Origin of the sequence: Psychrobacter sp. CAL346-MNA-CIBAN-0220, from assembly GCF_040309805.1 — a bacterium.
Lineage (GTDB): Bacteria > Pseudomonadota > Gammaproteobacteria > Pseudomonadales > Moraxellaceae > Psychrobacter.
The window spans coordinates 576,716-634,386 of record NZ_JBEOPF010000001.1; the positions used below are offsets into that span (position 1 = coordinate 576,716).

At 42.7% G+C, this 57,671-nt stretch carries 46 protein-coding genes (2 of these 46 running past the window's edge); 18 read left to right on the forward strand and 28 right to left on the reverse strand.

The genetic code is table 11. From position 1 onward, the window contains the following. From AAEY88_RS02235 to AAEY88_RS02245, 3 genes are all read right to left on the reverse strand, one after another. On the reverse strand, positions 1–2,391 hold the 5' portion of the coding sequence (locus AAEY88_RS02235; RefSeq protein ID WP_350558434.1) for a LysM peptidoglycan-binding domain-containing protein. Its footprint begins 654 nt before the window's first position; 2,391 of the gene's 3,045 nt are visible here — the first part of the coding sequence; the start codon lies at positions 2,389–2,391; its stop codon lies off the left edge, out of view. 194 nt (positions 2,392–2,585) lie between these two features. After that, entirely contained in the window at positions 2,586–3,086 is a 501-nt protein-coding gene (locus AAEY88_RS02240) for a hypothetical protein (RefSeq protein WP_350558436.1), read from the reverse strand. A 275-nt stretch (positions 3,087–3,361) separates the two neighbouring features. After that, positions 3,362–4,663 carry a hemolysin family protein gene (locus AAEY88_RS02245; RefSeq protein WP_350558439.1) on the reverse strand — a complete coding sequence of 434 codons (1,302 nt, stop codon included), beginning with the start codon at positions 4,661–4,663 and terminating at the stop codon, positions 3,362–3,364. Between the two features lie 529 nt (positions 4,664–5,192). On the opposite strand from AAEY88_RS02245, the gene yajC reads away from it, so the two are divergent. From yajC to AAEY88_RS02275, 6 genes are all read left to right on the forward strand, one after another. Then, the gene (gene yajC, locus AAEY88_RS02250; protein WP_350558442.1) at positions 5,193–5,471 is read left to right on the forward strand and encodes a preprotein translocase subunit YajC; all 279 of its coding nucleotides are present in this window, start codon (positions 5,193–5,195) and stop codon (positions 5,469–5,471) included. A gap of 368 nt (positions 5,472–5,839) precedes the next feature. Then, positions 5,840–7,717 (forward strand): protein translocase subunit SecD, encoded by a 1,878-nt coding sequence (gene secD / locus AAEY88_RS02255; protein ID WP_350558445.1) that lies wholly within the window; start codon positions 5,840–5,842, stop codon positions 7,715–7,717. 9 nt (positions 7,718–7,726) lie between these two features. Continuing rightward, positions 7,727–9,022 carry a protein translocase subunit SecF gene (gene secF, locus AAEY88_RS02260; RefSeq protein WP_350558448.1) on the forward strand — a complete coding sequence of 432 codons (1,296 nt, stop codon included), beginning with the start codon at positions 7,727–7,729 and terminating at the stop codon, positions 9,020–9,022. Between the two features lie 217 nt (positions 9,023–9,239). Further along, positions 9,240–10,655: an MATE family efflux transporter gene (locus tag AAEY88_RS02265; RefSeq protein ID WP_350558451.1), complete on the forward strand. Its 1,416-nt coding sequence runs from the start codon at positions 9,240–9,242 to the stop codon at positions 10,653–10,655. Positions 10,656–10,842: 187 nt separating this feature from the next. After that, positions 10,843–11,502: an AzlC family ABC transporter permease gene (locus tag AAEY88_RS02270; protein ID WP_350560415.1), complete on the forward strand. Its 660-nt coding sequence runs from the start codon at positions 10,843–10,845 to the stop codon at positions 11,500–11,502. Beyond that, positions 11,492–11,848, forward strand: coding sequence for an AzlD domain-containing protein (locus AAEY88_RS02275; RefSeq protein WP_350558454.1), 357 nt, complete (start codon positions 11,492–11,494; stop codon positions 11,846–11,848). Before AAEY88_RS02270 ends, AAEY88_RS02275 begins: the two co-directional genes overlap by 11 nt. A gap of 282 nt (positions 11,849–12,130) precedes the next feature. Here AAEY88_RS02275 and purF read toward each other — a convergent pair whose 3' ends face one another. From purF to AAEY88_RS02330, 11 genes are all read right to left on the reverse strand, one after another. Then, positions 12,131–13,666 carry an amidophosphoribosyltransferase gene (purF, locus tag AAEY88_RS02280; protein ID WP_350558457.1) on the reverse strand — a complete coding sequence of 512 codons (1,536 nt, stop codon included), beginning with the start codon at positions 13,664–13,666 and terminating at the stop codon, positions 12,131–12,133. A gap of 284 nt (positions 13,667–13,950) precedes the next feature. Beyond that, on the reverse strand, positions 13,951–14,448 hold the full coding sequence (locus tag AAEY88_RS02285) for a CvpA family protein (RefSeq protein WP_350558460.1): 498 nt from the start codon (positions 14,446–14,448) through the stop codon (positions 13,951–13,953). Between the two features lie 118 nt (positions 14,449–14,566). Beyond that, positions 14,567–15,601: a quinone-dependent dihydroorotate dehydrogenase gene (locus AAEY88_RS02290; protein ID WP_350558463.1), complete on the reverse strand. Its 1,035-nt coding sequence runs from the start codon at positions 15,599–15,601 to the stop codon at positions 14,567–14,569. 189 nt (positions 15,602–15,790) lie between these two features. Continuing rightward, the gene (locus tag AAEY88_RS02295; RefSeq protein ID WP_350558466.1) at positions 15,791–16,195 is read right to left on the reverse strand and encodes a hypothetical protein; all 405 of its coding nucleotides are present in this window, start codon (positions 16,193–16,195) and stop codon (positions 15,791–15,793) included. A 301-nt stretch (positions 16,196–16,496) separates the two neighbouring features. After that, entirely contained in the window at positions 16,497–17,072 is a 576-nt protein-coding gene (gene gspM / locus AAEY88_RS02300) for a type II secretion system protein GspM (RefSeq protein WP_350558469.1), read from the reverse strand. 134 nt (positions 17,073–17,206) lie between these two features. Further along, complete coding sequence (gene gspL / locus AAEY88_RS02305) at positions 17,207–18,517, reverse strand: type II secretion system protein GspL (RefSeq protein WP_350558472.1); 1,311 nt, start codon at positions 18,515–18,517, stop codon at positions 17,207–17,209. A 127-nt stretch (positions 18,518–18,644) separates the two neighbouring features. Beyond that, entirely contained in the window at positions 18,645–19,103 is a 459-nt protein-coding gene (gene sixA / locus AAEY88_RS02310) for a phosphohistidine phosphatase SixA (RefSeq protein ID WP_350558475.1), read from the reverse strand. Between the two features lie 42 nt (positions 19,104–19,145). Next, positions 19,146–20,573, reverse strand: coding sequence for an NAD(P)H-dependent glycerol-3-phosphate dehydrogenase (locus AAEY88_RS02315; protein WP_350558478.1), 1,428 nt, complete (start codon positions 20,571–20,573; stop codon positions 19,146–19,148). Between the two features lie 101 nt (positions 20,574–20,674). Beyond that, positions 20,675–21,331, reverse strand: coding sequence for a nitroreductase family protein (locus AAEY88_RS02320; RefSeq protein WP_350558481.1), 657 nt, complete (start codon positions 21,329–21,331; stop codon positions 20,675–20,677). A 36-nt stretch (positions 21,332–21,367) separates the two neighbouring features. Then, on the reverse strand, positions 21,368–22,468 hold the full coding sequence (gene zapE, locus AAEY88_RS02325; RefSeq protein ID WP_350558484.1) for a cell division protein ZapE: 1,101 nt from the start codon (positions 22,466–22,468) through the stop codon (positions 21,368–21,370). A gap of 252 nt (positions 22,469–22,720) precedes the next feature. Then, positions 22,721–23,380 carry an alpha/beta fold hydrolase gene (locus tag AAEY88_RS02330; RefSeq protein ID WP_350558487.1) on the reverse strand — a complete coding sequence of 220 codons (660 nt, stop codon included), beginning with the start codon at positions 23,378–23,380 and terminating at the stop codon, positions 22,721–22,723. A gap of 298 nt (positions 23,381–23,678) precedes the next feature. On the opposite strand from AAEY88_RS02330, the gene AAEY88_RS02335 reads away from it, so the two are divergent. The 3 genes from AAEY88_RS02335 (at position 23,679) to xseB (ending at position 26,378) form a co-directional block, all read left to right on the forward strand. Further along, on the forward strand, positions 23,679–24,059 hold the full coding sequence (locus AAEY88_RS02335) for a hypothetical protein (protein ID WP_350558490.1): 381 nt from the start codon (positions 23,679–23,681) through the stop codon (positions 24,057–24,059). A 269-nt stretch (positions 24,060–24,328) separates the two neighbouring features. Continuing rightward, entirely contained in the window at positions 24,329–25,897 is a 1,569-nt protein-coding gene (xseA, locus tag AAEY88_RS02340) for an exodeoxyribonuclease VII large subunit (RefSeq protein ID WP_350558493.1), read from the forward strand. Positions 25,898–26,135: 238 nt separating this feature from the next. Then, positions 26,136–26,378 carry an exodeoxyribonuclease VII small subunit gene (gene xseB, locus AAEY88_RS02345; RefSeq protein WP_350558496.1) on the forward strand — a complete coding sequence of 81 codons (243 nt, stop codon included), beginning with the start codon at positions 26,136–26,138 and terminating at the stop codon, positions 26,376–26,378. Between the two features lie 19 nt (positions 26,379–26,397). Here the strand turns inward: xseB and pncB are convergent, their stop codons facing one another. The 5 genes from pncB to AAEY88_RS02370 all read right to left on the reverse strand — a co-directional run bounded on the left by pncB (position 26,398) and on the right by AAEY88_RS02370 (position 35,022). Then, positions 26,398–27,645: a nicotinate phosphoribosyltransferase gene (gene pncB / locus AAEY88_RS02350; RefSeq protein WP_350558499.1), complete on the reverse strand. Its 1,248-nt coding sequence runs from the start codon at positions 27,643–27,645 to the stop codon at positions 26,398–26,400. A gap of 313 nt (positions 27,646–27,958) precedes the next feature. Next, positions 27,959–29,776, reverse strand: coding sequence for a bifunctional peptide-methionine (S)-S-oxide reductase MsrA/peptide-methionine (R)-S-oxide reductase MsrB (gene msrAB / locus AAEY88_RS02355; RefSeq protein ID WP_350558502.1), 1,818 nt, complete (start codon positions 29,774–29,776; stop codon positions 27,959–27,961). A gap of 532 nt (positions 29,777–30,308) precedes the next feature. Then, on the reverse strand, positions 30,309–31,190 hold the full coding sequence (locus AAEY88_RS02360) for an ATP-binding cassette domain-containing protein (protein WP_350560417.1): 882 nt from the start codon (positions 31,188–31,190) through the stop codon (positions 30,309–30,311). A gap of 92 nt (positions 31,191–31,282) precedes the next feature. Continuing rightward, complete coding sequence (locus AAEY88_RS02365; RefSeq protein ID WP_350558504.1) at positions 31,283–33,235, reverse strand: glycine betaine ABC transporter substrate-binding protein; 1,953 nt, start codon at positions 33,233–33,235, stop codon at positions 31,283–31,285. A 338-nt stretch (positions 33,236–33,573) separates the two neighbouring features. After that, positions 33,574–35,022 carry a coniferyl aldehyde dehydrogenase gene (locus AAEY88_RS02370; RefSeq protein ID WP_350558507.1) on the reverse strand — a complete coding sequence of 483 codons (1,449 nt, stop codon included), beginning with the start codon at positions 35,020–35,022 and terminating at the stop codon, positions 33,574–33,576. 368 nt (positions 35,023–35,390) lie between these two features. Between AAEY88_RS02370 and AAEY88_RS02375 the strand changes: the two genes are divergently transcribed. The 4 genes from AAEY88_RS02375 to AAEY88_RS02390 all read left to right on the forward strand — a co-directional run bounded on the left by AAEY88_RS02375 (position 35,391) and on the right by AAEY88_RS02390 (position 38,431). Continuing rightward, positions 35,391–36,287, forward strand: a complete 897-nt coding sequence (locus AAEY88_RS02375) for a lipoyl protein ligase domain-containing protein (protein WP_350558510.1) — start codon at positions 35,391–35,393, stop codon at positions 36,285–36,287. A 305-nt stretch (positions 36,288–36,592) separates the two neighbouring features. Then, positions 36,593–37,123, forward strand: a complete 531-nt coding sequence (locus AAEY88_RS02380) for an inorganic diphosphatase (protein WP_350558513.1) — start codon at positions 36,593–36,595, stop codon at positions 37,121–37,123. 382 nt (positions 37,124–37,505) lie between these two features. Further along, positions 37,506–37,970 carry a hypothetical protein gene (locus AAEY88_RS02385; RefSeq protein WP_350558516.1) on the forward strand — a complete coding sequence of 155 codons (465 nt, stop codon included), beginning with the start codon at positions 37,506–37,508 and terminating at the stop codon, positions 37,968–37,970. A gap of 71 nt (positions 37,971–38,041) precedes the next feature. Next, on the forward strand, positions 38,042–38,431 hold the full coding sequence (locus tag AAEY88_RS02390; RefSeq protein WP_350558519.1) for a DUF1622 domain-containing protein: 390 nt from the start codon (positions 38,042–38,044) through the stop codon (positions 38,429–38,431). Positions 38,432–38,650: 219 nt separating this feature from the next. On the opposite strand, the gene dusB is transcribed toward AAEY88_RS02390, so the two are convergent. The 3 genes from dusB to AAEY88_RS02405 all read right to left on the reverse strand — a co-directional run bounded on the left by dusB (position 38,651) and on the right by AAEY88_RS02405 (position 42,797). Next, the gene (gene dusB, locus AAEY88_RS02395; RefSeq protein WP_350558522.1) at positions 38,651–39,691 is read right to left on the reverse strand and encodes a tRNA dihydrouridine synthase DusB; all 1,041 of its coding nucleotides are present in this window, start codon (positions 39,689–39,691) and stop codon (positions 38,651–38,653) included. Between the two features lie 226 nt (positions 39,692–39,917). Then, complete coding sequence (locus tag AAEY88_RS02400; RefSeq protein WP_350558525.1) at positions 39,918–41,966, reverse strand: BCCT family transporter; 2,049 nt, start codon at positions 41,964–41,966, stop codon at positions 39,918–39,920. A gap of 390 nt (positions 41,967–42,356) precedes the next feature. Beyond that, positions 42,357–42,797 carry an HIT family protein gene (locus tag AAEY88_RS02405; protein WP_350558528.1) on the reverse strand — a complete coding sequence of 147 codons (441 nt, stop codon included), beginning with the start codon at positions 42,795–42,797 and terminating at the stop codon, positions 42,357–42,359. A gap of 298 nt (positions 42,798–43,095) precedes the next feature. Here AAEY88_RS02405 and AAEY88_RS02410 point away from each other — a divergent pair, with 298 nt between their 5' ends. From AAEY88_RS02410 to AAEY88_RS02420, 3 genes are all read left to right on the forward strand, one after another. Next, a complete protein-coding gene (locus AAEY88_RS02410; protein WP_350558531.1) occupies positions 43,096–43,842 on the forward strand; it encodes a hypothetical protein in 747 nt (248 codons plus the stop codon). A gap of 196 nt (positions 43,843–44,038) precedes the next feature. Then, the gene (gene ilvD, locus AAEY88_RS02415) at positions 44,039–45,925 is read left to right on the forward strand and encodes a dihydroxy-acid dehydratase (RefSeq protein WP_350558534.1); all 1,887 of its coding nucleotides are present in this window, start codon (positions 44,039–44,041) and stop codon (positions 45,923–45,925) included. A 247-nt stretch (positions 45,926–46,172) separates the two neighbouring features. After that, the gene (locus tag AAEY88_RS02420) at positions 46,173–47,414 is read left to right on the forward strand and encodes a cation:proton antiporter (protein ID WP_350558537.1); all 1,242 of its coding nucleotides are present in this window, start codon (positions 46,173–46,175) and stop codon (positions 47,412–47,414) included. Positions 47,415–47,448: 34 nt separating this feature from the next. Here AAEY88_RS02420 and AAEY88_RS02425 read toward each other — a convergent pair whose 3' ends face one another. The 4 genes from AAEY88_RS02425 to AAEY88_RS02440 all read right to left on the reverse strand — a co-directional run bounded on the left by AAEY88_RS02425 (position 47,449) and on the right by AAEY88_RS02440 (position 52,460). Continuing rightward, positions 47,449–48,861 carry a serine hydrolase gene (locus tag AAEY88_RS02425; RefSeq protein ID WP_350558540.1) on the reverse strand — a complete coding sequence of 471 codons (1,413 nt, stop codon included), beginning with the start codon at positions 48,859–48,861 and terminating at the stop codon, positions 47,449–47,451. A 206-nt stretch (positions 48,862–49,067) separates the two neighbouring features. Beyond that, positions 49,068–49,622 (reverse strand): beta-lactamase hydrolase domain-containing protein, encoded by a 555-nt coding sequence (locus AAEY88_RS02430; RefSeq protein ID WP_350558543.1) that lies wholly within the window; start codon positions 49,620–49,622, stop codon positions 49,068–49,070. Between the two features lie 52 nt (positions 49,623–49,674). Then, positions 49,675–50,592, reverse strand: a complete 918-nt coding sequence (locus AAEY88_RS02435) for a MaoC/PaaZ C-terminal domain-containing protein (protein ID WP_350558546.1) — start codon at positions 50,590–50,592, stop codon at positions 49,675–49,677. Between the two features lie 467 nt (positions 50,593–51,059). Further along, positions 51,060–52,460 (reverse strand): 3-oxoacyl-ACP reductase, encoded by a 1,401-nt coding sequence (locus tag AAEY88_RS02440; protein ID WP_350558549.1) that lies wholly within the window; start codon positions 52,458–52,460, stop codon positions 51,060–51,062. Between the two features lie 769 nt (positions 52,461–53,229). Between AAEY88_RS02440 and AAEY88_RS02445 the strand changes: the two genes are divergently transcribed. Together AAEY88_RS02445 and ppk2 are read left to right on the forward strand one after the other, a co-directional pair. Beyond that, the gene (locus tag AAEY88_RS02445; RefSeq protein ID WP_350558551.1) at positions 53,230–55,083 is read left to right on the forward strand and encodes an acetyl-CoA C-acetyltransferase; all 1,854 of its coding nucleotides are present in this window, start codon (positions 53,230–53,232) and stop codon (positions 55,081–55,083) included. A 216-nt stretch (positions 55,084–55,299) separates the two neighbouring features. After that, complete coding sequence (gene ppk2 / locus AAEY88_RS02450; RefSeq protein WP_350558554.1) at positions 55,300–56,313, forward strand: polyphosphate kinase 2; 1,014 nt, start codon at positions 55,300–55,302, stop codon at positions 56,311–56,313. A gap of 74 nt (positions 56,314–56,387) precedes the next feature. On the opposite strand, the gene AAEY88_RS02455 is transcribed toward ppk2, so the two are convergent. Then, the gene (locus AAEY88_RS02455; RefSeq protein WP_350560419.1) at positions 56,388–56,729 is read right to left on the reverse strand and encodes a PilZ domain-containing protein; all 342 of its coding nucleotides are present in this window, start codon (positions 56,727–56,729) and stop codon (positions 56,388–56,390) included. Between the two features lie 76 nt (positions 56,730–56,805). Further along, a protein-coding gene (locus tag AAEY88_RS02460) for a DNA polymerase III subunit delta' (protein WP_350558557.1) crosses the window boundary here: on the reverse strand, positions 56,806–57,671 show its 3' portion. It continues 265 nt past the right edge of the window; only the last 866 of its 1,131 coding nucleotides appear in the window; its start codon lies off the right edge, out of view — the gene reads right to left on this strand; it ends in the stop codon at positions 56,806–56,808.

Genomic DNA, 57,671 nt, shown 5'->3' on the forward strand with positions numbered 1-57,671 from the left:
GAGCGTTTCACCAGATTTTACCGTATATTTACTGGTTGACGTTGCGCTGGCGGTACTACTATTAGCGCTACTGCCACTACTGTTATTAGCGGTAGTAAGGTCCACACTAGCAAGTACTTTCAGTCTCTGACCCACATATAGAGAGTCTGTGGTACCGATACCATTAAGACTGGCTAAAGTCTCAGTGGCAACGTTAAATTGACGGGCTAAGGCAATCAGTCCATCACCAGGCTTGACTCTATAATTTTTGGTCGCGCCTGTTGACTTATTACTAGGTCTTGATGAGGGCGCAGCGGGTGTACTGACCGGTGCCTTTACCTTACCTGGTATGAGCCATAGCTTTTGGCCTCTGAGTAAATCAGCGCGGCTACTTAAATTATTATAGTTTGCCAGTTGGGTGACCGATAAGCCAAAGCGATTGGCAGTACCAATAAGAGTATCTCCTCCTCGTACCACATAACTCTCTGGCTGGCTTGCCGTTGTGGTACTGGCGTTACTTATTGGCTCAATCGTCTTAGCATCATAGAGATATAAAGTGCTACCAGAGAACAGATTGGCTTTGGGATCTATTTGGTTCCATTCAGCAATATCACGCCAGCTCAGCCCTGCACGGTTAGCAATATTAGCCAAGGTATCGCCACGTTTTACCGTATAAGCCGTACGTGCACCTTGCGGCTTTGGCTTACTCGTTGGAGTCTTAGGAAAGCTAAGCTTTTTCTCTTTACCGCTAGCCTCTAAGATAGACTGTTGCGTCTGTACTGCAGATAGCTTAATGTTGCCATCAACAGGGCTAATGGCCTCACTAACTTCATCCGTTTGCATCTGAATTTGATTGGCAATGAAATTACGCTCTTCTTTACTCAGCGGGGGTTCTTGGACAATAGTATTATTCTCAGTAATCTGAGCTGAGGTCGTCGGTAAGCTATTACTTTCCTTGAGCTCAGCATTAATTTTACTGGTTTCTTTGCTAGTAATGGGTGGCTCAGCATTAACTGATACGTTACTACTATATACGGAGCTACTCGTTGGCGTAATAGACGGCGAAATATAACTGGTCGTTTGCTGCGGTACGCTAGCGCTGGACGCATATTCAGCAAGACCCCCACCAGTAGACGGCAGTGACGAGCTACTGTACGGTTTACTATTGTAGTTTGGCAACGCATTAGTAGGACTTGGAGTATAGCTAGGACTTGGGGTATAACTGGGACTTGCATTATAACTCGGGCTGCTAGTACTACTAGGCACACTGGCAGCAATCACGTTACTGGTACCATTACCTCTTAACGAGCTTAATTTAGCATCAAGGTTAAGGTCGACATCGTTGGGAATAATGATCCGCTGTGGACCTGAAGCATCAATACGCGATGACGTTAGAGCCGTATTCAGCTTTTCTAGCTCATCATAACTAACCCCTGTCAATTGTGACACTTCAGCTAAGCTCACACCATAATTGGCCGGTACACTACGAAAATGCTGACGGTTAGCAATCGCTGGTAGATAAACTCCGTATTGCTCAGGCTTAGACACGATATCAGCCACTGCGAGGAAACGTGGTACATAGTTCATGGTTTCAGTTGGTAGTCTGAGTGACCAATAATCGGTTGGCAGCCCTTGCGCAGCATTGGCATCGATGGCTTTTTGAACACGACCAGGACCAGCATTGTAAGAGGCTAAAGCCAACTCCCAGCTCCCAAACTGATTGTATAATGCGGTCAAGAAGTCATAAGCGGCGCGCGTTGACTCGATAACATCACGGCGACCATCATAACTATTACTTTGATTCAGGCCATAGATACGGCCAGTACTTGGAATAAACTGCCATAAACCTGCCGCCGCCGCACTACTTGTTCCACTAGGATCATAGGAGCTTTCAATGACAGGTAACAAGGCCAACTCAGTGGGAATATTACGACGCTCAGCTTCACGTACCGTATGGTATAAGTAACGGCTTGCGCGCGCAGTCAGACGGTTTAGATAATCCTGACGGCTGGTAAACCAACTTTTTTGTCCTTCAATACGCTGGTTATAAACAGCTTGACCACCGTTCATTCGGTAACCGGCACGAAGACGACTCCATAAATCCCCATATTGTTGAATGGCCAGTTTATTACCCTCAACCATGGTCATGTCAGTGGCTTCTAGCAAGTCTGCCAACTCATCTAAACTCTCAGCGTCTAAATAGGCCGTTGAATAATCCCCAGCACTTGTTGCCGGCGAGCGATTGGTTGTAGGCTTACCGCTCGGACGCTTAGTCACTACGGGCGTACTATTTTTCGCACCGGTATTTTTTACCACCGAGGTATTACTACACGCACTAATGAGTAGAGTCGACACCGCTAGCGTCAGTGGTAAAGCAAGAAATAAGCGAGAATTTGATGACACAGTAGACATGATAGTGAGAGTTTCCTAACGATAAGAATAGATGAATATAAAGTTAATCGACAGTATAGTATGCAATGCAAACTAAAGACCAGTCCGATGTAAGAGATACTGGATAAAAATTAAGCTATTTTTTATACCCTATACGAATAAGTACCCGGCAATTACTAGATACCTATTAATAATCTATTAGCCAGTTGATCAGTTTATTGATCAATAGTTACTTGCGATACCGCACGTAGAAGTACCGCATTACCAGTCGATAAAGTCAACGTGACACGCGAGGTAGTCACAAATTCAACTTTCTTACCGTCTCTTACCCAGCTTTCGATCGTATTGACATTGGCTTTAGCTTGCGACCCGGTGGTGACAACGTTATCGATGCTGATATCATAGCGATAGTTTGAGGTTTGATTCCAGCTGCTCTGTAACAATTTTAAGTACGCATCTTTATCTAAGCTGGTAGATTTACCTTTTCTAGACAATGAGATCAAAGCATCATCAGATACGAGGCGCGCCACTTGGTTAATATTTTGGCTATTGGCCGCTGACTTCATCGCTGAAGCATAGCTTTGTACCAAACCTTCGGTCATGGTTGCCGCTTGTGCACTGGTGCTAACTGTACTGGCGATAGCAACTACTGTCATGACGCTAGCACTTTTAAATAATAGAGCCAATAGCCCTTTTTTCCATAGTTGTTTCATCATAATCCTTAGTAATATTATTATCGCTGCTTTTTTTAATTGACGATTTGATCTAACGGTCTAATATATACTTTATATGCCATTTTTTAGTGGTTTGCTAAAAGCAGTATTAACTCTTCAATTCAATGATAGAACATGCCAATGAAGCGTTGAAATATTCACACTACGGTATTAATTATTAACCTTTTGTAAGATAATTTTAGCCTATCATTAAATACTCACAGCCATGTAACGCCATGTGTAATTATTGCATATGAGGTTGCTCAAACAAGGTTAGTTTAGTTTTTTGAGTCAATAGGACTATTATCATACTGCTCATCATCACTGAGTTTCATACCTAAGCGCTCTACTCGCCTATCCATCATTTGCCGTGCAAGCGCTTGCATGTCTTCAACGCGATCAATCTCATCGACAATTTCAAGCCCTAATAAAGTCTCAAATACATCTTCTAAAGTAACCAATCCTTTGACTTCGCCATACTCGCCTACGGTAATGGCGATATGAATGCGATTTTTTAGCATCAAATCTAATAGATCAAATAGCTTCATTTTGGAGAATACAAAGCTTATTTCACGCTGAAACTGGGTCAACGGCTTATGCATGGCATGATTGACCTTCGCCAATAGCATGTCAGTTTTTAATACAAAACCGGTGATATTATCGAGATCGCCATCATAAATAGGTAACCGCGAAAAGGTTAATTTTGGACGATCAACCAGCAGTTCAGCCACCGTTTTATTCTGCTCAAACGCTAGCATCACCGAACGCGGGGTCATAATATCTTCAACTTTAATCGCCCCAAATGCCAATAAGTTACGAATAATTCGCGACTCTAATGGGTCTATTTGTCCGGCCTCTTCACCAATACTGGCAAGGGCTGCAAACTCACGTCGACTAAAGACATCTGTCTCTTTTCCGCGTACCAGTAGTTTGGTTAGACGCTCAGATAGCCAGATAAGAGGATATAAAACAATGATAATAACGCGTACAAATTGAGCCACCAGTCCACTGAGCTGTCGCCAGTATACGGTACCTAAGGTTTTAGGAATAATTTCTGAAAATGTCAGGATAGCTAACGTCATTAACGCTGAAAAAAGTCCAAACCATGTACTACCAAAGACGATAGTCGCTTGCGCGCCAGCACCGATAGAGCCCAAAGTATTAGCAATGGTATTTAACGTCAATATGGCCGCTAATGACTGATCAACATTATCTTGTTTTAAGCGTTTAAGCATTTGTGCTTTTTTGGGGTTACTGTCTTGAACATCAGCAATATATGAAGGTGTCATGCTCAGCAACACTGATTCTGCCATCGAGCAGACAAAGGATAACCCAATTGCCATACTGATAAAACCAATCAGTAATACCACATTCGTAGTAGTAGGCGCTGCAAGTGCATCCGCTGCCAATGCCGGATAAGGCAAGATCGCCAACAGCAATACCAACGATGAAACCGTAAATGCGCCTACAGCGCTAACACGAGGGTGTTTTTGGGTCGTCGGGGGAGGTTTAGAAGACGCTTCTTGACGATAAGCGCGCGGACAACATAAACGAGGTATAAACAAAAAAGTGTTGAACAAGTTAAGTAACCTACACAAAAAAAAAGAGGATAAAACGAATATAGAACGAATTAAAGTTTATTACTGTGACTAAAGTAAAAGATTACTGCTATAGCAGCTATAGACTGTGTTACCTATTGCTAAAATCAAGCTGTTTTTTTATACTTGATAAAGACAAACATAACCATTTTATATTAGCATTGATGCCAATATTTAACAATAATTTGTCATACTATCTAGCTATTGTTTCGATTGGTGCCCTCTACAGTGGATAAACAAATGCAGAGAGAAGCTAAGCTTAGAGATAACCTTTACCATAGTATTAGTTCACGGTGCTCGCTGTACCTAAATACTCTATCTAACAGCAAATATATGCTTATGCTTTATTGGTTTTAATACACCATAAGGATTGTCGTGATAGATAGCGACTGCTAGTATGCTGCTGTGTTGAGAAAAATACACTCATCCCATGATTAACAGTTACCAAGTCTGGGATTTTTTGTTACTATGCGTCTAATTTTATTATTGTCTATTATATATTGAGAGAGATATGGAACTATTAAGTCAAATCTTATTACCAGTAGCATTTTTTGCCATTTTTTACTTTTTGGTGATCCGTCCTCAGTCTAAACGTACTAAAGAACACCGTGCAATGGTCAACTCTTTAACTGTTGGCAGTGAAATAATCTTTGCTGGTGGTCTAATGGGTCGTATTAAAAGTCTGGAAGATATCTATGCCGTTGTTAGCTTAAACAATAATACCGATGTTAAGGTGCAACGCGCGTCTGTGATTTCAGTATTGCCTAAAGGTACTATTGAGAGCGTATAAGCATTAGTAATGATGACTTATGGTGATAACAAGCCCGTATAAGCAGTACTTACTATTATCATGGTCAAGATGCTTATCAAATTAATATTTATAAAAATGACCGTTAACTATTGACGGTCATTTTCCGCTATTAGCCAGTCAAGTAAGGCAGCACTATCATTTAGCGGGCTTATCTTTATATCTTATAGTATGTTATACACTACCGTTTTATGCTCTATTATCATAGCGGATGATCGCGATGGTGGACAGTTGTAAATAATGAAGATGCCAAAGGCTAAATATGGCAGTCCCCCATTGTTATCGCTAATATCCCATCTGCTGACTTGTGTCCTGCGTCGCCAGTACTTTATCAACTTAAAGAAGTGATTATGCAATATCCCGCTTGGAAATACTTACTCATTGCCATCGTGCTGGTCGTCGCCGGTCTGTATGCTGCACCTAACCTTTATCCTGATGAACCTGCGGTACAGATCACCAGTGCAGCGGCAGGTACACAGCTGTCTGAAGGTATCTTGACCCAGTCGCAAAGCCTACTCGAAGAGGCTGGCGTAAGCTATCATGACGGCACATTTGAGGGCAATAGTGCACTAGTACGCCTCGATAATCCAGTTGCCCAGCTAAAAGCACAAGAGACGTTAAGACAGAACTTGGGTGATGACTATGTGGTGGCACTCAACTTAGCGCAGACCACTCCGCAGTGGTTACGTGACATTGGTGCGAAACCGATGAAGCTGGGACTAGACTTGCGTGGCGGGGTACGTTTCGTACTTGAAGTGGATATGGATAAGGCACTCGAACAGCGCCTGACCAGTGCCAGCCGTGACGTGCGCCGCGAACTACGGGCTGAGCGCATTGCGATCAAAGGCATCAAAGCTGAGACCCAAGGTATTGTGCTGCATTTTGCTGATACGGATATTCGTAACCGCGCTCAAAATATCTTGCAAGCATCAATGAGTAACAACTTTAATCTCCAATCCTCTATTGATGATCAAGGTCCTGCGCTGATCATGGCGTATAACGATGCTACCTTAGAAGAAATCAACAGCTACGCGGTCAACCAAAACTTAACTACCTTGCGTAATCGTATCAGCGAGCTTGGGGTGGCCGAAGCCTTAGTACAATCACAAGGTGCTAGCCGTATTGTGGTAGAGCTCCCAGGTGTGCAAGATACTGCTGAAGCTAAGCGGGTACTTGGTCGTACTGCGAACCTTGAATTCCGGATGGTGGCTAAAGACAGTGAAAACTTCATGGGCGGTATTCCACCGGCTGGCACTGAAGCGTTTCCATTTAAAACGCTTGATGGCCCACCAGTATTATTAGAGCGTCAGGCTATTGTCACTGGTGATAAAGTGACTAACGCCCAGACCAGTCTCGATGAGAGCGGTCAACCTGAGGTAAATATTACCTTAGACAGCGCTGGCGGTAAGCTCATGCAAAACGCCACACGTACTGCAGTCGGCGAGCAAATGGCTGTACTATTTATTGAAAACAAGCAAAAGATCACTTATAAAGAAGATCCAGCAACTGGCGAGACGGTCGAAGTACGGACGCCTTATGCTGAGACTAAAGTAATTAACCGTGCCAATATTCAAGCCGTACTCGGATCATCATTCCGAATTACTGGTCTTGATAGCAATGCCGAATCTGCTGAGCTGGCTTTATTGTTACGCTCAGGGGCACTTGCCGCACCGATGTACTTCGTTGAAGAGCGCACCATTGGTCCGTCATTGGGACAGGAAAATATTGATAAAGGCCTATTCTCTACTCAAGTCGGTTATCTGTTAGTCTTTGCCTTTATGATTATCTTCTATCGTCTATTTGGTTTGATTGCCAACGTAGCGCTAGCGATTAACGTCATTATCATGGTGGCGATTATGTCTATTTTAGGCTCATCACTTACCCTACCTGGTATTGCTGGTATCGTCCTGACTATTGGTATGGCGGTGGATGCCAACGTGCTCATTTTTGAGCGTGTCCGTGAGGAGCTGGCAAACGGGGTGCGACCAAAGTCCGCCATTGTGGCAGGCTTTGATCGTGCTTTTAGTAGTATCTTTGATGCCAACATCACCACGTTATTGGTCGCGTTTATTCTGTTTGCTATTGGCACCGGTCCAATTAAAGGCTTTGCGATCACCTTAGCAGTCGGTATCGTCAGCTCCTTATTTACCGCCATTTTGGTCACGCGGGCGCTGGTACAAATTGCTTACGGTAAGCGTAAATCTATCAAACGTTTGAGCATCGGCTAGGAGAAACACATGGCGATTGAACAGAATAATCCCCCAGAAAAACAAAACACGCCGGATCGCGATAGTTCGGGCGGCGGCCCAGACGGTAATTCGAATGGCCCAAACGATAGTAATAAGCGTCGGTACCGTAATAAGCCGCGCCGCGATGGTAAAGGCAGTAATACCCAAACCAACAATGCTACCCGCTCGGCATCACCTAAAAACAAATCGCGCCGCAGTGCTCAAAGCGATAAAAACAGTCAGGCGTTAGCAACACAAGCGTCTAATGCTGCAATCGATATTGACCCTAATGAGTTGATGGATGATGCAGCTGATGACGCGGCAGCAAAAGCAGAAGGTGGCATCAAAGCCATCGGTAATCAGCGCATCATCCCTTTTATGAAGATAGAAAAGCCCATGGCGATTTTATCTATCATATTGATTATTGGTAGCATTATTGCCATTGCCGTTAACGGTCTTAACCTTGGCCTTGACTTTACTGGTGGGGTCTCAGCAGACGTGCGCTATGAGCAACCTGCTGAACAAGTTGATGTGGTTAAAGCCTTGGCTGATAAAGGCTTTGATGATTCTGTCGTACAGTATCTAGGTACCCGCCAAGAGCTGTTAGTACGCTTGCCGCCACAGTCTGATAATATTGAAGGACTAAACGCCACGCTTAACCAAGCGCTGGACTTGCCCAATAATAATGCTGAAATTAGTAATGTTAATATCATTGGTAGTCAAGTCGGCAATGAAGTATATTTAAATTCAGTGATGGCAGTAGTATTGGCCTTAGTCTCTATGCTGGGATATGTTGCCTTACGCTTCCAATTCAAGCTTGCCGTAGGTGCGGTGATGGCACTATTCCATGACGCTATCGTGACTGTCGGTGTTTTTGCCTTATTTGGCTTCCCGTTTGATTTAACAGTACTGGCCGCGATACTGGCACTGATTGGTTATTCACTGAACGATACCATTGTCGTTTATGACCGTATTCGCGAAAACTTCCGGCGCGTTCGTGGTATCACGCCTCGTCAAACGATTGATTTATCATTAACCGAAACGTTACGCCGTACTATTATGACCATCTCAACGGTAATGCTGGTAGTATTAGCAATGATGTTCCTAGGCGGCGATGGCTTATATTGGTTTGCCGTAGCACTATTCATTGGTCTTATTGCGGGTACTTATTCATCAATCTATATTTCAAGCTCGATTCCGTTAAGCATGGGGCTGTCACGCGACGACTTTGTGGTAAAAGTAAAACCGGAGTTTGAAGAAGAGATTGTCACCTTTAATGATCCAAAAATGTTTGAACAAGACTAATAGTTAACTAAAGGCAAATAATTAAACCGTATAATATATTGGCTTTATAAGTATTATCCTGGCAAAAGCACCTAACTAATAGGTGCTTTTGTCTTTATGCTGTTATCAAATCATATCATTATTAAAGCCTAGCCAATCAGTCACTTATCCTATTGCTATAGCTATAGCTTAAGATGACAGGCCGTATTATTTGCGTTTCTGCATAAGCGATTATTTCATGCCCTCTATTCTACCGCCAACTGCCATGCCGCCTATCGACACTCGCTACAAACATATTATTTCGATTGCGGTACCGGTAATGCTTGCTAATTTAGCCATGCCGCTCCAAAGTGTCATTGATACCGCGATTGTGGGTAATATGAACGATGCAGCGAAGTTAGCTGGTATGGGTTTGGCGATACAATTGTTGTCCCTACTGCTCGTTAGTTTTAACTTTTTGCAATACGCTTCCTCTGGCTTGTCTGCGCAGGCGTTAGGGCAACTGGCTAATACTACGAGTGTGGCAAAAGATAAATCAAAAGAAGCGCAGCAGATGCCCTCGACGCTATTGTCTATTTTGCAGCGGGCACTATTGTTAGCATTTATTATCGGTATGGTGCTGTTACTGGCAAAACCATGGCTGATTGATTTTGGCCTGCAAGCATTATCCGCCAATCCCGCTAGTGGACTGGCTGCAAAGACTTATTTAGATGTGCGTTTTTGGGGCGTCATTGCCGAGCTGATGAATTTTGCTTTTATTGGTTGGTTTGCAGGCCAAGGTCAGACCCGCTATATGCTTTATCAGCAAGGCTTTATTGCGCTACTCAATATTATCCTAACCCTGTTTTTTGTTTATGGGATGCAATTGGGAATAGTAGGGGTTGCGCTAGGTACCACTATCGCCTTTTGGTCAGGGGTGGTATTGGCACTTTGGCTGAGCCGCCACCACCTGCAGGTGTCTTGGAAAGCATTTTTTAAAACCGACCCGCAACATTTCACTAAATATAAAATGCTTAGGCTATTTTCTTTAAATAAAGATATTTTTATTCGTACGCTAATCTTGACCTTGAGCTTTGCATGGATAACGCGCTTATCGGCACAAAGTGGTGACTTGGTACTGGCAGCCAATGCTATCTTATTACAAGTACTAAGTATTTCGGCTTTTGCACTTGACGGCGTGGCAGTATCGGCTGAAACCTTAAGTGGTCAGGCGGCAGGACGGCGTGATTGGCTGCGCTTTCGTATTATCGTCAAACGTACTGGAGTGGTCAGCTATGGGCTTGCCTTGTTGCTCAGTGCGATATGGTGGCTAGCCATGCCAACGTATTTGCAGTTGATGACCAATATTGAGACAGTATTTACGCTGGCTTATGCTTATCACGGTTATGCGGTACTACTACCGCTGATTGGGGTGGGCGCTTATTGGCTCGATGGGATATTTTTTGGTTTAACCGCAGGCCATATCATTCGTAATGCGGCACTCATATTGGCCGTTATCTTTTTTCCGCTAAGCTGGCTGCTCTATCAGCAGTGGGGAATGACCGGAATTTGGCTCAGTGTCTGGTGCTTATTACTACTGCGTATGTTGATTCTTGGTGGATTTTTATATCATACACAAAAAACGGGCAGCTATGAAAAATTACAGCCTCACTAATAATAAAAGGTAAATGATAAGCGATATAGTTGTTAGATTAATTAACATAAAAGATAATTATTATTAAGCAAAGAGAACCATCAATACATTTAGAAAACCAGGAAATAATGTGACCATTCATTTTAAGCAGCGACAAAAGCCAACCTATCAATGGGGCGAAGGCTTTAAAAAAAGCATTCCAGTAGCAATGGGTTATATCCCTGCAGGTATCGCCTTTGGGGTTCTTGCGCAGGTAGCAGGTGTGCCCATTTGGGCAACTATTATGCTTAGTGTCGTACTATATGCAGGCGCAGCGCAATATGCTTGCCTGCCTATGCTCAGTGCTGGACTGCCTGTTGGTAGTATTGCCACTAATATCGCTGCTATTAATCTGCGTCATGTATTTTATGGGGTGCCATTATTACAATATTTACCAACTCAGAAAGTCGCTAGAACGTACTGCTTGTTTGCCCTCACCGATGAGACCTTCTCCGTCATGACCAGCTTACCCGCTGAATCGCGGCAGACACTTCTGTTACCTGTGAGTTTATTTAATCAAAGCTGGTGGGTGCTGGCAAGCGCTATCGGCGTAATCATCGGCACTGCGCTCAATGATTTAGTACCCCACTTAGATTTTGCACTCATTTGTCTGTTTGTAATTTTGGCATATGAGCAATTCCAAAGTATCAAACGTTATTTCCCTATTGGTATTGCCGTTATAGGCTTAGCGATTGCCTCTCTATTCACCAGTAATTGGCTGTTACTGGTCGCTATTGCAATTTGTATGTTGCTCATCTTAACGCGTGCATTTTGGATACAACGTAAGGCTATAAAAGATAAGGTTATAGGAGGTTCTGATGACCAGTAGCTATCTAATTGCAGCGACACTCGCAATGGCAGGAGTCACGTTTATCACCCGTGCTATTCCAGCGTTAATACCGCAAAAACTACTCGATAGACCCTGGCTACATCGCCTTAATGAGAGTTTACCGCTATCCGTTCTGATATTATTAATTTTAACCAGCCTCTCCTACCAAGATTTATCAGCAAATATTAGCTTAAGTAGCGCGGCGTTACATTTATTATTGGCACAAATTGGTGCGTTATTGCTGGTATTACTCGTCTATCATGTTAGTCGCCAGCTGCTAGTGAGTATGGTCGTGGGTATTGCCGCAATCAATGGGCTACTTTGGTTATTTGATCACTTTTTATAAGTGATCTATCGGTTATGAATGAGTTATGTTTCATAAGTACACTATAGTGAACGCTAAATAGAATACATACAGCACATAACCTTGTGAAGCTGGAGAAATATTCTCGCTTGCGGTACGGCTCAGATACTTAAGAGGCTTCGTTGATTTCTCCAGCCACGCTGTGTATTGGTTTTATAACAAACAAATTATATGTCAAAAAGACCCTAATAAAAAAGGCTGGATTCCTTATAGAATCCAGCCTTTTTTTATTTCACAATAGCTATTTTTTTGTGACTCAATAGTTTAGAGCTCTTCTACACCCATCATATCAACGGGGGTATCAGCAACGATTTGCATACCTTTTTTGCCTGTTTTAGCGGTTTCACTGCGCTGCTCTTGTAAATGATCAAGATAAGCTTCGTTGATTTGACCCGTGATATAGCAGCCATTAAACACCGCACAATCGAAACCTTCAACCTTACTGTGCTTAGTATCTTTTACCGCATCGATAAGGTCGTCAAGATCTTGAAATATTAAGCGATCAGCACCGATAATCTCGCGTACTTCCTCTACAGTATGGCCTGAGGCAATGAGCTCACTGCGTACTGGCATATCAATACCATAAACATTAGGATATTTTACGGGTGGCGCCGCACTAGCAAAAAATACCTTTCTAGCACCCGCATCACGCGCCATTTGGATGATTTCATGACAAGTGGTACCACGGACGATAGAATCATCAACCAAAAGTACGTTTTTATCTTTGAACTCTAACGGTACCGGACTAAGCTTTTGACGAACGGACTTTTTACGCTGCTGCTGACCGGGCATAATAAAAGTACGACCAATATAACGGTTCTTCATAAACCCTTCACGATACTTAATATTCATCTTTAGCGCCAACTCCATCGCTGAAGTACGCGAGGTGTCAGGAATAGGAATCACCACATCAATATCATGATCTTCGCCCCACTCTCTAAGAATTTTTTGGCCCAGCTTTTCACCCATACGCAAACGCGATTTATAAACTGAGATATTATCCATAATCGAATCTGGGCGTGCAAAATAGACATATTCAAAAATACAGGGCGTATATTCTTGCTGCTCCACACATTGATGGGTATGCAGTTGATGGTTTAAATCAATGAAAATTGCTTCGCCAGGTTTGACATCACGAATGATGCTAAAGCCCGAGCCGGTAAGCGCCACTGACTCAGAGGCCACCATATATTCTGTACCGCCGTTGGCTGCTAAACGCTCGCCAAAGATCAGTGGACGAATACCATTAGGATCGCGGAATGCCAATAAGCCATGACCGGTAATTATCGCCACCACTCCATAAGCCCCTTCACAGCGGTGATAAACGGCTTTTACCGCTTCAAAAATATCATCAGGGGTTGGATGCGTTTTGCCTAGATTCTGCATCTCATGCGCCAAGACGTTTAGTAGCACCTCAGAATCAGAGTCAGTGTTTAAATGACGAAGATCATCTTGATAAAGTGATTTTGCTAAACTCTCTGCATTGGTCAAATTACCATTGTGCGCCAAGGTAATGCCATAAGGTGAGTTGACATAAAAGGGCTGTGCCTCAGCACTGCTCGAGGTGCCAGCTGTGGGATAACGAACATGACCGATACCGAACTTACCCACCAAACGCTGCATGTGCCGATTCATAAAAACATCACGTACCATGCCATTTTCTTTACGTAAATATAAGCGCCCATCCTGCAAAGTTACAATACCTGCCGCATCTTGCCCGCGGTGTTGTAACATAGTTAAGGCATCATAAAGAATTTGGTTGACTGGCTCATGAGCTGCAACCCCAACGACTCCACACATAGTTATGTCCTATTTTAAATCACACATTAATAACGCCATGACGACTCACTTACTGATAGTGATATCTTTCAGATAGTCGCCAACCTGATGATTTTGCTTGCTTATATTAGGTATTTTCTGAAACTAGATTATTACTAAAAATAAAGACTTGCTGATACGCAAAAAAAGATAAGCGATGGATAATTTATAAACTACAATTTATGAATAATAAACTTATCAGCGCTAAGTGAGGTTACTTAGTAATTTATCAAGGCTTAATTAATAAAAGTCTGATTTATAAAAGCTCATGATTGATCAATTTGATCCCAAGTAGCACCTAATAAATCTGACGCTAAGGTCTTCGCTATCGGTGCATAAGGTAATAGCTCAGGCGCTAACACCGAGGTTTGCCATTGTGGCATTTGTACCAATAAAGGTGCGCTGACACTAAGCACGACTAAGACTATAAGTACATTTTTGGCCGCACCAAGTACGCCGCCAGCCATTTTATCAACTAGGCCAAGACGCAACGTTTTAAGCACCCCTGAGAATACCAGTGCCACCAAATGCATAATAGCAAGTATAACGATCACTACTAATAAGAAAGCCAGAGCCACTTGCAACACCGGATTTTGTACCAAACCTGAGAGTTGAGGGGCGACTGAGCTTGCCAGTCGTGTGGCCGCAATCAAAGCAATAAACCAACCCACAAGACCCACCGCTGTCTTAATCAAACCAACCTGAAAGCCGCGCCATAAGCCAATTAAGACAACGACGGCAATCACAATATCCAAACCACTCATGCTTACCACCCTATTATCGTATTTGCTTAAGATTCACGCGAAAAGTCACTATTTAGCCTATTAAAATCTTAAATAATCTAGTCTAAAACACTGTAATCAAAGTTTATTAAGTTAAGATTTAGCTTTCCATAGCGTCGTAGTAACCGCCGATAGCTTGAATGCAAGACTGAACTAAGCCCGGTCCTCGATAAATAAGACCAGTATAGAGCTGTACCATGTCAGCGCCAGCTTTGATTTTTTTCACCGCTTTCTCGCCGCTATCGATACCACCAACGCCAATCAAGGCTACTTTACCATCCAACTGGTCTGAAAATTGTTGTAGAATCTGAGTACTAATATGACTGACTGGACGACCTGATAAGCCGCCTTTTTGATCGCCATCATGCAAATCTTCAACACCCACTCGGCTCAGAGTCGTATTAGTGGCAATCAAGCCATCGATTTCAAAGTCTAAAAGCTGCTGGGAGATATAATCGACCTGTAATGGTTCTAAATCAGGCGCGACTTTTAATACCAGTGGCACATAAAACCCATACTCTGTTGCCAGTTGATCATGACGGTTCTTGATAGCATCTAATAGATGAGTTAAGGCTTCGCCACTTTGTAAGTCACGCAAATTCTCAGTATTTGGCGATGAGATATTAACGGTAATATATGAGGCCTGTGCATAAACCCGCTCTAAGCAATATATATAATCATCAGCCGCTTGCTCTACCGGCGTACTGGCGTTTTTGCCAATATTGATACCTATATTGCCTTTATACTTGCAGCGTTTGACATTTTCAATAAGGTAATTAACGCCCTGATTGTTAAAGCCCATCCGGTTTATAATAGCATCAGCTTGTTTAAGTCTAAATAAACGCGGCTTATCATTACCAAATTGTGGTTTTGGGGTGACGGTGCCCACTTCAATAAAACCAAAGCCTAATTCTGCTAGCGCGTCAATATAATCGCCGTTTTTATCCAAGCCGGCTGCCAATCCGACCGGATTTGAGAATTGCAATCCCATACAATCGGTCGGCTGCATCGACTGACCATAAATCAGACCTAACGCCCGCGCTTTGTGGGCTTTATCCAATAAAGACAGGGTCATGTCATGAGCCTGCTCAGGGTCCATCTTAAATAAAAACGGGCGAAGTAAGGCGTAGGACATAGTGACAATAAACCCTGATTGAAGAAAATAGTGAATAGGATAAACTAGATAGCTTAAGGCGCTGCGATTATATCAGCTTAGCAGAGATAAAACTAAAGTTTCATATCTCAAAGTGTCAGATAGCAACGTTAGAAAATACTTATAAAAGAGAGCTATTGACGGTAGCAAAAAATCCCATTAAAGAATAGCTTATGGTACGGGGCGACTGTCAGTTAGTGCAACCCAGCCACGTACAATACGATATAGATGCCAAATAAAGGTAAACGTCATAATCAGCAGTCCCAGACCGGTTAACAAAATCGACCCGATAGCTAAATTACCACTATCTGCCATTACACTCACACCCAATCCGCCCAGTGCGAACGTAATTAATAGCGCACCGATGGCAAAAAAAACAATACTGTACCAAAAAGTCTTAATCTGCCAATCAAAATGCGTTGCCAACCACGACCCGTCTGCATCATGCCGTTTGGCATAATTCATCACGATAGGTACAATCCATAACAGCCCTGCGGTAAAATAGCTCACCACATATAACAAGTAAGTTATATGATTATAGGTCACTAGAGAGCGCCGGTTATCATCACTTATCATGCTATCTTACTCCGGTTGAATAAGCTCATCATTAGGGTAGTGAGCCCGTATACCAAAAGCGGTAAAAGGGTTATAGTAATAGGCTCAGCTGTCTGCGTTAAGCGCTGATCAGACTGAGAGTCAAAGGAACGATTCATAATAAACATCCGTAACTGACAATAACTACTAAGTATTTTATTGTGGCGAATAGCACACTTTTCAAGATGACTTGCTGTAGCGCTTACCTTCTAATCCCTACTTAGTATAGAAGGTTTAGAATGAAATATTTATTAGCATTGAGTGCTGCTAAATTGAATACCAACTAGTAAGTCACTGTAGCTTGTACTTGAATTTGCTTAGTAGTTATATCTTGCTGCATCGACAGCTGAGTAAACTGCCAGCCTTGTTGTTGAAGTTTGCCAAGCGCCGCGCTTACTATCGCTTGGCTAGCATCGGCAAAGCTCAGTTGCACTGCCTCCCCAGCAGCGACTACCTGTGCATTATCAATTCCAGAAGCGTTTAGTAGCGAGCTGATACTACTGGCTGGGGATTGTGAGGTATCGACGCCTGGGGTATTGGCAGCATTTAGAACATTACTGTCGATGTTATCAGCCTGCGCGCGCAACCAAAAATAATCAGCTACTTGCTCTTGATAGTTGACCTCACTTTCTTCAGCGGCTTGATGTAGAATATAACCACCATATCCGCCACCAAATAATAATAAAAATACCAGTAACAATCCCAAGGCCATCTGATCGCGTGGTAATAAAGCCTGCCAGCGTGACCCCAATATATTCTGGTAGCTATGTATATGTCCGGTCATCTTTCTCGCCATATGTCCTGAAAATGCGCTTGCTGCTGGGGTATTGCGCTTGTTGCAACCCTGTAATAGTTTCATTACCTAACCCCGATATCTAATAGAAATTGATGGCTAATAAATATTGATGGCTAAAGATGACTATATGATATCTAGCAATAAAATCTATTAGACCTCGATTCATTAAAAGCCTGTCTTATTAGAAAAATGTCTAATCAAGAACTAGCAGCCTTATTATTCTTAGCACTACTCTCGACAATGTTTACTGTAATCTGTCCGCTAAACTGTCCCTGCTCATCACTATTAACCCGCTCTAAATCAGCAGTCAAACCTTGGGCATTAAGCGTACTAGTAAATTGATCAAGAGTATCTCGATTCGGCGCTATTAAAGTGAAGCTCAGCGCTGTTGGCTGCATAATCAATGCCTGTGCTTGTAGGGAGGACTGTTTGATAAGCGGTGATATACGTGCCAAAACAGCCATATGTGAGGCAGGTGCTTGGCTATCGTTACGTAGCTTTGGTTGCAGCTGTGTCTGTAATTTAGTGCGAGCATTTAGCCGCTCATCAGGAAACCACGACTGATACTGCGCAGCGACCTCAGTCTGCGTGGCAGTAGCGGCCTCACTATAGCGATACCATTGCACACCATCAGTTGCCATTTGTAGCATGAGAGCTGATAGCGCCACCATCATGGCCACACGCAAATAAGGGGACAACTGCGAGTTTGTTGCTTTGACAAAAAAGTTAAGCGCATGACGCTCGGGGGTCTCAATGGGGACGGGAGTACTTGAAAGCATGGTCAATAATAACTGATGCTCAGCTACAAGCGCTGCTGTTTCTACCGAGATATTGGTTATAGCTGGTATTGATTGCGCCCTTATCTGTTCTGAACTGAGCTCACTATCTATACTGTCAGCGACTGGCGCGCCAATTGTAGAAGGCACAATAGATGGACCGATTGCCGTTAACACACAAACTTCACTTAACTGCGGCAAGCGCTCAAAAATTAACGGCAGATAACTGACGGCTAACCCTTGATGTTTCGACTGCCTTAATAGCGCTGTGTACTCATCTTGGTATAATACCACTTGCTGCCCGGCGCCCTCTTCTGGAATCGGTAGCAATAAAAAATCAGGCAATAGCGCTTGAATGGTCAAGCCTGCCAACCCTACACTTTGTTGCCAAGTCTCGATATCGCTTTGAGCTAGTGCGTATAAGTAATGCCTATTAGCGTTACTTATTTGCCTTACTGATAGCTGCTCAACAGAGGTTAAAGACGTCTCTTCAAATAAATACTGCTTACCAATGTTGCCCAATTGCTTAAGCTGAGCGCTGTTAAGCTCAGTATCGACTTGTAATATATGGCTTGTGGGGAAATACAGACACAGTGTTTTAGAACTATTGGTTTTATAGCTACTATAAATATCATGTAACTGCTGCCAACTATCGACTATTTGCCATTGTTTTGTATCAGCATGCCAGACCGCTAGCGGACTGTGCTGCGCTCTTAACCAAACGTGTAACACTAAACGTGTCCTTACTTGTTGGACCATTGATTAAAACGGCCGAATACTTATAGTTTTTTTAAACAATGAGCAGACGCTAACTGCTACTATAAACTAGTGCTTGTTAATATTAGTTCGCCTACTCATGTTAATACGGCTGAACCGGAACAAAACGATCAATCTCATTTGCCATTCCCGCCAGGACAAACTCCATCTCAAATACGCGCGCTTCAGCTAAAGAAAACGATTCAGGACTATTACCGGTTAATAAGCTGGCAAGATTGGCCACAATAGACATGTGACAAACCACTACCAAGCATTCTGCTTCAATGTTACCTAACTCTGCTAACGCCGCATGCGCATCATCAGAGGGGGTGATGTTATCCTGTACCACTGCGGCCACATTTGGGGCGTGCTTTTGCAACTGAGCCAAGGTTTGCTGTGCTCTATCATAGGGGCTAACCACAAAATAATCCGGGGTATAATGCGCCATAATATAATCAGCGGTTTGCGCGGCTTGTTGTTGACCGTACTCTGTTAATTGCCGTGCACTATCTGGACGAGATTCATCTTCTGCTTGTCCATGACGCATCAATATAATTTTCATAACACTCCTTGGTTTGAGCCTTTATTCATATTTTTATAGAGGTTAGTTTTTGTTTTTATTAGCAACATTCGCTTGAGAAACATCGTCGTTAGAGACACTATCTTTAGAAACGTCATCGTCAGACTTATCATCAGTTGGGCTACTGGTTACTGCTTGCATTTGGGCTGTGAGTGCAGCATTACTGTGATCATGCGGCATGACAAACTCAACGTCGCTACGAAATCCAGCTTCCATTAAGTGCAAAGCAACACCAAGTGCGGCTTTGTCTTCATAAATGACAGCGTATAAGGCGTGAGTGATGGGCATATAAATGCCCTCTTTGCTGGCTTTTTCATGCACTTGCTGAATGGTATTGACCCCTTCAGCGGTTTGGCCAAGTTTTTTGACTGCCGCATCAATACTCATACCGCGCCCGAGCATATTGCCGATACGGTAGTTGCGGCTGAGCTCTGAGCTACAGGTGGCATATAGGTCACCAACACCTGATAAGCCTAAAAAGGTCAGCGGATTAGCGCCAGCCTCGACCCCAAAGCGGCTCATTTCTGCCAATGCACGGGTTAATAACATCGCTTTGGTATTCTCGCCGACATCATAAGCGGCGGCCATACCCATGGCAATCGCATAGATATTTTTTAGCGCTCCGCCAAGCTCGACACCGCAAATATCATCACTGGCAAATACCCGAAAGAAGGCGCTGTGTAAAGCGGCTTGTACGGCATGACGTAAGGGCTCTGAATCACTCGCTATTACCGTCGCTGACGGCATATTTTTCATAATCTCTATAGCAAGATTAGGGCCTGACAACACCCCAAAATTTACTTCTGGCAACTCATCTTTAATAATGTCACTCATAAAGGCGAAGGTATCTTTTTCCATACCTTTGGTCAATGACACGATTGATTGCCCAGTAATAAACGGGGCGATATTTTTGAGGGTCTCGCGAAAGGCTAAGCTAGGTACCGCAAGAAAAATAATATCTTTATCTTTGACTGATGCTTCTAAGTCATGGCTATATTTAAGACGATCATCAAGCTTATAACCGGGCAGGTATTTCTTATTCATTTGCAGCTTAGCCATTGACTTGACCGTACGCTTATTACGTACCCATAGCGTAGTATCACAGCCATTGCGTGCTGCTAAGTTTGCCATTGCCGTACCAAAGCTACCGCCGCCTAAAAATGCTAAGCGCAATTTAGTGGGATTTTTGTGTATTTGCTCCATATTTTTGGCTACCGCCGCTTCAACGGCACTAGGATTTAACTTTTTGCGGCCAAGACCTGATTTAGTTGCTCGATCAAAAATACTGGCCAATAGACCGTTTGGTTTTTCAACATGGCTATACTTTACGTTGCTGTTATCAGTATTAACCTCTGTACTGGTAGGCTTTTTATTATTAGACGCTTTATTACCAATCGTTTTTTTATTGGCTTTGGTGTTATTAGAGTTTTTCTTCTCACTAGAGCTTGTCATATTCATTCATCCGTGTTGACCCGCTTATATTATTTTATACCACTTATACGTATGGCAGCAAAAAGTACAACGTTATATAGTACCTGAGTGCTGCATTAACTTTAAGATTCAAAGCGTAGCAAGGGCTCAATATCAATAGGTTTACGTTCTGGCGTATCGCAAGGACTGCTGCCAGTATAAACAAAGGCCGTGACATAATCATCAGCCCCAACATCAAAATATGCCTTTACAGCGGGCTCATTACACAGTAGGCCGGTACGCCATACCGTACTAAACCCTTGTGCTTTTAAGGCCAAGATAAGATTTTGTACCGCAGAGCCAGCGCTAAGCATTTGCTCAAAAGGCGGTACTTTTTTATGCTCTTGCATATGAGTAACGACAGTGATAATAACAGGAGCGCGTAGCGGTAGAGTCGCCGCTTTTTTGCAGTCTTTTTCAGACAGTACCTCCCCTTCTCTAGCCGCTTTTGCTTCCGCAGCTGCAACCAAGGCACGACCCAATTGGTGACGAGCGTTTCCTTCGGTGATAATAAAGCGCCACGGACGTAGTTTTTTATGATCAGGTGCCGTTGCCGCACAAGCAATAGCTGCTTTGATTTGGGCGTGCGTGGGTGCAGGAATACTTAGATTACCAATACTGCGTCTTGATTTAATCCAATTAATCAGCTGCTCATCAGTTACTTTAGCATTATCAGTTACCGCCTGACTCGCCTGTTGGTCAACATTTGCATTTATTAGAGAGACTTCAGACGTACTCATCATTTATCCTTATCTTTATTATTATACATGTAGATTTTATGCAGCATCATCAAGGCGATGCTTCATTTTTAAATAATCTTCTGATTGCATCTCAAGCAAGCGCGAACGGGTACGCTCAATCTCAAATGATAGTTTTTCGCCTTGATATAGGTCAAGAATAGATTGCTCAGCGCGAATTAACAACTTCACGCGCCGATCATAAAACTCATCAACCATATAAATAAAACGACGGGTCGGATCACGCAAATCGTCATTTAATGCCGGCACCGCATTGACCAAAACAGTGCTATAGCGGCTGGCTATTTCGATAAAGTCAGCTGCTGAGCGTGGTTGCATACATAAATGCCGAAAATCACAAAATAAAATAGTTTCCGTTCGAGCATTGATTTTAATTTCTCGACCATTAACTTCAATCGGCTCATTACTGATTTTTATATTGTTGGAGAGACTGGCAAAACGGTTAGCCAACCAATGATGGTTGCTTTTAGTCATTGGTGATTTGTAAAGCTCAGCTTGCTGTAATACCCGCAAACGATAGTCAATCCCAGAATCAATATTCATGACAGTGGTATGACATTCAACCTCAGCAATAGCTGGCATGAAACGATCACGGTGTAGCCCATCTTTATACAGTCCAGACGGCTCAATATTAGAGGTGGCGACCAAGGTAATACCCCGATCAAAGAGCATAGTAAATAAGTCGCCCAAAATCATGGCATCAGACACGTTAGAGACAAAGAATTCATCAAAACAGATGATTAGTGCTTCTTCATAAATAATATCAGCGACTTTTTCTAATGGATCACTCTCCCCTTGTATATTATTAAGCTCATGATGAACGCGCTGCATAAAGTGATGAAAATGCTGACGCATCTTACGTTCAATGGTCAACGAATCATAAAACATATCCATCATCCATGTTTTGCCACGTCCAACCCCCCCCCACATGTATAAACCTTGTGGTGCTGCAGGCTTAGATTTTAAAAAGCTAAAAAAGCCTTTTTTTTGTTCTCCGCTATTATTAAGCTGATGGTATAGATTATCAAGATAAGTCATAGCCTGATACTGCTGCTCATCTCGGGTAAAGTCATCGGTACTAACTGCTTGTTCATAGCGCTGCAATGGAGATAATCTCATAATGCGACTCGTCATTAGACAAAATAAATAATAGAGTGATGTGTTGATACCGTCAGTCGCCACTAACTTATGATTTTTACACTGAGATAGTGGCGACTGAGTTGTCAGAATGGTTCATCATAACCATTCTTTAGGTTAACACGGCTTAAGGTACGACTAACAATCAATTAAATTTATCAAAATATACTGCAATTTATCACTTTAAACCGGCTTAGAAATGCTTGAAGTTTATAAAGTACTTATTGGATAATACTATATACCCTTATCAAAACTATGCTGTTCTAATAATTTCTTAAGCTCAGACAACCGCCCATGAAAAAAGTGTCCAGCACCATCAACCACACTGACCGCGATTCCTAAACGCTCAGCGAAGGCTTGCATATTAACAGGATCAATCACCTCATCGGCATTACCATAAATCTCAAAGGTATTTTCGACGGGTAAGCTTAAATTGTCGCTGTCGTTTTTCTCTATTGAAGGCGAGATAAGGGCAACTTTAAGCAACTCAAAATCACTTAATCCCCAAACATGGGGCGATAACAACACTTGCTCAGCAACGCGTGCGGTCACATAACCACCAAAAGAAAAGCCACCTAGCCATAGTTTACGCGCATTGGTCTGCGTAGCAATCCATTGTAGCACGGTCATCGCATCCAGCACTTCACCGTCAGCATAATCATGCTCACCAGTCGACTGCCCCACCCCGCGAAAATTAAAACGTACCACATGCATGCCATTATCGCGTGCAAAGCGGTACATGGTGGTGACGACTTTATTATTCATCGTCCCCTCAAAAAGCGGATTAGGGTGACATAATAACGCCACCGTATCGGTACTAGGATCATTAGGATTGTTTTGTTGCCATAGCGCGTCGATCTCTAACACGCCAGCAGGAGCGGGAATTAATGGCATATATTTAATTACTAATTGCGAATAGATAGATCAATTATCCTAGATATGGTTTATATTTCAAGTCATTTGCTGTGTATTACCATTATTTACTTACTTTTAGAGGCTTTATTTAATAACTATTTAAGCATAAGCCACTGTTAGTCTTATCCAAATTAATGTACTTCCATATATTAGGATGATGCAACATGGCCGCAACACCATACACAATAACTGTCTAGACGTCATAGATCTAAATAAGTTAACATTTACAATGTTTGTTAACTGACCTTTGTACTACTTATAAAAACAGGACTATTTGATGATTATCTTTAATAAAACTTTTAATAAAAAGGCCACACTGACGGCAACTTTAGCAGCAGCAGTGGCTTTGAGCGCCTGCCAAAGCACCCCATCCTCACCAGTGATTCAGCGTGCTAACTCTATTTATGAGACCACAGGACTTGGGATTACCAAAGTAAAAGCACAGCAAAATGCGCTTGATAGTGCCAGTAAAACTTGCCGCAGTAAACAAGTTATTATCGTTGAGGACGAGGTCAAATATAACGGTATATTAAATGAGCGCGCTGGTCGTATGATTGGGCAAATGGGTTCAGTAGTCGGCTCAGTATTTGGTACCGGCTCACCAGACTTATCGCGTAATGATGACTATGAATACACTATTAATTTTCGTTGCCAGTAACTTATTGAGTACAACCGATTAAATAAATTTGACAACCTATCAATTTACGCCAGCTGTTTGAAACTATTGTGACGGTTTAAAACAGTGTCATCAGCGTTTGCAAGATGTAGCCAATACGTTCGCGATACAGGTAATACCTCTGTCGTGAACGTATTGGCTTTCTTTTTATAAATTAACTTTTATGAACACCCTGTTTGTCGGCAAACTTCTAGGCTAAACTATGACACAAAACCTTGATCCTACATCCTCCTCATAGTTGGTTTGATATTATGCGAAAACCCAATCTTTCCAATCTCAAACAGGCGACTGCTAAGACTTTAGCCCCTACCATAGACTTATCCACCTTAGAGGCCGAACTTGCTGAGCGGGAAGCCAGTCTTGAAGGAAATCTGGAAGATACAGTATTGCGCCTTAGTGATTATTTGGCAGCGGTTGAGATGGTCATTAAGCAAACCTTTGATCATCGAGTGTGGATAAAGGCTGAAATTCGTAATCTGTCTAGCAAAGGCGGCCATTATTACTTTGAGCTGGCCGAAAAAGACGACGAGGGTAAAGTGGTCGCCAGTTGCCGTGGTAACCTTTGGCGCTTTAAAGCGGCACGGGTATTAGCAAAATTTGAGCGTGCAACCGGTATGGTACTCAGTCGCGATTTGACCGTATTACTCAAAGTATCAGCAAGCTTTCATGCGCAATATGGTTTTGCGCTCGCCATTGAAGATATTGATCCCAGCTATACCTTAGGAGATTTGGCGCGACAATACGCTGAAATGGTAGATCGTTTGACTGGCGAAGGGCTAATGCATCTCAATCAGCAGCTATCTACCCCCTTTGATATTGAGCACGTCATCGTTATCGCTCCCGAAAAGGCCGCTGGATTGGGGGACTTTCAGGCAGATGCGGATAGACTCGCTAGTACCGGTGCTTGCCATTTCCATTATCATCATGCCACCTTTCAGGGTAACCATGCGCCAGCTGAGATACGTCAAGCCATTGTCAGTGCTCAGCAACAGTTTTATAGCACCTATCAGCGCTTACCAGATTTATTAGTCATTATTCGTGGTGGCGGCGCCGTCGGTGATTTGGCTTATCTCAATGATTATGAGCTTGCCGCTTTGGTCGCAGAGCAGCCTGTTCCGGTATGGGTGGGTATCGGTCATGAACGCGATAAAGTCATATTAGATGAAGTCGCGCATACTAGCTTTGATACGCCCTCCAAAGTGATTGCTGCAATTTTTGCCCATTTGGCACAACTAGTAGCGCAAGTTTTAAATTACCAAACGCAAATCAAACAAGTGGCCCAACGGCAACTGAAAATAGCGGAACAGCAAACCACACGGCAACTCAGTCATGTACAGTCGCAAACTATTGGCCAGCTGACTGCTCTCCAAAAAGACAGTAATTTTGCGTGGCAAAGTATTCAACAAAGCGCCCTGCGGCAAGTCAAACAAGCATCAAGACTGACCACTGAACTAAATATGCACATCAAAACGACTGCTTATCAGCAATTAGCGATCACGAGCGATCACTTCGATAGCTATCAGCAAACTATCCTGCACAATGCCCAACAGCAGATCTTACAAGCACAGCGTGATAGTGAACATCTGCGCGATATTGTGCTGTTACATCGACCAACGCGGGTACTTAAGCAAGGCTATACTATGCTTACTGATGAAAAAGGTAAAAAAATATTGACCAGCAGCAACCAGCTTTACCCTGAGCAGACCGTTCATATTATCTTAAAAGATGGTAAAGCAACTGCTCGTGTTTTGGACGTTAAGAGTACTGATGTTGAAAGCACTAATATTGAGACCACATCAATTGATAATTTACCAAATTAATAATACATCCTTATCTAACTATTTTTTCATATAGTTAATCCAATTTAAAAACGACATAGTGTTACTGGGCTACTGGAATGAATTTTTTGCAGCCTCTGTCACGCTGGCGAACAGCACGCAATAAAAATTTATACCAGGAGCACGTTGCTACAAGCAATATTTCTCTTATTTTGAATTGACTATACTTTATTATTTATTACTCTAAATTATTTATTACTCTAAAACCTTAGGAATTATTATGAGTACGACCCCCATTCGCAAACGTAAAAAAGCCACCCCAAAAACTTTTAAGGCGGCCTACGATATTCTAAAAACCAATGCCGCTGAGTTACAGCAACAAGATGAACCAGATATTGATAATTTAATGACCACTGTTGAAGAGTCTATTGCTGCTTATCGAGTTTGCGAAACTCGTATCAATGCGGTACAACAAGCTTTGGATGCTGCTTTTGCCGAAGAGTCTGATAACAGCGCAAGCTAAGTTTGGCTTAACCTAGCAATTATTCAGGCTCATCGACATCGAATACTTGGCGAAGATAAGCCAAATAGGTATCGTTATTAATCATGGTTTTGCCAGGGCTATCAGATAATTTGGCTACTGGCTGACCATTGCATTCGACCAATTTAAGAACGATATTAAGCGGAGTCAATCCCATATCATTGGTAAGATTAGTACCAATACCAAAGCTGGTTTTGATACGGTCTTTAAAGTATTGGTGCAAATCCCATGCTTTATTCAGATCTAAACCATCACTAAAGGTCAATATCTTAGTCTTCGGGTCTATTTTTAATTTTTGATAATGGGCAATAGCTTTATCACCCCAAATATAGGGGTCGCCGCTATCATGGCGCAAACCATCAAACAACTTGGCAAAATATAAATCAAAATCACGCAAGAACGCATCCATTCCGACCACGTCAGTCAACGCAATACCCAAATCACCGCGATACTCATGGACCCAAGCTTCAAGGGCGGCTTTTTGCGAGTCCCGTAAACGCACATCCAAGGCCTGAAAAGCCTGCATAAATTCATGCGCCATCGTCCCTATGGGAGTCATTTTTAGGGTCTTAGCCAAATAAACGTTAGAGGTACCACCGACGATTTTTGGCTCCGCTTTATGCAAGGTTTCTACCACATGCGCTTGCCAAACCTTACTAAAGCGGCGACGGGTACCAAAATCAGCAACAATAAAGGGTGGTTTATCTGAGGGTTGCTGTCGAGACGTCTTTTGCTGAGCCATTTGCTGCTGAGCGTAGCTATGTAAAAGCTCGACCTTTTCATCCAGGCGTCGCTGTCCTTCTTCAATAACGCTAGGGTTTGATAACGCATTAAAATACAGCTCATTAACGATAGCCAATACAAACACTTCAAAAAACATCGCTTGAATCATGGGTCCTTCGATGTCAATAAACAGACGACCTTGACTGTCAGTGTTGACGGTAACAAAGCGGCGCTTCAGTTTAAATAACTCCAGATAATCAACAAAATCTGAGCGCATAAAACGTAAGCGGCGCAAATAATCTAGCTCATCGGGTAAAAAGCGTAATTCACATAGGCTGTCTAGCTGTTGTTCAAGGGCATCTTTAATATCGGCAAGCGGATAAGCCGCATCCTTATTATTGCGACAGCGAAAACGATAGACACCATGAGTCTGTGGAAACTGGTGCAACATGGCTTGTAACATAGTGAATTTATACAAATCGTTATCAAGTAACGAGGTAATAATAGGTACAGGGGCAGCGGTCATGTTACAGCCTTAGACACAAAAATAAGAAATCAACCTCACTCAGTAGTGCTAAATATTGCAATAGAGGGGTCAGAAATAGGCAACACTAATAGTAAATAGCGAACCATTAATCGGTGAACAGACCGTTTAGTATAACGACATTTGCTGTTTTTTTCAGAATTCACGATTTATTGCAGCAAAACTACTACGTTTAATAAAATAGAATAATACAAACAATATAAAAAAAGACGCTAAAGATAACCTTAACGTCTTTTTTGCAAATTATATTGTTTTTATATAATAGCTATTAATAAATAATAATACCTACTAATAACTATGGTTTCGCTGGTTTAACCAACTTCACCAATGGCGCATAGCCTGATTGTGGCATCACAGCCACTGGGATAAATTGTAGCGCCCCGCCATTAATACAATAACGTAAACCACCACGGTCTTTAGGTCCATCAGGGAAAACATGACCTAAATGCGAATCAGCAACTCGCGAGCGAATCTCAGTACGCACCATATTATAGGCCATATCATCATGCTGAGTAATCACTTGCATATCAATCGGTTTGGTAAAGCTCGGCCAACCGCAGCCTGAGTTGTACTTATCCGTTGATAAAAACAGGGGCTCACCGCTTACTACATCGACATAAACACCGGGTGCAAATAAGTCATCATATTCATGACTAAATGCACGCTCAGTACCGGCATCTTGAGTGATATTATATTGCGCTTTGGTCAACGTATCTTTAAGCGCATTTTTATCAAATCCAGCATAACGTTTGGCTGCTAAGGTTTCAGCAACGGTCGTAACCGGCGCAAGCTTAGTCTGTGCGGTGCCGGCAGGCTTGTCATCAGCAAGGCTTAAATCAACGTGGCAATAACCATTTGGGTTTTTGGCCAAATAATCTTGATGGTACATTTCAGCTACGTAGAAGTTGTCTAACGATTCATTCTCTACTACTATTTTTTGCTTATATTTGCTTTGCACTTGCTTAACGGCAGCATCAATAACGGCCTTATCGTTTTTATCGGTGTAATAAATACCAGATCGGTACTGTACGCCGCTGTCATTGCCTTGTTTGTTAAGGCTGGTTGGATCAATCACTCGGAAGTAATATTTTAAAATAGTCTCAAGGTCGGTTTTATCGGCATCGTAAGTGACCTTAACTGCCTCGGCATGTCCAGAACCACGAATGACTTGCTCATAACTGGGGTTTGGTTTATTTTCGTCACCATTAGCGTAGCCTGATACCGCATCTATGACCCCATCGACACGTTCCATATAGGCTTCAATACCCCAAAAACAACCACCAGCAAGATAGATTGAGCGGGTGTTAATGGCTTTACCTTGATCGTTATAGTAGACACCATCTTTTTGCTTGATGGTCTCAATCTTACTATTGTTATCTAGCGCTTGAGTTGCAGCTGGTTTGGCGCTGCTATTTTTAAGCTCAGCGAAATCATTACCCGCGTTTTCAGCTAATGCGTACGCTTGTTGCGCGGTCATATTACCTTTGACTAGATGTACCAGATTGCCATTTTTATCCAATATCGCCCAGCTTGGATAGACTTGAACGCCAAGCTTATTAATCAGCTCACCTGAAGCATCAACTAATACTGGAAGTTTTGGATAGTCTGCTTGAATACCGGCATACCAAGTACTAAATTCGCCATCTACTTTTTCGTTGAGATGGCCAGGGCTGGCAACCGTCACTACGTTCAGGTCGGAAAATTTAGGATCCATGCGCCATTCTTCGGTTTCTTCGAGAGTGCCCAAACATAATGGGCACCAGCTTGCCCAAAACTTGACCAAAGTCGGTTTGTTAGGATCAATTACTGCCGCGCCATTCTCACCAAGGCCTTTAGTCAGCTGTGGTAACGCTTGCATTTGCTTGAGCATATCGGATGGCAGCATATCGCGTGAACTGGTCACCCCACTGTTTTGATTGCTTGATTTAGCGCTATTTTCTGCACTACTTATTTGCCCGCAAGCCAATAACAATCCTGCACTTAATACACTGGTCACCCCTAAAGTGCTGACGTTTTTTAGCCAACGTGACGGTTGACGCTGGGTTTCTGTTGTTAATCTATCGTTACTACGATTCTTATCGGTGCGGTCATTTCGAGGGGTTTTATGTAGCATGATGTGTCCTTTTTACGAGGCTTTATGGCCATATATTACAGGGTAATAGCCTATGTTCTGCTTGAGAAGTTTACAGATAAATACAAAAGTGATATTAGATATAAATTAACAGTACTTTATAGGAGAGATTTCTTCTAAAAGTAGGAATTATAGTTGCAAACAATAACAACGGTTTTGAAATTAGGGTGTTACTAGAATTTGAGCAAGCATATTAGCTGTATGTAGATATTACGACGATAAATTCATAAATACAATTAGATAATGTTAATAATAGGTATTGATAATTTAGTTTAATTTAACAGTAAAATACATACTGATACACTTTTTTAACCGCTCTGCAAGGCTATAGATAAAGAGCCGTTAATAAAGGAATCATAGATAATAACTTATAGTTCATATGGGGATAAATGCAGAAAAAACAGGATGATAAGAATGATATTTGAAGGATTGGAAGATTTCTTTGATTAGTAAATACACTTAATATATAGGGTGCTTAAGGTTAAATTAAGATACCTAAAGTAGGTAGGAGTTTTTACTTGGCTTTAGCAGTCATAAACTGTGCCACATAATCGTTAACAGGGTTAAGGCGTAATTCGCTAGGTGTGCCCGTTTGTACCAAACGTCCTCCGTTTAAAATACTAATGCGTTGACCCACTTTGACCGCCTCATCAATATCATGAGTAATAAACACAATGGTTTTATGTAGCCGTGCTTGTAGCTCAAGCAATTGATCTTGTAACTGCGCACGAATAAGCGGATCAAGCGCAGAGAACGCTTCGTCCATGAGTAAAATCGGAGTATCAGTAGCTAACGCACGCGCCAGTCCCACACGCTGCTGCATGCCACCAGATAACTCATCAGGATAGCTGTGCTCTAAGTTTGGTAGACCGACTTCATTAAGCCAGTGCCGCGCAATGTCATGACGCTCAGTAGTACTCATCTCACGGACACGCAATCCGTAAGCGACGTTTTGGATAATGGTCATATGCGGTACTAAACCAAAATGCTGAAACACCATACTGACCGTTTGCTGACGATACTGTTGTAGCGCCTTATCATCAAGCTCTAAGATATTGATAGCGGTCGATGGCATGGTTTTTGAAGAGATGTCATCTATTATATTGGTATGCGCATCCATCGCAGTATCGACCCAAATCTTACCAATAGTGGGGTCAATAAGGCGGTTGAGATGGCGTATAAGCGTTGACTTACCTGAGCCTGATAGTCCCATAATACAATGTAATTCGCCCGCTTTAATCGCTAGATTGATATCATAAAGCCCCACGGAATAACCCGTTTGCGCTTTAACAGCGATGCTGTCCATACCCTCGGCTAGTAGGGCCAAGGCAGACTGGGCTTGCGCGTTGCTGGCATTATAAATCTTACTGATGTTTTCTAGCCGAATATGGTTCATCATTGTTCTCATTATTTAAGCGTTATTAACGTGATTTTAACGCTCTGCTGATAAGGGTTTTGCAATTTTTTATTCAAAATTTTAGGCAATATTTAGCCAATCTGACGTCTACCCGCCTTGATGGTTTTTTGACGCGCGCGTTTACCTTGCCCAAAAGCTTGGGTAATACGGTCGATAATAATGGCCACAATGACGATTGCCGTACCTGCTTGCAAGCCTTGGCCAATGTTCAGGGTTTGGATAGATTGCAATACATCTTCACCAAGACCGGGCGCGCCAATCATAGAAGCCAAAACCACCATCGCCAGCGACATCATTACCGCTTGATTAATCCCTGCCATAATACTTGGTAACGCTTGCGGTAGCTTAATCCAAATTAGCAACTGCCAATGGGTACTACCGAATGAGCGCCCTGCCTCAATCATTTCATGATTCACTTGGGTAATCCCTAAAGTAGTCAAGCGAATCAGTGGCGGCAGTGCATAGATAACGGTAGCAAATAACGCCGGTACTTTGCCAATACCAAATAGCATCAGCACCGGTATCAGATACACAAAGCTAGGCATAGTCTGCATCACATCAAGTATAGGAGTAATGATTTTACGGAGCAGCCGACTACCTGACATCGCAATACCAATGGGAATACCAATAACCACCGTTACTAAAACCGATACGATTAATAATGCTAAAGTATCGATTAGCGCGCCCCACAGTCCGAACGCCCCAATTAAGAACAACCCTGCCCCACAAGCCAGCGCAAACCATATTTTGCGTACCCCAAACCATGCTAATACCGTTACTAGCGCAATAATCAACCATGGCGGAATCACAGTAAGTAGGCGTTCAATAGGAAGCAGTAAATACGTTAAAGTCAGACGACTAACATTGCGAAAGACGTCGCCATAATTTTTGACCACACTTGCTAATGACTCATTGAGCGACGTCTCCAGTGACCATGACGGAAAGCTTGATGACAGTCCTAATATATTGTCAGTTTTTGTAGCCGTATTAAGTGGGGTATTAATGCTGGTATTGCCAGCACCATCGGCGGTCAAACTAATACCAAGCGCGGTAGCGAGATTATTAGCGGCCGTCTCAGACAACCATCCTTGCCAAACGTTCGGATTATCACGCAAAAATGCAAAGGCTTGCTCATCCCCACTGCGCTTACTCTCACTCATCGCCAAGATAGCGCCATTGAGTGCTTCAGGCGTGAACTGTACTTTTTTGAATACCTCAGATAGCTCAGGATTAGCGTCAATAAACGGTTTTGAGACCGCAATACCTAAAGGAGATACTGGAAAGCCAGACACGCAGTTAGAGGTACCATCAGCTCGTAGTAAGTCTTGCCAGCAGGCCTCGTTATATTCGGGGAATTCTAGAGCTGCAAAGTCGTATTTGGCGATCAAGCCTGTTGGCTGCCAATAGTAAAATAGAAGGGGTTTACGCTGCTCAAAAGCAGAAGAAATCTCGGCGTCAAGGGCAGCACCAGTTCCGGGATGAGCGTTATTGAACGTTTTTCCTAAACCCGTATTTTTTAGCAAGCGCGTATTAAAAACCTCACACGCCCAGCCGGACGGACAGTTCATAAATCGTGATTTTTTGGGGTCTTCAGGATCTTTAAACAGCTCTGCATATTTTGGCAAATCTTGATAACGACGTAGACCTGGATTGTCCTCTAACACATATTTAGGCACGTACCAACCTTGGGTCGCACCGCCTTTAAGCGTATCGCCAATCACCACTACCTTATTATCTTTGATCGCCTGTTCCATGATAGGCGAGCGCCCTACCCACTGCTCACCGATGACTTGAATATCATTTTGAGATAAAGCGGTCTCCAGCGCCGGCCCTGCTCCTGGCACCTCTTCAATCTGGCACTCATATCCGCTCTCAGCGATATACTTAAGGACACCCGTGGTAAATTGACCACTCTCCCATGTCAGCGCACCAAATTTAATCGGAGTCGCGCATGCCGCTGATGCGGATATAGGCAACAATAACGAGCTTAGCAATAGTAAACTCAACACAATCCATTGGCGCATGGCATGTCCTATTTGTCATTATTCTAGTTATTACGGTTGCTAAAATGTGAGGGTGAGCGTTTACCCTTGATGCTTTTGAGGCCTGACTCTTTAAAGCTAGAGTGAAAAACTATAGTCAATAGCAAACTTAAATCTAGCAATAATAATTTTTAACTGTGCTAGGAAGTGTAGCTATTTATACTACTAATGTTAAAGGCTTATTTTGTAATTATAAAATCTCGTTCTGAATTGAGTGTTTATGTAATGCTGACCTTTTCAGATAGTCATGCTTTTATAAAAATATAGCGCCTATTTTAATAGACGCTATTTACCGTAAAATCATAACCATTCAATAAGACTTACTTTAACAATAGCGCCATGCCTTTTCTAAATAACTCGCCATAAGGTGGCAACAGTAAGTTCATGCCGTTAATTTTGGCTTGCACGAAGACTGGTTTCATATGACTTAGACGCTCAAATCCTGCTTTTCCGTGATACGCGCCGATACCTGAATGGCCCACACCGCCAAACGGTAGATCGTGCTGTGCCACATGGATAATGACTTCATTGACACAGACGCCGCCTGATACCGTATGCGTGCGTACTTGTTCAATATGTCGATCATTATTACCAAACACATATAATGCTAATGGACGCGGACGCGCATTGACAAAATAAATGGCATCGTCGAGAGTCTCATAGTGCATCAAGGGCAAAATCGGTGCAAAAATCTCGTTTTGCATCAAAGCGCTGTCAGGTGCGGGCTCAGTGACAATAACGGGCGGCATCAAACGAGTTTCAGGATTCGCCTCAACATCAGTTAGCTGATGCACACTAGCGTTTGGCAATTCTTGCAGGTAACCTTGTACTCGCTTAAACTGTTGATTATTAATAATATGAGTATAATCTGCATTATCATGGATATTGGGATAATGATTTTGCATCCATTCTTTCGCTAAGCTAATAAAACGCGGATGATATTGGCGTGGAATAAGTACATAGTCAGGGGCGATACAGGTCTGACCAGCGTTTAGCGTTTTGCCCATCATGACCCGATTGACCATACTTTCAAGATTGGTATCAGCCGTTACAATGACCGGTGACTTACCACCAAGCTCAAGAGTGACCGGCGTTAAATTTGGTGCTGCAGCAGCCATTACTTTTTTGCCAACGGCAGTAGAGCCGGTATAGAGTAGATGATCGAAAGGTAATTTACTAAACGCTTCGGCAATATCCACTTCACCCAGCACCACACAAACCATGTCAGACGAAAAGTAATGTGCGATGGCCTTGGCAAAGGCTTGGGCAAACTGCGGTGCGGCCTCACTCATCTTAACCATGATCCGATTACCAGCAGTTAAGGCATCAATCATCGGACCTATCGCCAAATACAGTGGATAATTCCATGGCACCATGATACCGACCACGCCCAATGGCTGCGGCTGAATCTCATTATGAGCAGGTAGATATAACGCTGAGATCGATACACGGCGTGTTTTCATCCAATTTTTACCCTGTTTCTTGGCATGGCTGATACCAGTAAAGCTTGGAAACAATTCTGCAAATTGGGTTTCTGACACACTACGATGGCTAAAGTCTGCACTGATAGCTTTTGCTAGACTGGTTTGATTATCGCTAAGTAGCGCCTCTAAATTATCTAATTGGGTTTCACGAGTTGCCCAATCAAGTATAGGCTGGGTACGGCTTAGCACTTGTAATCGCGAAAACTGTGCTTGCAGCTGCTCAGGGGTAGTAATCGTACTAAGTGTAGAATCAGTGCTACTTTTAGTTTGGTCATGGTCGGTCATGTGTCTTCCTTGTCATATGCGCTATCATTTAGTCAAAATGCTGTGTTTATTATAAGGCGTCAGTAGTAACGCTTGAATGTTAAAACGGGAAAGTTATCTCATCATTGATATTTAATGTAGCGTATTGGTTGGCGAATGAAAAGCACGTTTGGCACACTGGTAGGTTTGTATAAAATGATTTTTAACCAACCTTTTAGTCATTCCTCTATTATGTTTTTTTATTGAGTATTGGTTTTTCATGATGCGTTAATTTAAATTTGGGGGTCATATTAAAAACTGCTACACTCGATAGTGTCAAGATAACGGCTTCACTTATTATTAAATATGCTCTATCCCACACCTAGATAAAATAAGAAGATACTACACTCATGACTCAACACATTAGTGATACTCTCATCAGTAAAGTCTTTAGTAGCGCCGACTATAATCCTACCCATGATGCTATGCTAAAGCGCAGCCTTGAGCGCATCGCTTTAAAAAAAGATCAAGGATTGCGTACCCCTGATGAGTTATGGATTGTCGACCATAATGATGTTTACACTCTTGGGCAAGCAGGCAAAGAAGAGCATATTCTGCAACGTACGGATACGCCCATTATTAAGACCGATCGCGGTGGACAAGTAACCTGGCACGGGCACGGCCAACTGGTCATTTATTGGTTATTTGACTTACATAGTCTCGGTTGGAGCGTGCGCAATTTAGTCTCGCACGCAGAGCAAGCCATCGAAGATGTCGTCAATGATTGCGTAGCAAGTCAGACCTCAAAATCAACAAAAATGGCTATTAGTAATCGTATAAACCCCACTACAAATGCCATTACTACCATTAGCGCTCATGCCCGCCGTGATGCTCCAGGGGTGTATTTGTACGCGGATAACTCTTTATCCGACAATGCCTATGATAATGCTAACAACCTTAATAATACTGACAGCCTTGATGACGATGCCACTTCTAACGCACCCGCTGACGACGCTATCATGTTGGGTAAAATTGCTTCATTAGGCTTTAAGATTAAACATGGCTTTAGTTATCATGGCATTGCTCTGAATTTGAATTGTGATTTATCTGCCTTCAACGCCATCAATCCTTGCGGCTATGCAGGTATGCAAATGCTACGGCTAGCAGACTTCGTGGCAATGCAAGATCCAACAGATGAGCAAATGCGCGTGGCTTTGAGCTACGAGCAAGTCACTCAAAAACTGATTGATAATATTGCTCAGCGTCATGCTGGGTCAATCACGTTGCGCCCGATAGCGTCGAAATAGCTGTTTTTGAAACCGCTATTTAATCCTAACGCTTATATCCGCCCAGGTCGCTCAATGATTATTAACTTGATGGGCTGAGTCTTATTTTGCATAATATCTTGCCTGCTTGGACTTAAGCATAACGAGAAAAATGAAACCAAACTTGTTATACTCGCAGATGGTACAAATTAGGCGCAGCAATCATATTGCCACGCTGACATAATTTTTATATAGCCCATACGATAAATGGCTAATGATATTTATACGCATATCCTTACCTATCCCTTAAATTATATATTGATAACAAAATAAACTAGGAGTGTTCCATGGCAGACTTTAATAAAATCTTAGACGCAGGCGACGTCGACGGCGGCATCATTAATGTAGTCGTTGAGATTCCAACTGGTAGCAGCCATAAAATCGAGTGGAATCGTGAATTGGCCGTATTTGAGCTTGACCGTGTTGATCCGCAGATTTTTGCTAAGCCTTGCAACTATGGTTTTATCCCGCAAACCCTTGATGAAGATGGCGATGAGCTTGATGCATTAATCATCACTGAGCACCCTTTAACCACTGGCATTTTCTTAAAAGCCAAAGTCATCGGCGTCATGAAATTCGTTGATGACGGTGAAGTCGATGATAAAATCGTGGTGGTACCAGCCGATGACCGTAACAATGGCAACGCTTATAATAGTTTAGAGGATTTACCAAAACAGCTAGTTGAGCAATTACATTTTCACTTCAGCCACTATAAAGACTTGAAGAAAAAAGGCACTACTGTGGTCGAATCATGGGGTGATGTGTCAGAAGCCAAAGAGGTCATTAAAGAGTCTATTCAACGCTGGAAAGATCTATAAGTTATCCCTCCTATTTTATAAACCGATGTTTCATGATAACTAAAAAGTAATCTTGAATAAATTTGCCGCAGTCATCAAGATGGCTGTGGTATTTTTTTGCGCTAATTTTGCTACAGCGTATCATTAATTAGTACATTCACTTATTTTACTGCTACGATTTGGCAAAGGTGAATAAACATACACGCCCGTCTGTAGATAACGGAGTCCCAGGTTGTTTACTAAAGGCTCCTTTAATAGATTATTATCAAACTGATGCCTAAGTTAAGTTTTAGCTTAACGGCCTCATTATAAATTCTAGCTATAAGGTTGTATAATAGATCGCCTTACCAATAAGCGTGTTGATACCAGCAGACAACATCAATAATAATAATAAAGGATAACCATGTTTAATTCTGATCCTAGCAAGAAACCTGTCAGTACCAAGCTGCCAAAAGCGGTCATTATGATGGTCGAAAAAAACAATCTAGTGATGGCGATCAAAACCTTAGCTGCTGATGAGAATATCAGTATGGAGGCAGCCAAAGACCGTATTGATGCCTATGAGACTGAGCTTAAAATCAAGCAGCAGCAAAAGCTGAACACTATCGCTAGTAAACAAGGTATTCCAAACGAAGCGCTTAGTTTTGATAGAGAGCAAATTGAAGACGACTCTGATCGCCTGATAAAAAATCGGGTCAAGACCACTCCAAAAGAACAAAGTTTTAAAAGCCTGCAACGTGGGGTTGATAGCCAGCTTAATGATTTGGGTTATAAAAAACGGCTCGTACCTTCCTGGGCCAAGCGCCTTTTGGTAATTGCCGTTATTATGGCAGGCCTATTTTGGATTTTGTGGCGGGTATTTGGTTAGTCAGTCATCATAAACTCAAGTGATACTTCTGCTTTGCCCAGTCAAGCTTAGTTAATGATAAGGACGGATTTTTGATACAACTTCTAACTCAATATATTGACTCGATTGCCAAAGTCATCGAATTTATTGGCGTGCTTATTATGGTTTTAGGCTTGCTTTTTGCCTCTTATAAAGCTATTTTTTCAATAAATAACTTCACTCACGACACTTATATCGAAATTAGACAAGCAGTTGGAAAATCTATTTTATTGGGGCTTGAGGTCTTAATCGCCGCTGATATTATAGCAACCGTCGTTACAGAACCTACGCTACGCAGCGTGTTAGTATTAGGCTTTATCGTCCTAATTCGCACATTCTTAAGCTTGTCATTACAGGTGGAGTTAGAAGGCCACTTTCCATGGCAACGAAAGACGACAACACCAGAGAAAAACTCTCCCGAGACCCCCATCAATCACTCTTAATATAGTAACTTTTGATATATAGTTGATCCAATTTAAAAACAATACCGTGCTGGTATAAATTTTTTGCAGGCTCGAAGCACGCGTGCGACCAGCAAGCAAGAAAAATTCATACCAGTAGCACGTTGATATGAACGACTCTCTTTTATTTTGAACTGCCCATAGTCACTTTTAACAGCGCTAATGCCGTAAGACTTCAATAGTAACGATTCCCCTTACTTCTTATTGGGTGTGAGCCGTCAAAAATGTCTCAACTGCCTTAAATTGACTGGTGGTACTCTCTTCACCATACATTGCTTGCCGAAAAGCATTAGAATTAGGAATGCCAGTGGTATACCAGGCAATATGCTTACGAGCAATTCGGCAGCCAGAATACTCTCCATAAAAGTCGTAGAGCTCTTGTAGATGAGTCAGCACAATCTCTTTAATTTCGCTGACACTGGGTGCATCTAGCATCTCACCCGTCTGCAGAAAATGTCTAATATCACGAAATAGCCACGGTTGACCTTGGGCCGCGCGTCCTATCATCACCGCATCACAACCGGTCAGTTCATAAACGCGCTGGGCTTTTTGCGGGCTGTCAATATCACCATTGGCAATCACTGGAATACTGATACTGTCCTTAACTTCGCGTATCAGCTCATAGCGTGCCTCGCCCGTATACATATCCTCACGGGTGCGCCCATGAATGGCAATGGCAGCAATACCCGCTTGTTCAGCACGACGCGCAATACGTAGAATATTCTCCCGCCCATTCTCATAACCCAAGCGCGTCTTTAAAGTCACCGGCGCATCTACGGCATTCACCGCGGCATCAAGCAGCCGCGCGACCAAATCTTCATCTTGTAGTAGTGCTGAACCTGCTAGCTTACGACAGACCTTTTTAGCTGGGCAGCCCATATTAATATCGATGATCTGCGCGCCATTATCAATTTGATAACGAGCAGCTTCAGCAAGTTTATCCGGATCAGCGCCCGCTATTTGTGCTGAAATAGGCGCTATCTCGCCATCGAAATTAGCGCGATATAAAGACTTTTTACGGGCATAAAGCGCCGTATCAGCGATAATCATTTCACTAACGGCATGACCGGCGCCAAACGATTTGCATAACTTTCGAAATGGATTGTCGGTAACCCCTGCCATCGGGGCAACGATGAGGCGGTTTTCGACTGTCAACCCGCCAATTTTTAGCGGCTGCAATAAAGGGTGGTCACTATTATTTTTGGCTTGCGAAACAGAAGTATTTGAAATATCTATAGACATAAAAAACGGCTTGATTTGCAATGAAAACAAGCCGTTATTCTAAGCATTCGTACGTATATTGCAAGTTTTAACCTTGATATATTTACGCTAATTTAGAAAAGATGTAGTATGGCTGGAAGAAATTTTCGAAACCTCTGGAGTGACGTAGTCACACAGCAAGCTAGAAAAAATTTTACCAGCTATAAGAAACCATATGCTTATCTATTTTACTGAATATTGGCTATATTTATTTATCGAACACACTACCCTGCTCTAACGTAATATCATCATCATGCTCTTGCATACGCCACGGTAAAGTATCTGGTGAGATATTTATGAAGTGTAAATACTTCTCAAACTGATCAATAATGTCATTGATCACTGACACGGACTCATAGCCGTATAAATCATAGGTTTGACCACCACGGCGTAAATAGACTTCAGCACGATGATGATGCTCTTGTGGCAATTCATCAGCCTTATCCTCCGTGTAGTAATCTGGTGCATTATGCTCAGATAAACGCACCTCATACCAAAACTCGACATCATCACCACGTTGTAGCTCAAGGACGGCGCGATTATTGACCGCATCGTAATTGACATGAGTCGTCCAGCCGGTTTCTGCAAACTTAGTCGACACTTCTATCATTGAGGGCATAATTACCTCTTTGATATAGCTTAAGACCTTGTCACGAGTGGGCTTATCGGTCATGTAATCAATACGCTCGCGCCATGCTGAGGGTTTAAGTAGATGCGGCGGTATTCTATTATCATTGCCGAGGCTCTGGTTACGATGTCCCTCGATCCGTAACGCACGCCACATCCCAAACATCGAGATTAATATAATAATCGCAAAAGGTAAGGCACTAACAATAGCAGCTGTTTGCAATGCCGTCAGGCCACCAGCAAGCAATAACACTGATGCCACCGCCCCTTCGGTCACTACCCAAAACGTCCGCTGCCACCATGGCGTATCACTACGACCACCAGCGGCCAACGAATCAATGACCAGTGAACCTGAATCTGATGACGTCACAAAAAAAGTAATAATTAATAAAATGGTTAATGAGGAGACAAACTCAGTAAAGGGTAGTTTTTCTAATAGTTTAAATAACGCAATCGCTTGGTTATCTTGTACATCAGCGATTAATGAGGTGTATCCATCTACCATAATCATATGCAGGGCGGTATCGCCGAATACCGAAAACCAAAAGAAAGTAAATAGGGTTGGTACCAACATCACCCCTAATACGAACTCACGAATGGTACGACCACGGCTAATTTTAGCAATAAACAGACCAACAAATGGCGCCCATGCAATCGTCCATGCAAAGATAAATAATGTCCAATTGCCCATCCAATCGCTGGTTTGATAAGCCTGCAAACTAAAGGTACGCTCAACAATATTACCCAAATAACTGCCGGTATTTTCCATAAAAGCATTAAGAATAAATATGGTCGGACCGACGATAAACACAAAAACCATCAGCGCCGTGGCTAGTACCATGTTCAAGATAGACAAGCGCTTCACGCCTTTATCCATCCCTGCTAGCACCGACACCAGAGCCGCTGCCGTAATCAAGGCAATAGCGATGACCTGAACCGTGGTATTAACGGGAATTAGGTCTGGTAATAGATAGTTTAAACCGGCATTAATTTGCGATACTGACAGCCCTAAACTGGTAGCGATACCAAACATGGTGCCTACAATCGCAAACACATCAACTGTATGTCCAATAGGGCCATATATTTTATCACCGATTAACGGATATAACGTCGAGCGTATCGATAGCGGTAAGCCATGACGAAAAGCGAAATATGCCAGCGACAACCCTACTACCCCGTAAATGGCCCAAATGTGAAAGCCCCAATGGAAATAAGCAATTTGCATTGCTTCTTTGGCGGCCTCAATAGTCTGTGGATTAGAGAGTGGCGGATTGGCAAAATGCATTACCGGCTCGGCGACCCCGAAAAACAGCAAGGCTATCCCGTAACCTGCCGAAAACAGCATGGCAAACCATTCGAGAAACTTATATTCAGCCTCGGCATGGTCGGGACCTAATTTAATACTGCCATAAGGCGAAAATGCCAACGCAATAATAAACATCAAAAACAGTGCCACTGCCAGCATATAGAACCAGCCAAAAGTATTGGTGGTAAAATTCAGCACGGCACTAAATAATTCGCCAGCAGCTTCAGGATTAATAGCGGTGCCAATCACTAATAACAACATGATGACAGCTGCTGGCACAAATACCGGCAATAAAATAGTAGAGCGAGGTAATTTATTCTTCATAAAAGCGGTCTCTTAAAAGTCTCACAAAAGCGATTATTCTTAAAACGCTCTCTTACCAAAGATCTCCTCAGAAAAAATAGGCGCACCTTAGCCACAGCACAAAAATCTAATCTTAAAAACAGGAAAAATCAAAGAATAAAGCAATCAAAGAATAGTAACTGCCTAAATAAAAGCAAGGTTTACCACAAATTCTCTATAAACCCTAGGAATACTAAATTTTTGTAACATTATTTTAACGATCATTACAGCACTATTACTAAGCGATAAAAAAAGCAACTTGCAAGCTGCCTTTTTATCGATTTAAAAAATAATGACTTCAAATCTAAATATCAATAAAAATCAATCATCATGTTTATAGTTGAAGTGATTAATAGACCAAACAATGTATAGTTAAGCAGCAATCACAGCAGCGAGTTGTTTGGCCCTATTAGCAAGTTTTTCATGGTCAGCTTCAGTCGCTGCATGACGACCAAGCTCATGGATGCTAGCAGGAATCAGATGTACGTGATAATGAAAGACCGTCTGTCCCGCCTGCGCGCCATTAAACTGCATCTGAATAATGCCTTCACGCTCAAACACTTGGCGCTGCGCTTGCATGATTTTTTTGGCCGTCATTAATACCGCCGCCGCATACTCGGGCTTAAGCTCGCCCAAATCAATCGCTTTTTGCTTGGGTATTACCAGTACATGACCTTCTGCTTGCGGCATAATATCCATAAAAGCGAGGGTTTTATCGTCTTCATAAACCTTATGATAAGGAATTTCGCCCTTTAACATTTTGGCAAAAATGTTGTTATCATCATAAGTGATTTGTTGATTGGCTTGACTCATTATTTTATTCCTTGGGTTTTTGTTAATTTAGGTTTTTGATAATAGGGCTTGATAGTTGTGGCTGGTAGTTACGTTGTCTACAATATAGTGGACGAAATCCGCTGACAGTACAAGTTGCTGAGACAGCGAAGTAAGTTGACTATTAAAAATTTTTATTCAAATACTACAAATAATTAATCTCATATTATCAATAACCATGCTCATATTTTGAGCGCACCGATTTATTAGCGAATATGCTCTATTAAATGTTATATTAATCACACGTTTTGTTAACTTTAAGTTTATGGAATCGACCGCCTTGCCCACTCAATTATTAGAAAATACTGACACTTATATAGAACCACCTCATGCTATAGAAACGGCTACCTCTAGTAGTGAGCCGCAAGAGTCTACTCTCGGCAATAGCAAAACTATCGACCCCAACGCTATTATATTGGCACAGACATTGACAGATACGGCTATTAGCTGGCGTATTCATAATTGTAAAATAAGCAAAAAAACGGTGACCCAAGAATTACCGATGCTATTTTTATATCACTATGATAGCTTAGACGATGCCATTAAACAGGTGCATCCGTTAACGCCAGCATTACTCGCACAATTTAATACCCCGATGACTGCTGAAGCTGCTGCCAAGCTTATTGGCATTACAGGCGACTTATTGGCAAGCCCTTGGCATGTAAAAGTTATCGGCTCATTGGTAGTGTTTAGCGAAGCATTGCAATTAGCAGTACGTCTACATTGGACCAATACTGGCAAAAGTACCCAGCAGCTTTATACCAAAAGCGCTACTGAAGCGGTCACTGCTGCTTTTAAAGATTGGCAGTTTTTTGGTCGTATTGATGTGCTGTACAAAAATGACAAACAGACGCTAATCAGTATTAATGAACAAGCCGAAGGCGATGAGCCCCTATTTACTATTGAGCCCAGCTCTGATTATCAGTTCCTGCCAGCGACTCATGCATTAGTGGTCATTGCCAAACTAGAAGCTGATAAAGCCGAGCTGCCTTGGTTTGAAACAGCGATTTTAGAACGTCTTGAGTAGGGTTTTATGCTTAAATGCTTTATGGTTACCGGCTGATTATTTTCAGTTATCTATAGCTAATGGTATGGTAACGACTTAGTATTATTCACTAGTACTCACTCTCTATAAAAAGCACACTATCACTCATAAAAATACACTATGTCACATCTGAAAGTGAAGTTTTTAATACACCTCGCCTAATTGTAAGGAACATTGTATGGATTATCTCTCAAAAACCTCTACCGGCGGTCGTAATATGGCAGGTGCGCGAGCACTATGGCGCGCCACAGGCATGACTGATGGTGACTTTGGCAAACCTATTATTGCGATTGCTAACTCATTCACCCAGTTTGTGCCCGGTCATGTGCATCTTAAAGACTTAGGACAACTGGTCGCGCGCGAGATTGAGAGTGTTGGTGGTATTGCGAAAGAGTTTAATACTATTGCGGTCGATGACGGCATTGCGATGGGGCACAGCGGCATGCTGTACTCCTTGCCCAGTCGTGACTTGATTGCCGACTCTGTTGAATATATGGTCAATGCCCACTGCGCAGATGCCTTAGTTTGTATTTCGAACTGCGATAAAATTACTCCGGGTATGTTGATGGCGGCTATGCGTCTTAATATTCCTACTATCTTTATCTCAGGCGGCCCAATGGAAGCGGGAAAAATCTTAGCCAGTACGGTCGGTAAAAGCCATAACAATGAAGACAGTAACGGCAGTACTATTCGTAAGCTTGACCTTGTTGATGCGATGATGGATGCAGCAGATGAGAGCATTAGTGATGAAGATGTCGCCGCTATTGAAGTCTCAGCTTGTCCCACTTGTGGGTCATGCTCCGGTATGTTCACTGCCAACTCTATGAACTGCTTGACCGAAGCATTAGGATTGGCATTACCGGGTAATGGCTCGCTGTTGGCAACTCACTCCTTACGTCGTGAGCTGTTCTTAGAAGCGGGGCGCACTATTGTATCCCTTGCCAAACGTCGCTATGAGCAAGATGATGATTCAGTCCTACCGCGCTCAATCGCTACTAAAGCAGCCTTTGAAAATGCAATGACCTTAGATATCACTATGGGCGGCTCGACCAATACCATTTTGCATTTGCTTGCAGCCGCTAACGAAGCGGAAGTCGACTTCAAAATGCCTGATATTGACCGTTTAAGTCGCAATGTACCTTGTCTGGCTAAGGTTGCCCCTGCCTCGCAAAAGTATCATATGGAAGATGTGCATCGTGCTGGCGGTGTATTTGCGCTGTTAGCTGAGCTTGACCGGATCGGCTTGCTCAAAACTGATTTGCCGACTGTCCATAGTCCAACGTTGAAAGCCGCCATTGATAAATGGGATATTATGAATCCTGACAATACCGAGGCGCGCGCAAGATATATCGCAGCACCAGGTGGCGTACGTACCACTGAGGCCTTCTCACAATCAAAAGAATGGTCAAACCTCGATGTCAACCGTGAGTCAGGCTGTATTCGTAGTGCCCAGCATGCTTATACCGCAGATGGCGGTCTTGCCGTCCTTTACGGTAATATCGCGGAGCGTGGCTGTGTGGTCAAAACTGCCGGTGTCGATGAAAGCATCTTAGTCTTCACCGGACGTGCGCGCATCTTTGAGTCCCAAGATGACGCGGTAACCGCCGTGTTAGCCAATAGTATCGTGGCCGGTGACGTGGTTCTTATCCGCTACGAAGGCCCCAAAGGCGGTCCCGGTATGCAAGAAATGCTCTACCCAACTACGTATCTGAAGGCTAAAGGCTTAGGTAAAGCCTGCGCGCTATTCACTGATGGTCGTTTCTCTGGTGGCACGTCAGGTTTATCCATTGGTCATTCTAGCCCTGAAGCGGCTGAAGGCGGCGCGATTGGTTTGGTTCAAGAAGGCGATACTATCCATATCGACATTCCTAACCGTACCATCAACATGCAAGTTAGTGATGCTGACATAGCCGCGCGCCGCGAAGAAATGGAAAGTCGCGGACGTGATGCTTGGAAACCTACCCATCGCCAGCGTCATGTATCACCTGCTCTACGTGCCTATGCCGCTATGACTACCAGCGCTGATACCGGTGCAGTGCGTGATGTGACCCAAGTCGAACGTTAGGATAATTCTGTTATAACGGTCATTTTATTGGATCCAAATGCTAAATAAATAAGAAGTCTGCCTTGAGCAGGCTTTTTTTTCACCAAAAAACAACGTAGTTGTCTTTCTGATAACGTTTTTTTGCGGAAGTTCTCTAACTTTATCGTCATGATAAGTGGCTGGTTATCAGTTGATAATCAATTTTATAACCGTCAATTTTAAACACTTATTCGCTATTAAAACTAACACTCCCATATGCACAAACCTTATGATTGAAAACTATAATTTATTCTTACTGGTCTGCGGTATCGCTTTCTTATTTGGGGCGTTATTCCCTATTATGTTTAAGCGCGCACCTATTTCTTTGCCTATGCTACAGGTGAGTTTTGGGATGATGATGGGTTACTGGTGGACGACCTTATCGTTTTTAGATCCATTAGATAATGGCTTAATTATTGAAAAGCTCACCGAAATTGTAGTGCTAGTTTCTCTAGTCGGTGCCGGCATCAAGATTGATACGCCCCTCACTTGGCAATTATGGCGTCCTACCGTACGTCTATTACTTATTACTATGCCGATCGGCATTTTTGCGATGGCTTTTTTGGGCTATTACGCGTTTGGATTAAGTATGGGTGCCGCAATTTTACTTGGTGCAGTACTTGCGCCTACTGATCCAGTATTGGCCGCTAGTATTCAAGTAGGACCCCCTAATACGGGCGGTGAAGATACGCCGCGCTTTACCTTAACCTCAGAGGCAGGGTTGAATGATGGTTTGGCTTTTCCCTTTGTTTATTTGGCTATTAAAATAGCAGAAGCTTATGGCGGAGGTCAGCGTTTCACCGGTGAGATGCTATGGTCGTGGTTTACCCATGATGTGCTATGGAAAATTGGTGCAGGTTTGGTGGTTGGGGTGGGTGTTGGTAAAATATTAGCCAAAATAATTTTTTCAAAGCACATGCGCGAAACGACTATTTCTCAGGGTTATGTGGTCATTGCCCTAACATTGCTGGCTTATGGATTAGCCGAGTATGTGCACAGTTATGGGTTTATTGCAGTTTTTGTCGCCGCTTTCGCGTTTCGCCGTTCGGAGTGTGAACACACTTACCATCAAAAATTGCATGACTTCGCTGAACAGTCAGAAGGGCTGCTGATGTCATTAGTACTAGTAACTTTCGGCATGTTTATTGGTCAAGGCTTACAATCTGGAGTCGAGCTAACGTGGCGAGTATATATTGTTAGTTTTATATTCTTATTATTTATACGTCCTATTGGCGGTATAATTGCACTATCGGGATTGGATATGCACCGCACAGAAAAATATGCCATATCCGCGCTAGGTATACGCGGTATTGGGACTTTGTATTATTTATCTTATGCACTCAATCAAGGATTTTTTGGCGAAGAGGATGCGATTAAATTGTGGGTAGTATGTTCTATCGTGATTTTGGCTTCTATATTTATACATGGTTTAAGTGCACCAAGCTTGCTAAAAATAACGCCAAACAAATAACACGATTAACCTAGGTAGTTAAGCATAACCTGCTCTAACTTTCTCTATCAATCAAACCTAGCACTGCTTCGGTCAGCGCAAACTGGCGAATATCATTAAGCATGGTGACATCGAAATTATGGACAAAGGCAAATGACAGCTGGCGCGCAGGATCGCACCAAGCTACTGAGCCATTATAGCCCATATGCCCAAAACCTTGCTCAGTGCTGGCCACTGCTTTATTTTGCATGCTGTCGGCACAAAGTGAAAACAGACGGTGATAACCCAAGCGCCAGTCCATACTTGTCGGCATCACCGCATCGATACCAATCCCTTGCGGTGTGGACAGTTGATTGAACGTGGCGCTATCAATTAGCGTCTGACCTTGCCACTCACCACCATTTGCTAGCATGGCATAAATAGTGGCAAGCGCCTGTGCTGAAGCCACCCCGTTCGCTGCTGGAATAGCTGCTTGCATGGTACGTTGATCATAATAATCGATAGGCTGCTTATTAGCCGGAATCAAAGCCGCTTTATAATTTCTGAGATTAAGGATACTGTGATCGAAGTATAAACGATTGATTTGAGTCGCATTGAGACGAGCATTCACAGGGGCAAGCCCAGTCTCAGCAGCGTGCTGTTGCCAACATTTATAGCTGGGTAGCTGTGCATATGTATCTAGCGTATCCATTGAATCCGTTTTTAAAACCGGTTTATGGCGGCGAGTTCGCAGCTGTGAGTGGTCTTGCTCTGCCGCTTTAAAGTTTTTAACCAACTTAGCGACATTATTTACTTTATCAGCAGGTACGCCAAAATAACAGCTATCAGCAATACCTAAGGGGTCAGTTAAGTAATATCGTAATGCTGCTGCAAGCGACATATTGGTGACCGCTTCTATTAAGCCGCCTAATATCCAGCCATAAACCAGTGCGCTATAAGCACTGACATATGAGCCACTGACATACGATTCACTGACATAAGCCTCAGACGCATCAGGTGGTGCTGTTGGCATAGCGGCAACTTTTGCCAACATAGCATCCCAATCAAGTAGCGTCTCGCTGTCAGCATCAAGAGTGGTAATAGCAAACAAATCCGCTTGATGCGACATTACTGCGCGTAGGGTAATATCCGCTTTGCCATTAGCAGCAAAGGCTGGCCAATAGCTCGCAATGGGTACATCATAATCAAGCAACTGCTTTGCGACCAAGACATGTACTAGCGTTGCCAGTATGCCTTTACCGGTCGAAAAATTCAGTGACAGGGTATTTGGCTGCCAGGGCGATTCTAACTGAGCCATACCGATACTTGCCTGTGCAATACATTTTCCGGCCTGATAAACCACTAAAGACCCACCAGCTGGCGCGTCATCTAATTGTAGATCAGTCAATAACTGCTGCATAAGTTGCTGAAGCGGCGTATTGATGGCAATATTATTGTTGTGATAATTAGTGATACTACTGTCTGTCATGATTGTTTGCCTCTTTTTTATTGTTCTGCTACTGACTATCGTTAATATTGATACTAGGCAGGCCAGTGAAAGCCTTAATATTAGGCTTTGCTGATATTAAAAAAGGCCACCCAAAGGTCGCCTTTTTTAAGTGAGATACTTGCTTTAACAAACCGCTTTTGTGATTCAATATTTTTATGGTTCAATATAGCAACATAATAACTTCTTTAGCGTGGGACTAATAAGCGATTATGCACTTCTTGCTCAAGCATTGTCGTTAGACCATGACTGCGTCCACGTTCCATAGCAGTTTCCATCTTGCGACCACGTAGCCAGCCTGCACGTAGGGCAATCGCTGCTCCTGCATGATTACCGGACTTACAATGCATAGCGATTTTTTTACCATGATATTGGCGCAATATTTTATCAAACGCTAATATCTTTAATTGTTTTAAATCGTCTATACCACTTATCGGTAACTGCTCATAATACATACCTGCTTGCTTGACCGCTGAAGCTTCATCAAAGCTTAGCTCATCGTCAGGCTGTAAGTTAATGACCAGCTCAACCCCAGCATTTGCTAAAGCTGCGACTTTGTCCTCATCAAGTGCACCGCAGACAATGGTCTGCTCATCAGGACGAAAATAGGGCGCTAAAGCGGCAGCCAGATTAACGCCATTGTCCGCTGCGCTAGGTTGCTGATCAGTTACATTATTAGTAACAGTACCATCAATTGACTTAGAAAGATCGGCTTGAGTGTGCATAGTATTATGTTGGGTCATGGTCATAAATTTATTAGTTAATCGTCAATGTTAAATTAGATATCTTTGCTACTTATTCATCTTCAGTAACCCGCTTCACCAAACCGGCAAGATGCGGTTTATCGTTTTTCGCACTATATAAACCAAAGTGGCAGCTGTCATCAATGTTTTTAAGTTTTGCGATCGGCTCAGCAATAAGCTCTACTTCTGATGGCAAAAAGATAGGCAACTTAAAGGATACCTCAGCGGTACAAGCATCAGGCAACTCACCCATCATCGCTAAACATTTGGCCTTAGACCACATGCCATGAGCAATGGCTTTTGGAAACCCAAATGCCCGTGCTGACAGAGGATGTAGATGGATCAAATTGAAATCTCCTGATACGAAGGCATAACGACGACCGATATCTTCAGGCACCTCAAAAACCTTATGTACCCCTTTTTCATCAACCATCGGCTTAACAGTAACCGGACGCGGTGTGCTTTTAACATTGGCACTGCTGTCAGGTTTTTTGCCACGCGCCAAATAAGTCGAGGTACCTTCCCAAATGATATCGTCCTGTGATTTCACGATGGTGACGAAATCAAACTGCTGACCTTGGGCATGATCACGAAGATTATCGAAGGTCACGGACATGGCGATCGTCTCACGCTCACCAATAGGACGATACTGAGTAACGCTATTGTCCACGTGCACCAGACCTAACATCGCAAAGGGAAATGGCTCTTTAACCATCATATTCATTTGCAAGGCTTGTGACAACACCGCAGGATAAGTAATAGGTAGCTTGCCAGTATCAGTAAAGCCACAAATCTTACGATAGTCTTTAAGATTGCCCTGATCGATGTGCAGATCGTCCACATAATAGGTCGCTTGCGGCAACTCATCTTTGCCGACTTTAGGGTTATCACCGATAGGCAATAAACTTTTGATAATATTGGCGTAGGTGGTATGCGCTTTTGGCAACGCATCATAGTGTTTGTCTGACATAAATTAATCCTAGGTGGGGCTAGAGCAAATTTTTTTAAAGCATTTATTAAGCGAAAGGGTTGATTGTTCTACCGTAATTTTTTGCACCATTAGTAGTGACATAATTTATTGAATAAGATACTAAATAAGTGGCTACAAAAATGATAATACTTTTTGAGTGATGAATCAAATTATCGATAAAAAGATACTTAACAAGTAGCCGGTATCGCTAATTATACCTTACAGTACTTCTTACGTTATTAGTCCTGTGTTTTTATCATAAAAAAGCCACCCATGGGCAGCTTTATTACAATTAATTAGTAATTTTTTCGTAAGCATTTGTGAGCTAACTTATAAATAATCAATAAAATCAGCTGTTTAATAAGCAGGTATGATGACCACACCAAAGTTTACTATCTGCAGTCATCACCCTGAGCTGGCATAGATTGACTATTTTAAATATATCAAAACTATATGCCAGACTAGAGCTAGGCCCCAAGTAAGCTTTGACCACAAACACGTACGGTATTACCGTTTAAGCCACCAGACGCAGGAGACGCAAGCCAAGCAATCGTTTCTGCTACATCAACGGGCAAGCCGCCTTGGCTCATAGAATTCATACGACGACCGGCTTCACGAATGGCGAATGGAATTGCTTCGGTCATTTGGGTTTCGATGAAACCTGGGGCAACTGCATTAATAGTCATGCCTTTGGCATTGTCTTCTAGCTGTTTGGCGGTGGCATCGACCAAACCAATGACACCTGCTTTAGACGTGGCATAGTTGGTTTGTCCAAGGTTGCCTGCGATACCAGAGATTGACGAGACGCAAACAATGCGCGCATCATCTTTAAGCACATCACTATCAAGCAGGTAGCGGTTAAGCTTGGCGATACTGGCCAAATTAATATTGAGTACCATGTCCCATTTTTGCTCGTCCATTTTTGCTAGGGTTTTATCACGGGTCACGCCAGCGTTATGGATAATACCATCAAGACCACCCCGTTTTTCAGCAGCATCTGCAATTTCTGCACCGGCATCATCACTAGTGATATCGACCATCAGGGTTGAGCCACTAATTTCGCTCGCGACTTTTTGTAAGTCCGCTTGTTGCTGCGGTACATCAAGACAAATCACATGCGCCCCTTCACGGGCTAATACTCGGGCAATCGCTTCACCAATACCGCGGCTTGCGCCAGTGACCAGCATCGTTTTTCCGCCTAGTGGCTGCGTCCAATCTACCTCAATAGCGTTGCCTTTATCGACACGTACTACTTGTCCTGAGACATAAGCTGAACGCGCTGAGGTAAAGAAGCGTAGCGTTGAATCAAGATTCTGCTCAGAGCCTTCTGCCACATAGACCAATTGTGCGGTGACGCCACGTTTAAACTCTTTACCGACAGACCTTACAAACCCTTCAAGCGCACGCTGAGCCAAAGCGGTGTCGATATCATTAATGGATTCTGGTGGACGACCAATAATAATAACCCGACCCGACTTCTCTACACGGCGCGCGACCAGGTGAAAAAATTCATAAACTTGCTTAAGCTCGTCAGCGTTACTGATATTACTGGCATCAAATAATAATACTTTGAATTTATCGTCGTCACCCGTATTGGCTTTAGCTTCTATGCCCGCATCAGCAAGCGCATCTCTTATAGGGTCACTACTATTGACGAACACCTCGGCATGCAGCTCTGATAAAATACGCGCGACTGATGTGCTTACTCGCGTGTCATCACCAGTGGCTGAACCAACCAATACACTACCACGCACCAAACGTTGACCACTTTCAAAACGGTCAAGCGTTACTGGCAATGGCAGCCCTAGGTTTTTTGCAACTTTTTTACCAATAGAAGATTGAACAAAATCACCATAACGGTCTGACATAATATGCTCCTGAAATGTGGGTATAAAATTAAAAGTATAAGTTGTTTTTTAAAATAAGTTGGTTTAATTGGACCTAATAAAGCCAGTCAAATCAGCTAACAAACTAGGTTATAAGCTATTATAAGGCTTGTGCTGACTATAATTATAAGTATTTAGTAAGTATATCGACACAGACCTCAATATAAAAAGCCCTCGATATACGTTAAATATAGGACTATGAAAAACAATATTTTAAAAGATAGTACGGTAAAAAACGTCCTTGATAAGGCGATTACCTCATGTTCTCTATCTAAGTCTTATACAGATATACAAAATCAATGTTTGCATAAATCTTGGCTACTAAACTGCCACAACTATACACGCCTGACCCAAACAAGTCCAAAAGCCAATAATTTCTACCAAAATCTGTAAACCTAGCAGTCTATACAACGGTTACCTTTACTCTATTTAAGCAACACCTGCTTATGCTAAAATTAATATTATAAGTTATGATTTATAAAAAAATTGATAACAATATATTATCAAATGACTCTTTAAGCAAGACCATAGGAACAAAAATTAGCGGTTTATCTATCTGTTTACCTAACCAGGATTTATCAAATTTCCTACTTGGTTAAGGTTCAATAACCGTTACTTGACTTGCTAAAGACATACAATAACACTGCAAAAAATTATTATGATAGGCAGCTAAGGTCTTATATATTAATAACAGATTTTACTAATCACAATTTTTAATACAGTTACTTCGACTTTCCTTAAGGACAATTTTATGAGTAATAAAAAGAACAGCCCCATTGTTGAGACTACAGTCGTCAAAAAAGATAATGTTATCACTGATCATACTGACGCGCAAAATCGCTCTCAACACAGCGATGAAGACAATAGCCCGCATTATGCTTCAATTGCTGAGTTCAAAAAAGCAACCGATATTATTGATGCTGATGGTAATTTAGTAGATGATGATTCTGAAGAGAGTCAAGCCCAGAAAAAAGCCAAGCTTAGAGAAGATTTGATTACTGAGTCCAATGAACTTAAAGAAGCTGATGATCTTGATATTTTTGCTACGACCGCAGCTGCTGATACTAATGCCGATGAGACTGAAGGCAAGGACAGTACTGAAAAGAGCAGTAATGATAAAAAAGGTAATAATGAAAGAAGCAACACTGATGAAAAAGATACTAAAGCTAACAGCAAGAATAATGCTGATAAAGAAAAAGATAATCAGAAAACTGATGACAAATCTACTAACGATAAAAAAGACAAAGAGTTTGATACTACTGTAGCAGCTAAGCCACGTTCTACGCCTAAAAAGAAAAAAAATAGCACCACAAAGTTAATCTCAGGTCAACATCGCGTTGCTATTTTAGGTGGCAACCGCATTCCATTTGCGCGCTCTAACGGTCCCTATGCTGATGCCAGCAATATAGATATGCTAACGGCCGCACTTAATGGTTTAATTGAACGCTATAACTTGCAAGATGAGCGGATGGGCGAAGTCGTGGCTGGTGCAGTAATGAAGCTGAGCCGCGACATAAATCTAACTCGTGAAGCCGCGCTTAATACTGCCTTAGATCCACACACCCCAACTTATGATATTACGCAAGCTTGCGGTACCGGACTACAAGCCACGTTTGCCTCTGCCAATAAAATCGCCCTAGGTATTATTGATTCAGCCATTACTGGCGGTGTCGATACTACTTCAGATGCGCCTATTGCTATCGGCGATGGTCTACGCAAAGTGTTGTTAAAACTAGGGGCTGCTAAAAATATGAAGCAGCGTCTACAAGCCCTAACAAGTTTCGATCCAAAAGACTTAGTAGATTCTCCGCAAAATGGTGAGCCTCGTACGGGTCTATCTATGGGTGACCATCAAGCAATTACGGCGCTTGAATGGAATATTAGCCGTGAAGATCAAGATGAGCTAGCCTTTAATAGCCATAAAAATCTGGCGCGCGCCTATGATGAAGGTTTCTTTGATGATCTCATTACTCCATATAAAGGCCTGACCCGCGATAATAACTTACGTCCAGATTCTACTCTTGAAAAGCTGGGTAAATTAAAACCAGTATTTGGTAAAAATAACGCCAATCCAACCATGACAGCAGCGAACTCTACCCCGCTGACGGACGGAGCATCTTGCGTATTACTCGCTAATGATGAGTGGGCACAAGCTCGCGGACTTAAACCCTTGGCTTATATTGTGCATCAAGAGACGGCGGCGGTTGACTTTATCGGTAAAGCTGGCGACAAAGAAGGCCTGCTTATGGCACCGGCTTATGCCGTACCGCGTATGCTTGAGCGTGCTGGCCTGAGCTTACAAGACTTCGATTTTTATGAGATTCATGAAGCCTTTGCCTCCCAAGTTCTCTCAACGCTAAGCGCATGGGAAGATGAAAACTTCTGTACAGAGCGTCTAGGTCTTGACTCGCCATTAGGGTCTATTGATCGTAGCAAACTTAACGTTAACGGTTCATCGCTAGCGGCTGGACATCCTTTTGCGGCAACCGGCGGTCGTATCTTAGCCACTGCTGCTAAATTGCTGGATCAAAAAGGTTCAGGTCGTGCACTCATTTCTATTTGTGCTGCCGGTGGCCAAGGTGTTACTTGCATCTTGGAGAAATAAGAGCATTTAAGTTATAGTTGGTTTGATTGTAAAAATGCCTTTTAATCCGTCGATTAGAGGGTATTTTTTTGGTTGCTGATTACGATTATAATAATAAAATAGACACATGAATACTAAGTCAGTAAAGCGTGACCTGTTCTTAGTAGGATGCTTAGATATGCTACAGTAAGCTTAAAAGGAATAAATAAACTTTATTTTATTAATCAGGAGTTTAGTATGGCCAAGATACCTTCAGCGATTAATCACAACTCTTTAACTCCACAAGAATGTAGCGAGATGAGTGCGCCTGAACAAAGCAACTTCATTGAGCGTATGGATAAAGAGATTTTTGATGATGAGCTACGGCGTAAAATGCATCAAGATTTAATTGATACCTATGATGAAGAGCTTGAAAACGAAGTAGACGATTATATGCGCGACTTTCGCTTTGATGGCCGTGAAATGACCGAACAAGAAAAGCTTGATCGTCAGACTTATTTTCAAGAGCTGGTACGTTTACAACGGGAGCTGATTAAACTCCAAGATTGGGTAGTCGACCGCGGAGAGCGTATCGTGGTGATATTCGAAGGTCGCGACTCTGCTGGTAAAGGAGGCGCCATCAAACGTATCACTCAGCGTCTAAACCCGCGCGTCTGTCGAGTAGCCGCATTACCTGCGCCTACTGAACGCGAACAATCACAATGGTATTTTCAACGCTACGTGGCACACCTGCCAGCAGCTGGTGAGATTGTATTGTTTGATAGGAGCTGGTATAACCGCGTGGGTGTTGAGCGCGTAATGGGGTTTTGTACGGACATCCAATATGAGGAATTCTTTCAATCAGTGCCTGAGTTTGAGCGCATGTTAGTCCGATCTGGTATTCGCTTAGTAAAGTACTGGTTTTCAATTACCGATGATGAGCAGCACTCCCGCTTTATGAGCCGGATTCATGACCCTCTTAAACAATGGAAGCTCTCACCAATGGACTTACAATCGCGGCGGCGCTGGGAAGATTATACCAAAGCCAAAGAAACTATGTTTGAGCGAACTCATATCCCTGAAGCACCGTGGTGGGTAGTTGAAGGCAATAGTAAAAAACGCGCCCGTTTAAACTGTATTGCTCATCTGCTAGAACAAATACCTTATAGCGAAGTACCGAGAGAAGAAGTAGAGCTACCTGAACGTAAGCGTGATGATGAATATTATCGTGAGCCCATTCCTAATGATATGTATGTACCACCACGCTATTAGTCGTTGTTAGTAGCTATTATCTATTTTTTGCTTAAACAGATTAATTGGGCCGGCCAACATTTAAAGTCATCAAACTACATAGTATAAGTGGCTTGTTGACTGTCAGTTTTACCTGCTAGTAAGCGTTCAATTTCACTGTTTATTTTTTGTCCGACCACATCTGTCCCAATTTGTACGGCAAAACCTGCCGGACGATTAACTTGGGCTTTATAGTTAATCCAGACTACCTTACCGTTCATTGGCAAACGTTCACTAGAAGAGGGTAAAGTAACAGCAATAAACACCTCATCACCCAGCTGATGAATTTGGTTTGAAGGAATAAATAATGCGCCATTATTTACAAAGGATAAATAGCTGGCGTATAACGTTGCGATATTTTCAATATGACAGGTAAGAATTCCGCCACGTTCAGGCATTGCCACGGTACGCTCCTTATTTTAAGTATTATTTGTAATTTTGGCAGTCGGGAGTGATGACGCCGCATTACCACTATTATAACTGCGCCAATTGCTGCATCAGCTTATCATAGGCGAATTTTTCTTGTACATTTTGTTGTAGTGATACTTTCGTCTGCTGTAAGTTATTGGCTAATACCTCTACTGCCCTGTCGGTGGGTTGATAGTTTTGTAAGACGGTTGATAGATTAATATCTTCTTGAACACTTAGAAGACCAAGATCAACGCGGCGGATATCAAGCAGCATCAGCTCAGTCAATTTAATAAAATCTGCCACGGGAAGCTGAGTCTGCCAATAATCACTTGCCACCACACTACTACGCTTACCGCTACGTAAGGCCTGCCACGTGGTTAACCATAATGCGCGTTTGCTATACCACGCTGCTTGAGCCAAATCTATAGCGGCTAAAGGCGCACCATTTGCTAATGTCAGTAATTGAGTCATTTGCGCCGGGCTAACCGCTTCACGATTAATAGTACTGCCTAGGGCATGAGTGACATAGTCACGGGCGACAGCGGGAGCAATGGTCTGTAACGGCAGCTGCTGAACGCGGCTTTTAATCGTCGGCAATAATTGCGCAGGCGTATCACTGATTAAGAATAAATGCACTTGCGCTTGCGGCTCTTCTAGAGTTTTTAGCAGCGCATTGGCAGCAGCAATGGTCATTTGCTCAGCGTGATCTAAAACACAAATCCGCATCCCGCGCCCGCCTTGATAAATAAAAGGTTGCAATGCACGAATGTCATCAATTTTTATGGTTAGCGCCGCTTTATTAGTTGCTTTGGTAGACTTATTATCGGCTTTATTGCTTTTAGTCGCTTTACCTGATAACTCATTGTTATTCAAGCTATCGGTACTAATAGGCATACTGATAATTGGTAGTACCTGTAGACTAGGATGAG

What these genes read in the sequence shown, in the direction of transcription:
- AAEY88_RS02265 (WP_350558451.1), top strand. Translation starts at nt 9,240, where the DNA reads ATGCCCTCTATTCTACCGCCAACTGCCATGCCGCCTATCGACACTCGC.
- secD (WP_350558445.1), top strand. Translation starts at nt 5,840, where the DNA reads ATGCAATATCCCGCTTGGAAATACTTACTCATTGCCATCGTGCTGGTC.
- AAEY88_RS02290 (WP_350558463.1), bottom strand. Translation starts at nt 15,601, where the DNA reads ATGTCCTACGCCTTACTTCGCCCGTTTTTATTTAAGATGGACCCTGAG.
- xseB (WP_350558496.1), top strand. Translation starts at nt 26,136, where the DNA reads ATGAGTACGACCCCCATTCGCAAACGTAAAAAAGCCACCCCAAAAACT.
- AAEY88_RS02455 (WP_350560419.1), bottom strand. Translation starts at nt 56,729, where the DNA reads ATGCCTGAACGTGGCGGAATTCTTACCTGTCATATTGAAAATATCGCA.
- AAEY88_RS02370 (WP_350558507.1), bottom strand. Translation starts at nt 35,022, where the DNA reads ATGACCGACCATGACCAAACTAAAAGTAGCACTGATTCTACACTTAGT.
- AAEY88_RS02295 (WP_350558466.1), bottom strand. Translation starts at nt 16,195, where the DNA reads ATGATAAGTGATGATAACCGGCGCTCTCTAGTGACCTATAATCATATA.
- zapE (WP_350558484.1), bottom strand. Translation starts at nt 22,468, where the DNA reads ATGAGATTATCTCCATTGCAGCGCTATGAACAAGCAGTTAGTACCGAT.
- purF (WP_350558457.1), bottom strand. Translation starts at nt 13,666, where the DNA reads ATGTGTGGAGTCGTTGGGGTTGCAGCTCATGAGCCAGTCAACCAAATT.
- AAEY88_RS02430 (WP_350558543.1), bottom strand. Translation starts at nt 49,622, where the DNA reads ATGACCCAACATAATACTATGCACACTCAAGCCGATCTTTCTAAGTCA.
- AAEY88_RS02270 (WP_350560415.1), top strand. Translation starts at nt 10,843, where the DNA reads ATGGGTTATATCCCTGCAGGTATCGCCTTTGGGGTTCTTGCGCAGGTA.
- AAEY88_RS02435 (WP_350558546.1), bottom strand. Translation starts at nt 50,592, where the DNA reads ATGTCAGACAAACACTATGATGCGTTGCCAAAAGCGCATACCACCTAC.
- AAEY88_RS02330 (WP_350558487.1), bottom strand. Translation starts at nt 23,380, where the DNA reads ATGCCATTAATTCCCGCTCCTGCTGGCGTGTTAGAGATCGACGCGCTA.
- gspM (WP_350558469.1), bottom strand. Translation starts at nt 17,072, where the DNA reads ATGAAACTATTACAGGGTTGCAACAAGCGCAATACCCCAGCAGCAAGC.
- AAEY88_RS02420 (WP_350558537.1), top strand. Translation starts at nt 46,173, where the DNA reads ATGATTGAAAACTATAATTTATTCTTACTGGTCTGCGGTATCGCTTTC.
- secF (WP_350558448.1), top strand. Translation starts at nt 7,727, where the DNA reads ATGGCGATTGAACAGAATAATCCCCCAGAAAAACAAAACACGCCGGAT.
- AAEY88_RS02425 (WP_350558540.1), bottom strand. Translation starts at nt 48,861, where the DNA reads ATGACAGACAGTAGTATCACTAATTATCACAACAATAATATTGCCATC.
- pncB (WP_350558499.1), bottom strand. Translation starts at nt 27,645, where the DNA reads ATGACCGCTGCCCCTGTACCTATTATTACCTCGTTACTTGATAACGAT.
- yajC (WP_350558442.1), top strand. Translation starts at nt 5,193, where the DNA reads ATGGAACTATTAAGTCAAATCTTATTACCAGTAGCATTTTTTGCCATT.
- AAEY88_RS02335 (WP_350558490.1), top strand. Translation starts at nt 23,679, where the DNA reads ATGATTATCTTTAATAAAACTTTTAATAAAAAGGCCACACTGACGGCA.
- AAEY88_RS02405 (WP_350558528.1), bottom strand. Translation starts at nt 42,797, where the DNA reads ATGAGTCAAGCCAATCAACAAATCACTTATGATGATAACAACATTTTT.
- AAEY88_RS02385 (WP_350558516.1), top strand. Translation starts at nt 37,506, where the DNA reads ATGTTTAATTCTGATCCTAGCAAGAAACCTGTCAGTACCAAGCTGCCA.
- AAEY88_RS02360 (WP_350560417.1), bottom strand. Translation starts at nt 31,190, where the DNA reads ATGAACCATATTCGGCTAGAAAACATCAGTAAGATTTATAATGCCAGC.
- AAEY88_RS02365 (WP_350558504.1), bottom strand. Translation starts at nt 33,235, where the DNA reads ATGCGCCAATGGATTGTGTTGAGTTTACTATTGCTAAGCTCGTTATTG.
- AAEY88_RS02375 (WP_350558510.1), top strand. Translation starts at nt 35,391, where the DNA reads ATGACTCAACACATTAGTGATACTCTCATCAGTAAAGTCTTTAGTAGC.
- AAEY88_RS02285 (WP_350558460.1), bottom strand. Translation starts at nt 14,448, where the DNA reads ATGAGTGGTTTGGATATTGTGATTGCCGTCGTTGTCTTAATTGGCTTA.
- ilvD (WP_350558534.1), top strand. Translation starts at nt 44,039, where the DNA reads ATGGATTATCTCTCAAAAACCTCTACCGGCGGTCGTAATATGGCAGGT.
- ppk2 (WP_350558554.1), top strand. Translation starts at nt 55,300, where the DNA reads ATGGCCAAGATACCTTCAGCGATTAATCACAACTCTTTAACTCCACAA.
- AAEY88_RS02445 (WP_350558551.1), top strand. Translation starts at nt 53,230, where the DNA reads ATGAGTAATAAAAAGAACAGCCCCATTGTTGAGACTACAGTCGTCAAA.
- AAEY88_RS02400 (WP_350558525.1), bottom strand. Translation starts at nt 41,966, where the DNA reads ATGAAGAATAAATTACCTCGCTCTACTATTTTATTGCCGGTATTTGTG.
- xseA (WP_350558493.1), top strand. Translation starts at nt 24,329, where the DNA reads ATGCGAAAACCCAATCTTTCCAATCTCAAACAGGCGACTGCTAAGACT.
- AAEY88_RS02240 (WP_350558436.1), bottom strand. Translation starts at nt 3,086, where the DNA reads ATGATGAAACAACTATGGAAAAAAGGGCTATTGGCTCTATTATTTAAA.
- AAEY88_RS02440 (WP_350558549.1), bottom strand. Translation starts at nt 52,460, where the DNA reads ATGTCAGACCGTTATGGTGATTTTGTTCAATCTTCTATTGGTAAAAAA.
- dusB (WP_350558522.1), bottom strand. Translation starts at nt 39,691, where the DNA reads ATGTCTATAGATATTTCAAATACTTCTGTTTCGCAAGCCAAAAATAAT.
- AAEY88_RS02315 (WP_350558478.1), bottom strand. Translation starts at nt 20,573, where the DNA reads ATGACAAGCTCTAGTGAGAAGAAAAACTCTAATAACACCAAAGCCAAT.
- msrAB (WP_350558502.1), bottom strand. Translation starts at nt 29,776, where the DNA reads ATGCTACATAAAACCCCTCGAAATGACCGCACCGATAAGAATCGTAGT.
- AAEY88_RS02275 (WP_350558454.1), top strand. Translation starts at nt 11,492, where the DNA reads ATGACCAGTAGCTATCTAATTGCAGCGACACTCGCAATGGCAGGAGTC.
- AAEY88_RS02320 (WP_350558481.1), bottom strand. Translation starts at nt 21,331, where the DNA reads ATGAGTACGTCTGAAGTCTCTCTAATAAATGCAAATGTTGACCAACAG.
- sixA (WP_350558475.1), bottom strand. Translation starts at nt 19,103, where the DNA reads ATGAAAATTATATTGATGCGTCATGGACAAGCAGAAGATGAATCTCGT.
- AAEY88_RS02380 (WP_350558513.1), top strand. Translation starts at nt 36,593, where the DNA reads ATGGCAGACTTTAATAAAATCTTAGACGCAGGCGACGTCGACGGCGGC.